The sequence below is a fragment of the Actinomycetaceae bacterium MB13-C1-2 genome (genome assembly GCA_035621235.1).
Taxonomy (GTDB): Bacteria; Actinomycetota; Actinomycetes; order Actinomycetales; family Actinomycetaceae; genus Scrofimicrobium.
The window spans coordinates 975222-1032892 of sequence record CP141731.1 but is presented as its reverse complement, the minus strand read 5'-3'; the positions used below and the strand labels follow the sequence as shown (position 1 = coordinate 1032892).

Genomic DNA, 57671 nt, shown 5'->3' with positions numbered 1-57671 from the left:
CGGCATTGGATCTGAGGTGCCGCAGATGATGTCCGAGATGTCCAATACTCACGTTCCGGGTTACGGCGAATCACTCTTCGCTCTGGGGATGTGGGTACTGGTGCCAATGCTTGTGGCTATCAGGCTCTTCTTTGCTCGCGACGCAAAGTAGCAGCCGCGGTATCCTCAGGTCTCTGGCTCAGGACTACAAACTGTCTTGAGCCGGAGACCTCGTATAGGCACCAGCAACCGCCTCAGTTCGACTAGGGCGTGTCCCCTATATCTGTGCTCAGACGAGAATGCCCGGGAAACTCGTGGTTGCAAGGCGAAAGAGGGAGCTTTGTTGGCGACAAAGCCGACGATGACAACGTTGCAAACGCGGATTTCCCGGTTACCACAGCAGTCAAGGATAAGGGATATAGGAGACGCACCCTAGCTTCCAGCGGTCGGCTATCTGATCCGGCATCAATGAAGTCGTCCCGCTTAGTTCACGAACCCACAAATTGGCTTCTCTCCACACCGCTGATCGCGACCACTCGAAAGTCCGTTGGCAATCCTCTAGGTTCTACGAAACCAGCTAGAAACCAACTGACAGGACGAGGAGGCCTGTGTGCTGTGGTACACATTCAGTAAGTCGTTCAGAGTCCTGTCTACAAGAAGTGGTTTTCGCGAATCACTGATCGAAAGGTCCGCGCACAAATCCGCTTACGAGTCGACATGCTAGAGAAAGGAACTCTAGGAGACTTCAAGGTTGTCGCCAGAAATATCTATGAACTGCGAATTAACCACGGACCCGGATATCGGATTTATTTCGCCCGCCGCGGGAGTACTGTTGTTCTCCTATTGTGCGGCGGAGACAAATCAAGTCAGAAAAGAGACATCAAGCGTGTTGCAGCATTCATGAAGGGGTTTGACAGCAATGCGTAAGAAAGAAACATTTACCAGGTATGACTCTGCTGACACCCTCCCCGATCTAGAAGACGTTGCCGAGTATCTCAAGGCCGTCCTTGAAGAGAACAACGAGCCAGAACTCATCGCCATGGCTCTCGGTGCCGTTGCACGCTCCCGTAACCTGAGTGAACTCGCTCGTCGTACCGGGATGACCCGCAAAGGCCTCTACAAAGCTCTCTCCGAGGACGGTAACCCGAGCTTCGCCACTATTCACAAAGTGGCGACAGCTCTGGGTCTCAAGATCACTTTTGAATCCCTGGAGCAGAAAACCTCGTAGGGCACGCCCGTGCGGCTGCCACTTTTGTGCGGCAACTTCGAGAAAGCCGGACCACACTCTCACTCAAACAGTAGCCAACCGACAGACCTGCGAGCGCTCTGTCCTAGGCCTTGGCGAGAACGCTGTCGTCGGAATCCTCGTCCGCTTCTTCTTCCGGCTTCTGCTTGAAAATGACTCTGAAGATCGGGTAAAAGACCCAGAACGATAGCGCCGAGTTGATGATCATCGTTATAACGTCTGCGACAACACGTCCGGTTGAAGCCCACCCGAGGTATGTCATGAAGAAGTGGTAAATGGGTGCCTTGTAGAAGCCCTGGAGAGCGCCTGCAGCAAAGGTAATAACAACATACGCAATCAGGTACCACATGGCAGCAATCCACGGATTCGTGTTCGATTTGAAGGTGATATTGCGTTGCAGGAAGAAGTTGATTACCTGCGCGATCAGCAGGGTAATCTGAACTGCCAGGAAATAGGCGAGACCGCCCCCGTATCCATCAGGCTGCACCGGCCCTGCAGCGTAATTGAAAATGTAGTATTGCGACCCGTCGACATCTGAGCCGATCGGGAACCATTGAGCCGCGATATTGACCAGACTGGTGCCGTTAAACCACGACTGAAAGATCGGCATCAGCATCAACTGCAGTAGCGTCACCCCGTTACTGAAGATGAAGAACATAAGGAACTTCGCCCACTCGGGATGCTTTTCCTCGAACCGGTGCCACCAGTCCTTAATTGCCGTAATCATTAGCGTCCTTCGTGTCAGTGATTTGTCTGTGATTGGTTGCCAGCCAGATTTGCGAACTCTTGTCGCATCCGCTTTTGGGCTCTGTTGTTCTTGAAGAAGCGACCGATCAACTGTCCGGTGCCTCGGAAGAAGTGTCCGTTAACGATCAGCAGAATCGATTCGACCATCGCCTCGTTTGCCATCCCGCCCGACATCTTGAAGATTGAACGGAACGGCATGCTCGAAAGGAACAACAAGTTGAGATCGGGAACGCCTTTCGCCTCGGACTTCCTAAGCATCCCTTCCATCCGGCGCCAAACGAAGCGGGCGAGTGAGCTGTCGGCCCGCGCCATGTCTGAAAGCGATGACTCGATTGTCAGCGGCCCCTCTGGAGTTGGCATAAGTGCCGATGGGTTGTCGAGCAGGCGCATCCACTCGTCTCGATCGACCTTTTTTACGTCGCCGCTCGCGTAGTTCTCCAAACCGAGCAAAGAATTAGGATCGGGCTGGACAACGCTCATTCTCTCGAACAGGGCGTTATCGACCACCGAAACACCCTCACCGGTATTCGTTCCTTCACCAACAGAGCAGATCCCGACCGAGCGGGCGTCACGAACGTTCGGCCCGACGAACACCTCAAATAAGCCGGCCTCGACCTGCCACTTCCCGGCGTTGACGCAGAAATGGCGGAACGTGTACTCGTCGAAAGCGACACTTACCCGCGCAGATTCACCGGCCTTGAGAGTTACTTTGAGAAATCCAGCTAGCGTGCGTGCGGGGCGAATGATCCCGGTGCGCTCATGCTGGTCACGTCCCACATAGACCTGGACTGTCTCCGTGCCGTCGCGATCTCCGACGTTCGTGACCGTAACACTAATGCCCCGCTCGCCAACTTCAGCATCGGAATAGCTAAACGACGCGTATCCGAGACCGAAACCGAAGGGGAACAGCACAGGAGCGTTGATGCTCTCGGTGTATCGGTAGCCAACGTACGGTCCCTCTCGGTACTCAGCGTTCTTCCCCAGGGCGGGGAAGTTGCCAGCCGTAGAGGTATCTTCAAGTGCAAGCGGATAGGTCTCTGCGAGTCTGCCGCTCGGATTGACCGCACCCGTTAGCACGTCAAACATCGCTGGAGCGCCCGCCTGGCCGCTCAGATACCCATGAACAAGCGCCTCACAACGATCCAACCAGGGCATGGTTGTCGCAGACCCTGCGCTGAACACCACGACGACCCTTCGCCCTGCATCTGCAAGCGCCTCAAGCAACCGAACCTGATTGTCGGGAACGTTCATACAGCTACGATCCGCGCCTTCGGTTTCGCTTAGCTCATCAAGACCCATGTATAGCAAAGTGACATCGGCGGTACCCGTCAGCTTCAACGCCTCATCAACCAGTTCCTGACTGGGCTTACCGTCCCGGGTGAATCCCCTGGCGTAGCCAACCATTTCAAGGTCTGTCTCGGCAACTGCGGTCACCGCGCTGACGAGTCTCGTCGGGTTCACCAGTGAGGAACCGGCACCTTGATAGCGTGGAGTCTCAGCAAAGTCGCCAACCAACGCTACCTTGGTTCCCGACCGCAAAGGCAAAATCGACTTTTCGTTGCGGAGGAGCACCACACTCTGCGCCGCAGCCTCTCGCGCCAGTTCATTGTGCGCCTCTACATCAAAATGACCGCTCGCTTCAGGCTTCGGAATCCGGTCGATTACAGAGAACAGCTCGGACACTCGTTCATCTAGGGCGCGCTCACTCAAGCTGCCCTGCCTCACGGCCTGAACCAGTGTGGGAACCGAACCGAATCCTGGAGAGGGCATCTCAAATCCGCCACCGACCTCTGCCGCCCAAGGCGCTTGGTCTCCGCCACCCCAGTCGGTGACAACCGCGCCATCAAAGCCCCACTCGTCACGCAAAATATCCTTTACTAGCAATGCGTTTTGGTTCGTGTAGGTTCCATTTATCAGGTTGTACGAGGTCATAAACATCAGCGGCTTCGCCTCGCGAACCACAATCTCAAACCCGGTCAGATACACCTCCCGTAGGGTCTGCATATCAACGACCGAGTTGTTGGTCATCCGGTTCGTTTCCTGGCTATTGGCTGCGTAGTGCTTCGGGCACGCCGCGACTCCCTCACCCTGAATCCCCATCACGTATTGGGCGGCAAGTTTGCCACTCAGGTAGGGGTCCTCCGAAAAGTACTCGAAGCTCCTTCCACCCAACGGACTGCGTTTGATGTTCAGACCGGGTCCGAGGATCACATCGACCCCCAGGGCCGATGCTTCCTCCCCAAGCGCTTTACCCACTTGGTGCGCCAGGCCCACGTCCCAACTATTGGCAATGGTTGCTGCCGTTGGGAAGCAGGTCGAGGGAAGCGAGGCGTTCAGGCCGAGGTGATCACCGGTGCCCGCTTGCTTCCTGATACCGTGGGGGCCGTCTGAAAGAAATAGCGAACGAACGCCCAACCGCTCCACCGGACGGGTTTGCCAGGTGTTTTCGCCGCTCTGCAGAGCTGCCTTCTCGAAAACCGAGAGTTTAGTGACCCGTTCGTCTGTCGACGGACTCATGCTGCCGCCTTAGAGTGCCTCTTGACGCGAACGATCACCCACACAACTCCGGCAACCCACGCAACACCCAGCAGGCCCGTTACCGCCCACTGAATATAGACCCAGGCCGGCGCGTGATAGGTGACGGTCGCACCCGGAGCCATATCGTTCATCGCATTGGAGTTCGCCACCGTATAGAGGATGGCCTTTGTTGAGTTCTGAATGTCAGTAACAGCAAGCGCCGAACTGGTGTCGTCCAGGCTCTTCGATGGCGCGAACGTGAGCATCAGGTCAGAACCAGCGTTAATTCCCTGATTTGGGTTCATGTAGGGGTACAGGTTGAAGTCCGTGATAGCGAAGCCTCTAAAGCCCCACTCATCCCTTAGCACGCCCCGCATCAGTGCAGGGTCGCCGCCCGTCCACGTAGTTCCAACGCGGTTGAAGGAGGACATGACGAAGGTTGCCCCAACCTCAGTTTCCGCCAGGTTTCCTTGATCATCGGAGATATAGGTGACGGGCATGTGCACACCCTTCACCGCAATCTCGAACGGCTTAAGGTAAACCTCACGCAACGCCTGTTCATTAACCCACGTCGCCACACCATTGTTCACCCGGTTCGTCTCTTGCTCGTTTGCGACGAAGTGCTTGAACGCGGTGTACAAGCCACGCTGAGCAGCACCGTTTGATACGGCAGTCATCATGTCGCCAGAAAGCAACGGGTCCTCTGAATAATACTCAAAATTACGGCCCCCGAACGGACTGCGATGCAGGTTCGCTGCGGGTGCGTACCACCCGTTGACACCCTTCAGTAACGACTCGTTACCGAGCATCAGACCCATCTGCTCACCCAGTTCTAGGTTCCAGGTTTGAGCGATCAGAACCTCTGAGGGGTAGGCGGGGCCATTGATTGAAGAGTTGATGAACGAGGAGAAGCCGGCCGGGCCGTCCACCTCCATCGTCAGCGGCTTAGCAATCGAGGGGATGCCCCCTGTCTGGTATGCGCCGTTCAGAATTACCGTCGTCATTTCGGGAACGGTTAGCTTGCTAATGATCTCGTCCCACTTGGGGTCATCCCAGTCCAATCCGCGCATCTCGACCAGAGTCAGTTCGCTTGCCTGTCCAGTGGCAGGCATCTCTCCCTCGTACGCGTCCGCGGCGGCCTTGAAGTCATACGCCGTGAAGCCTTCAGCGATCTCCGGAGTGGCCTGGTAGAGGTCGGGGGTTGGGGCCTGTGGGAAGGTTCCCGCAAAGTCGGCGCGTGAGAAGTTTAGGATCTTACCTTCCGTGGGCGTGTCAGCGAACATTGCCGATACAGAATCGAACTGGTTGGTGGCAACAACTTCGTCCGTGGTACGCGCGTCCGTGGAGTAAACCTTCGTTTCATCGACCACGTAAGTTAGAGGTTCCAGTACCTCGGTATGAGAATCTGAACGAACCGAAATCCGGTAGTCGCCCTTCTCAAGGACATACGCGCCCTCTCCCTTGTAGTCGTATGAGGCCATGTCCTCAACCGCGAACTTCAAGGTGACGGTCTCAGATTCACCGGGGGCGATCTCCCCAGTCTTGGCGAAAGCTGCCAAGACAACCTCGGGCTTCTCTATCCCTCCCCTGGTGTACGGGGCCGTGTAGTAGACCTCCACCACGTCCTTGCCCGGTACCGTTCCGTTGTTCTTTACCTCGACATCAACTGAAATTGTTCCGTCGATTCCGCTCTCCAGCGAGGAACCGGCAAGTGACCATTCAAAGTCCGTATAGGACAATCCGTAGCCAAAGGGGTAGACGACGGCGTCGTCATACTTAATGAAGCCCTCGGCATCGGCCGTCTCGTAGTAGCGGTACCCGATGTAGATGCCCTCGGCATAGTTCACAAAGGGCGCATCACTGGTGATGTCAGCGTTGGAAGCTGTGGACTCCAACGTCGACATCGGATAGCTGACATCAACGTTCTCATATATGAAGTCACCGAAATTGGCCCACGTCGGGTCCTTACTGAAGTCGGAGGCCCAGATGTCAACAGTGCGTCCGGACGGGTTGACCTGACCCGCCACGACTTGACCTACTCCATTGAAACCCGTGAGACCCGGGGAACCAATTAGCAAAACAGAGTCAACTTCGGGATTGTCCTGAATCGCACCGAGTTCCATGGTGGTCGATGCGTTAATAAGAACAATGACTCTATCGAAGTTCGAACTTGCCAAATTGATCAAGTCGAGTTCGTCCTTGTTCAGCTGCAGTTGATGCTGGCCCTCCACATAGTTGTCGTCCCAGCCCTCCATGGTCTGCGTCAGATCGCCGCCCTCGCCGCCGCCGCGACCAATGAACACGAGTGCGGCATCACCGTAATCGGCGAAGGTGTTAGAAAGCGCCGCATAGTCGGAGGCGGGCATCTCACCAATGTTGTACGTCGAGTCGTTGGGTTTGTCCATGACGATGTTCCCGCGAGGCGTCTCTTCAGCGAACGAAGCGATGGCGTCATAGACCTGTTCGTTGATCTGTAGTCCAGCGTTCTCAAGTCCGCTCCGCGCGTCCACGGCGTTAGTTATGTCAACGGACCCCGATCCCTGGCCGCCGTACACAGGGTCGGCGGCAGCACGTCCAAGCATGGTGACCTTAGCCCCTGCAGGGAGTGGCAGAGCAGCTGATTCATTCTTGGCCAAGACAACGCCCTCGGCGGCAATGTTTGAGATTAACTCACCGGCAGCGGCATCGAGTTGATCAATGTCTTCATAGTCAGACTTGTAGTATTCGGTGTCCCAGCTTTCGGAAGCAGCCGAGTTTTCGACAGTGTACTCACCCTGACCAAGTTGCGAGCCAATCCAGGGTTTGAATATCTCGATGGCGATGTTCGCGACAACTAACAGAACTAGCACCACCGCCAAGATGGGAACCCAGATGCCCAGGAACTTGCGGTTTGTCATTTTCTTCTTTGGCTTCTCGGCCTTGTCCGGCTCAACCGATGCAGTACTCAAGGTTTTGCTCCTAGTCTTTCTCAACCACCAAAGGTCGAGCCAACTGCGTTGTCACACTGCTACGCGGGCACTGATCAGGAGCCCTTCATCTCTAGGCCGACCCACGCAGTCAGAATAAAAGAACGTGTTAGCTCCAGCGATCCACCCAGCACAGTCGGTACGCATTGACGCACAATCGGCATGCGAGGAGACTGGCTGAACAAGAATCCGGGAATTCCAGACCGGTGGCACGCTCTAGTTATCATCAGACTTATGAGAGCCGAGCAAAGGAGCTCGATACTTTTCTCTCATATGCAAACTACCGCCCCTGCCTCCGCAGGATCACGTTTTCATTCAGAGAGGGGACGGAAGCCTGATCGTACACAGCCCGTATCAATGCATCCGCCCCCGCACTACCTGCTACTTGACAAAATCCTCAGGTGCGACTCCAACGTCGCCGATAGTAAACTTCCCGCCCTCGTATGTCAGAGTAGTAATCGACGCATTCCCGATATTGTGAGGACTGCCACCAGGAGACAAGACACCTAACAGAGCGGATATGACTCCACCGTGAGCTACTAGTAATATGTTTTCGCCCTGGCAACCCTGTGCTGCATTGGAAAGGACCTCAACTCCTTCATTAATACGCGACTCATACTCGTCCCAATTCTCAGCCAGTCCCATTGGATCAACTTCTGCTGTCGCGTTGACAATTCGCTCCTCAGTGGAGTTCGAATACCAATCCAAAAGGGCTTCATTCTCCCAAATGCTCTCTGTACCAGACTGAGATAGGTCAAGATCGGCTCCGTCTGCCGCCGCAATCAATGGCCACATTTCTGCGTCAAAATCACCGTCGAATCCACCATAGTTCTGTTCGCGGAGTTGTGGCACCATAACCAGTTCAACATCCGAGTCATTCTCCGACAGAATTAGTTTTGCTGTGTTTGCAGACCTCCCGAGATCGGATGTCAGTGCCCCGCAGAATTGAACTTCGCTAAGCGCATTACCCGCCCGCAGAGCCTGTTCTTCTCCCTCTGAGGTCAGCACCGAGTCAGACCATCCCGAGACTATTTCCTTCTCGTTGAAAAGAGTCTTCCCGTGGCGAACAACGTATATGGTTGCTGGACCACCGGCTTGTTCGTCACTGGACTGGCTAGATATTGCTTCTTCAGTGGAACCAGACGCTTCCTTCCCACTGGCATCATTACCACCACTGGAACAACCCGTGGCTACTACCATGGTTGTCGCCATGATGAGGCCTACGCATCCACGCCAAATCGATCTCATGTCAGATTTCCTTTCATAGTGAGGTCACCTTCGAACCTCTCCTGAGAGGCGAGCATCCGACGTCAACGTCAAGAAAGGCTGTTCACAGCTTCAGGTGAGGACGTCAACAGATTAGAGCGCTGCGATCTTTTCCCACCCGCGTCAAACCATGTTCAGGCAGATACCGCGCACGAAACGTAATTCTCTCGTCTACTTAGCTGAGACGCAGTAGCCGTACGCGTCGTCTGTGAACCGTCATTTTGCTGGACGATCGTTCTCATTTCGTTACACTCGACTACCAAACATGTTCGCCTTGTAACTTCACGTGCCGAGAGGTGCTACAACAAATCTACACAGCCCTAGCATTAGGCGCGTAAACGAGGTCTATCGTTTTCGGTTGCGTTGGAGCAACTTGCGCGTGTTCCTATCAGAATCGCGCACCTCACAATGATCGAGAGGACATGATGGCAATCAACAAAATGTGGCTGTCCCGTGGCGCTATCGCCATCGTCGCCGCCATGACACTAAGCGCCTGCAGTTCAGGTGGCGTGGAACAAAGCAGCGGAAACACTAAGGAAGCAGTCAACTCCGACAAAGAATTCGTTACGAGAGACGTGACGGACGGAACCACAACCTTCACCGAAATAAAGAACCCAAACGGCGGTGCAACTCTTTCATACTCGCCCGACTCCGGGGTCACTGTCCTATCGGTAGAAGAGGACGAATACACGTATGCATTCAAGGACATGAACGGGTCGGGTGAACTCGAGCCTTGGGAAGATTGGCGCCTGTCACCGGAGGAGCGTGCCAAAGATCTGGCTCCCCAACTCACAACCGAGCAGATCGCGGGCCTGATGCTTTTCAGCCCATCTGAATACGCAGTAGGTGACGGACTGACCGACGCGCAACGCAAATACTTAAGTGAAGACAACCTCCGGTTGGTCCTCAGCGCAGGAACGAACGAGACAAAGCCCAACGTACTTTGGTCAAATGAGGTGCAGGCATACGTTGAGTCACTAGCTACTCCTGAGACACCATACATTCCCGTAAACTTCTCAACCGATCCTCGCTCAGATGCGATGGGCGGTTACGCGGGTAACGCCACCGCTGACATTTCGATGTGGCCGGGAAACCTGGGTCTCGCAGCAACGTTTGACCCAGAAGTCACCCGAAGGTTTGCGGAAGTCGCTGGCGAAGAGTACCGAGCTCTGGGAATCACCAACATCCTCGGCCCACAGGTCGATATCGCAACCGACCCACGTTGGACGAGGGCGAATGGAACGTTCGGCGAGAACACCGAACTATCCACCGAGATGACGAAGGCCTATGTGCAGGGATTCCAAACCTCACAGGGCGACGACTCGGTTATTCCGATTTCGACAACCATCAAGCACTTTGCTGGTGACGCCGCTGGCGAGGGCGGCCGTCCCTCATACTACGACCACGGCAAATACGCGGTGTTTCCCAATGGGAACTACGACGAGCACCTAAAACCGTTCGTGGGATCGCTCGATGCAATGGGAGCAATGACCGCTTACTCAATCTTCGTGGACGGAGAAGGCAAGCCACTGTTCGACGTTAAGGAAGACGGCACTGGAATGGGCGCGGCTTTCTCGAAGGAGCTCGTCGATAAGCTGCGAGTCGACAACGGCTACGAGGGCGTGATCATGACTGACTGGGGCGTAACGGCGGGTGGCCCAGACGACCCAGACGCATCATGGTTTACCAACTGGGGTGTTGATGAACTGACTGTCGCTGATCGCCACTTTTTGGTCCTCCTGTCTGGCGTGGATATGTTCGGCGGCAACACCGAAGTAGCGCCTGTTCTCGCCGCATACAATCTCTGGGACGAAGCCTACGAATCAGGCGATGTTGACATTGATGCTGATACGCGATTCGAACAGAGCGCTGAACGCATCCTCAAGGTCATTTTCGCGTCAGGACTCTACGACAACCCCTACTTAGATCTTGAGCACTCCGAGTCTGTCGCTGGTTCCGAAGAAAAGATGGCAGAGGGATTCGAGGCTCAGAAACAGTCAGTAGTCGTACTCAAGAATGAGAACGATACCATCGCGTGTGGAAGCACACCTGAGCAGTGGAGCGATGCGGTTGTCTACATTCCCAGCACTCACGGACAGCAACGTGTGGGACTGCTAGTGAGCGAGGGCGAAGTCGAGTATGGGCCAACCATTGAAACGGAAGTTGCGGAGCAGTACTTCGGAAAGGTGATAACTGACGAGGTAGTGCTGGATGACGATGGGCAGGTCGTTGACTACAAGGTTCCCGATCTCACCGACGTTGACATGGTCCTTGTCGGCATGGAGAGTCCGAACCCCGAGGGCCAAGGATATCTTGAGGAGACTGGCGAGTACGTTCCGATCAGCCTCCAGTACCGCCCTTACACTGCTGACTCCGATTCCGTTCGAAAGACCTCCATCGCGGGCAATAGGCTGGAAGATGGCGCACAGGAGAACCGCTCCTATTTTGGCAAGACCGGCTACACGACCAACGAGGCAGACCTTGATGCCATTGAGCGCGCTTCCAAAGCCGTAAAGGACAGCGGAAAGGACATCCCACTGGTCGCAGTACTAAAGGCACGAAACCCGATTATTCCAGGCGAGTTCGAAGCGCTTTCCGACGCGATCGTCGTTGGCTTTGACATCAGTGAAGCGGCACTGATTGAGGTAGCACTGGGAATGTACGACGGAAGCGGTCGTTTGCCAATGACGTTCCCAGCGAACATGGAAGTCGTTGAAGCATCGTACGAGGACGTTGCAGGCGACTACGAAGCCTACGTAGATTCGATGGGCAACGCGTACGACTTCGGTTTCGGACTGTCGTGCAGTGGAGAGCCAATCAAGTAGTCCGACGGACCCGCAAAGTCCTGGTGACAACAAGTAAGGAGAAGTAGGTATGAAACGGAAGATTCTCAGCATAGGCGCCGCCACGGCGATCGCATTTGCCGGTGTTGCGGGCATTTCAGCATGTAGCTCTGATGGCGGTGCAAAAGACGACAAGGGCACTGAGCAGCCTGCATCAAATGAGTCCGCAGGTGAGAGCACGGATGCAGGCGACAACGCTGGCACTCGCGAAGACCTCGAAGTTGCACGTCAGACGGTGCTCGACACCATGGCGGACAAGGGCGACATGACTGAGATAATGCTCGCGTCCGATGTCAAGGCGCCAGAACAGAAGTACGGCATGTGGGTTGTGCCCTACTCCTGGGGCGAGGAAACCGAGAAGGTTGACTCAAAGATCTCTATCGACGGCAAGAAGTTCACGATCAAGGGAACGGCCGTTGATGGGACTGTTCTGGAGATTGACCAGGACGGAAACATTACGGTAGTCGAGTAATCAGCACGCTGTGAATTGGCGGTGTCGGTGCTGACCGACACCGCCAATTCGTTATGTAGGAGTGAACATGACGTTGTTGACAGCCGTCGTTCCCTGTTTCAACGCCGAGGCATACATGAAGCGCGCAGTCGACTCGCTTCTGACCGGTGGAGAATCTGTCGAAATCATAATTGTTGATGACGGATCAACTGATCAAACAGGTCATCTTGCCGATCGATACGCCAAACAGTTCCCTGACTTGGTTCGTGTCGTACACAAGGCCAACGGCGGTCACGGCTCAGCCGTCAACGTGGGCATCGAGCAGGCAAGCGGAAAGTACCTCAAAGTTATCGATGCCGATGACTGGCTCGACCCACAGGCATACGCGGAGCTAATCGCGTTACTCCAGAAATGGGAAGATAGCGGCGATCAGGCAGATCTGATCGTGTCGAACTTCGTCTATGAAAAACAGGGAAAGCGCCACAAGAAGGCGGTGCGCTACATCGGGAAGATGCCCGATGGAGAGCTATTCGGCTGGGAGCGCCTGAAGACATTCAACCCCTGGCAGTACATGGTCATGCATTCTATGGTGTATCGAACAGCGATACTGCGACAGTCGGGACTAAAGCTGCCGGAGCACTCGTTTTACGTTGATAACCTCTACGCCTTCGTTCCGCTACCCTCCGTCAAGGTCCTTTACTACCTTAACGTCGACCTCTATCGATACTGGACAGGACGTGAGGACCAATCAGTAAATGAGCGTGTCATGCTCAGACGTATCGACCAACAAATCGTCATAAATGAACGGATGTTCGACGTCTATTCGTCCGACCTTCGTGATTGTTACCTACAGCCGAACCTAATGCGATACATGCTCCATTACCTGTCAGTTCTCTCCCTAGTTACATCCGTTCTGTGCAAGCTCGATGATGATCCTGAACTGCAGGAAAAGGGAAAGGCCATGTGGGCGCGAATGGCGTACCGGGACCCTAAGCTCGCCCAGAAGCTACGCATGTTGATTCTGGGACACGTATCCCACGCGCCCATCCGTCCAACCCGTGTAGGGTACCGGATCGCACGGGCCGTAATGGGCTTCAACTAGTCAGAACTCCGCCAGGATTCCGGAGGCTCAGGAACAAGCACCCTGAGGACAAATAGTTCGTCCTCAACCTCGGCTGACATGTGCCCCTTGTACTTCTCTGCGACCATTCGAATCGAACGCATGCCGAAACCATGATATCGGCGATCACCTTTCGTCGACTGTGGAAGCCCTTCAACGAACTTCCTGGGGCCCTCAAATGGATTTACGAGCTCGACAAGTACGAACCCCTGCGCTCGTTTTATCCTCATATCGACATAGCGACTATCGTGGTCGAGTTGCGAAACCGCTTCTATTGCGTTGTCTATGGCATTACCCAGGAGTGCATATGTGTCTGCGGCTGACATAAAGTCCAGACTCTCGCCATCGACCATTCGGTCAAACCGGATGTCCCTTTCATTGCAGGTAACCAGTTTCTCGGCCAGAAGGATATCAACTGTCTCGTTCCCCGTGGCGACAGTCGACTCGTAAGAGGCCACCATAGTCCTGAGTTCCTCAACTTCTCGGCGTGAGATCCGATCTTCCAGCAACCCGATCTGCTTCTTGAGGTCGTGGGTCTTGATGCTAATTAGCTCGTTGTTCTCCCTAGAAGTCTCTAGTTGTGCCTTCTGCTGATGCAGCAGCCGCTGCAAGACCTGTGCCTCATTTTCTGCTCCCTGGCGCCACACTATCTGGGTCATTAGTGCAAGCATGAAAATGCTCGTCGTGAAATCAAACAGTGAATAGATCAGGTTTATCTGAGGCAGTTTCTCACCTCCGGCCTCCGCAAATAGACGGGTGAACAGATTGACGAAAATGAGCATTCCGGCCACTAGCAGGGCAACGGACACGCTCCCTATACGGCCGACCGGACGGCTCGATAACGGCTTTGCAAACAGGTAGTAGCCCACAACGCAAAGGGGCACGAGCACAACAACATAGATAAAGTCTGATGTCTGGGAGCTGGCGGAAAGGAATGCCTCAGAAAACACAGCGACAGCATGCGCGCCTCGAAAAGCCATGTGCTGCAGAACAGCCGCAGCCACCACGTAGAAGACTGCCGACCGCAGACTGTATTGCCAGCAGAAGCGAACCACCCACAGGAATCCGGTCAAAAGGACAACGAATCCAATCATTGAGGTCCACGCGTTGTCGGGCAAGACAAGCGTCCACACCGCCCAACCGGCCACGGTCACTAGCACACAGAAGGCGATGCGCAAACGGCTTGATGGACGCCGGGGTGCCTGCCACACGAACGCCAACACTGCCACCCATAGTTCAAACACCAGCCCATTCGTGCGGAAGTAATCCACCACGAACTCCATTAGCGTTCTCCCTCACTTATGTGCATTGCTAGACCGTCCAAAAACGGTTTGCGATACGGGCGACCGATGGTCAGCTCGTTACCATCACTCAACGTAACGCGGTTGTCCCTGACCACTTTGACGAATCGACCATTGACTATGAAGGACTTGTTTGCCCTAAGAAACCCTTTGCCCTGCAGGGCCTCCTGCATCTCACGTAGGCTCCCGCTCGCATCCAGAATCTGACCGTCCACGTGGATTCGTAGTGAGTGTCCTCTGGCCTCGATGCAACTGATGTCCCTCAGTAATAGCCGTGTTTGAGTTCCTCTCTGGGAGACGAGCATGGAGTCCAGCTCTCTATTGCGTGCTTTTAGGGCCCGACCCAGCTTTCGGTCGAAATCTGCGAATCTGTATGGTTTGCTAATAAAATCGAAAGCGTCGACTTCATAACCTTGCTCCGCAAAGTGCGACATACTTGTCACGAAAATTAGCAATACTTTTGAGTCCAGCCGTCTCAGTCTGCGCGCCGCCTCCATTCCACTGAGTATCGGGAGTTCTATGTCCATGAACACAAGGTCGAACACGGGTTTGTAGCTTGTTAGAAATGACGTGGCCTCAGAGAAGATGGTGCACTCGAACTGGATCTCGCGTTCACCAAGGGAACGCTCCAGGCACCTGACCAACAGTGCGGCGGAGTCGGAGTCATCCTCAACAATGGCGACCCTTAACACTGGCCCACTTCGCTCCTCAATATGCGACTGTCTCGACAGTTTCCACTCTATCGTTGCTACCGGACTTGTTGGTCGAAGCATTTCCAGACTGCGGAGGTTTGCCCTCCGGGAAGATCAACTTATAGATCGGGAAGTATATGACCATCTGTACGCCTCCATTCACTACCGTAATCAGGATGTTGTAGACGGCGGGAGGAGCAACCCTCTCCAGATAGGGGACGTACAGGCCCATTAAGAACGAGCACACGACGGTGATGAGGACGAACGCAATCGCGTACCACATCGCTTGGTACCAGATATTTCCGTTGGACTTGAATGTAATGTTGCGCTGCATCGGAAAATTCACGCACTGGGCAACAAAAAGCGTTATTACCATTGCCGCCAGGTATCCCATACCGCCTGTGGCCGTCCCGTTAACCGGATAGTCGAATACATATGTGTCAACGGGGCCGATCTTCAGATGTCCAAACTGTGCGGGGATCTCACACCAGTCTGTAGCAGCATAGAAAACTCCCGGTAAGAAGGTCAGCATTAGGTACTGAAGCAAGGTGACCAGCATCGAAAATGCGTAGAACAAAATGAACTGAGCGATAAGCTTGTGCTTTACAGCAAACCTTTGCCACCAGCCAGAAAAGCGTTGTCGTAGCTCTGCTTTCATCATCGCTCTGCTTTTTTCTGCGAGGAAACAGGAAGCGACACTTCTGCGCTACGCAGGTTATCTGAGACCGAAACCGTGATCTTTTCCCCCGCGGGGCTTGGAACCCTTAGTACTGCCATCGCCTCCCCAAAATAGGTTGCGGTACTGTCGCTGAGAAAACTCCCGAGGTTGAACGGCGATGCATTCCCTAGTCCGACTAGTTCAGCGCCCTCAACTGCTACCTTGAGGTGTCCATCTTCGAGGGGTTTACCCTCCCCTTTCTCATCGGTGTAGCGCAATCTCACGTAGCAAAGACCACCTGAATATGCGATCTCTTCCTCTGGTTCTGCTCGAAGTTCCACGGTATCTGAGGCACTGGTCAACGAGCACTTACCAATTGTTCTTCCCCGCTCGTCAAGGGCGATTGCGCTCAGGGTCCCCGGTTGCCAATCACACGTGAAAGTCACTTTGCAATCGTTCTTCGGGATCACTTTACGGCCGATAGTCTTGCCGTTCAGCGTCAGAGCCACCGATGCCGCGCGCGCATACACCTCAATCTCAGCCTTCTTCCCCTCGCAACCGTTCCAAGACCACGTGGGTCGAGCGTTCGACATTCGCCATGCAGAAGGGGTGTGACGTTCGCCCGTGTGGTTTACCGGGCGGACAGCAATGTACGGCCCCGGATCAAGCTCCAACGCAACCCGCGTGTAAAGCGCCTCACCCAGTGGCTTGCCCGTCAAGTCAAGTCGTCCCTGAGCGGAGGTAAGCCAGCCGAATCCGGTGTCTTTTGGAGCGTAGTCGCGGTACTCCCAAGCACCGACGCCCACCTCGCCCAGGTGATCTATTCCCGCCCAAACGAAGTCGCCGATCAGACGAGGTGATCGTTTGGCTTCTTCCCTAAACCTGTACGCGTCACCGCAGAAGGTCTCAGTTCCAAGGATGAATCGATGAGGATACTTTTTCAGGTCGCGCTGATAGCGGCGGATTCCATAGTTGTAGCCGGCCACGTCAAGTTCGGCGAAAGCGTCGCGGGTCAGTACGTCGCATGGCGGCAACGTTGCTCCGGCCTTCATAAAGTCAGCCCCAGCAATTCCCGCTAGGTTGTTGTAGAACTCGCTCCCCACCGCCGTCAGTTTTTCGAAAACGCCATCGTTCTTCGGCCGTCGAGTATCACCCTCCCGCTCTGCCTTCTTGTCGCTATATACGCCAAGTCCCATGAAGCTCAAGAAGTTGAAGAAGATATTGATTCCGCAAGTGACGGGCCGGGTCTGGTCCAGGGAATGGAGGTACCGAGTCATGTTTCGGGTAAGAGCGACACCTCGCTTCTGCGCAGTTTCCGCGACCTCGTTGCCAAGTGAGTACATGATCACGCTAGGGTGATTGAAATCTTTGTTGACCATGGCTTCGAGGTCTGCCCGCCAGTAGTCCTCCAGTCGGTTCGCATAGTCGTACTTTGTCTTGTGGATGTACCACTGGTCGGCGTATTCATCCAGCACCAACATTCCCAACCGGTCACAAGCATCGAGCATCGCCTTAGAACAGGGATTGTGGGCACTGCGAATAGCGTTGTATCCGTTTTCTTGCATCAAACGGACCTTACGTTCTTCAGCATCGGGGTAGGCGCACGCTCCCAACAGTCCGTTGTCGTGATGTATGCAGGCACCCTGCAAAATGACCCGCCTGCCGTTCAACAGAAACCCTTTATCACTCAAGGCAACGGTGCGAATCCCAAAGCTGACGAAGGCTTCGTCGTCAGCCCGATCCTCATCATTGGCCGAGACCAGTCGGAGAGAACACTGGTGAATAACCGGCGTCTCGGGACTCCACAACTTCGCTCCTGGAAGCGTTAGACGCAAGGTGGTTCTGTCCGAGGTCACGTCAGCACTGGTCGTGAAAGTTCGAGTGCCCGACTCGGTCTCCGCCTCGACGATCGCCGTCAACCTGCCACCGGGGGTGCTTCGGGCGGTTATCGCCACGATCGGAGGGTCAATCGACTCTGTGGCGATGTGAACCTGGTCGGGATATATGTGGTGTTTTCCTCCGACCCAAAGGTTTACGGGCCGATAGATCCCCGCGCCTGAGTACCAGCGACTGTTTGGCTGATCAGAATTGTGCGCGATGACGCGAACCTCATTCACCTCACTGGTGGAAACAACGTCGGTAACATCAACGAAGAATCCTGTGTATCCGTATGGAAGCGTCGTCATTTTCGTGTCGTTGACCCAGACTTCTGCGTCGCGGTAAACACCCTCAAACTCCAATACGAGAGTCTTCCCCTCATCCGCCCCGTCCAGAGAGAAGTCTTTTACATATTCGTAGTCTGCCCCTTCAAACCATCCTGAAGTTCCAGCGCTCGGCGCGTCCGGCGTTCTTGGCTCACCAATCATGGCATCGTGAGGAAGTTCTACCTCCTGAAACTCCTTCCCATACTGCGCGCTCTTCCGAATCGAAGTTCTGGGATCGGCCACGTCTGTTTGTCCAACGTGCCGCCACTTCCATCCATCGTTGAAACTCATGACTCGCATCTGTGTACTCCCTGTGTCCCAGTTGATCTAGTTAGGTAGCGCCTAGGGGGATGGACCCACGAAGATCCATCCCCCTATCGGGACCGAACTATGCGACAGCGCCACCCTCGACAACGCGCGTAGCACTGATTCGGTTCCTTGACATGAACGCAGCAACTATCAATGCAATGACCGCGATTAGGCATCCGAGTATCGCCATGATTGAAAGATTCATCGCGACCTTCTCAGCCTCGGGAGTGTTGACTGGATTGAAAACAACATCGGCGACCAAAGAAGCCCGTGCAAGAACAACCTGGGCAAACGCGATCAACAACGAACCGAGCGATCCCATGACCAACAGATCGCGAACTAACCCCGGCAATCGCGCCCCGATCAACACGTCGGTTCCGAGCAAGATAATCGCGAGGACTGCCAAAATCCACGGCCATGCGCTAGTGGCAGCACCAGCCAGATAGCCAGTAGTAGAAGTAACTAGGTACAGGACCAAAAGCACTACAGCGCCGACGATTGCTACTACCTCTGCTACCAGACGACCAACATTTCGCGTTTTCATCTCTATTTGTCCTTCCTGCGCGACTTTGAATCCCTGACCTCGGCGCCCGCGTAGCCGCCTACTCCCAGAGCTACCAGAAGCCCTCCAATGCTGATGATCGCAATGTAGGTGACCCTCCACCACGTCATTTGGTCAACGGCATGAGTCGTTGAGTTGACACCGTTCATGCCGGCGGAATTCGCGATCACATAGAACAGGTCATGCAGGTTATCCTTGATCGCCAACCCGATCTGTTGGTCATTAATCAACGCTGCTTGGTTCCAGTAAGTAATGCTGTCATCAACCCCGAAACCGCAGAAGGCAGTCGTACCAGCAATGACTGATTCCTTTGGAGCCGCCTTTAGCGATACGTTGGTGAAGTCCGTGACGTTGTAGCCGTTGAAGCCCCATTCGTCACGAAGGATATTGACCATGACCCCAGCATTGGCGCTGGGCGCTACCGCACCAATACGGTTGAACGAAGTCATCACGCCCGAGGCGCCCTTTTGGTACAGGTCAGCCTTCTCCTGGTCATCAACAAAAGACGCGGGAATACCTCCGGCTTCGAATGTCTGCTGGAAGTTTCGAAGCTCTAGTTCACGTGCCGCTTGCTCAGAAAGGAACACCGCAATACCAGAACGGTTAATCTCCTGGTCGTTGAACGCTAAGTGCTTGACGTTAACTATGGTGCCCATAGACTCCGCGCCCTGTGTCACTGCAGACGCGATGTAACCAGAGAGAATCGGGTCTTCCGAGTAGTACTCAACTGCTCTGGAATTGTAGGCATGGCGCTGTAAATTCAGCGCAGGGCCAATCATAATGACCTTGCCGGCCGACAATGCTGCCTCACCAAGGACTATCTCTCCGTGTTCGAATGCCAGCTCTTTGTTCCATGTGTAGGCAAGGTTCACCGGCGCGGGTGTGACAGCCACGCCATATGTTGAGTAGTCGGCCCCGTCAGCAAACGGAACGCCCTGATACTGACCGTCTCCGATCATGCCCATATGTCCGTTGGGCCCATCATCCGCTCCCATCTGGACCAATCCAGCTGAAGGGATCGCTTCGATGTTATGGAATGCATTGGCTGCGAAATTCAGGTACTCATCAATCGTCACCTTATCGATCAGCTCACCCCAGCGCGGATCGTCGTAGTCTGCCCCCTTCATGTCGGCCAGAGTCAGATCACTCGCGGTGTCGCCCCAGACTAACTCGCTAACATCGTCATCGGTCGAGAGCGGAGTAAGGTCGTTCCGCAACAGTCTAGAAAGCTGTTCGTTGGCAGCTATCCCCGCGTACGTCGTTGGGAAAGTTCCGTCCCAATCGGAACGAGTAAGGTAAGTGACCGTTCCCGGCTCGAACGCGTTGTAGTCGGTGGCATAGTCCCCATCACTCAGAACTGGAACGATCTCTGTTCCATTGGCACTGACCGCGAACGTTTCCGAGTCGATCTCACCGTCCCAGGTCCACTGGTACACGTTGGCCGAGTCTCCGACGTCATTCATCCCGTCACTGGTCTGCTTGTCCTGCGCTGCAAGAATGTTGTTCAAAGCGGCATGGGAATCCTCGGCCACCGACAGATAGTATTCGCCAGGATCAAGAATGTAGGTACCTGCGCCAAAGGCGTCAAAGCTTGCAAGCAGGGATAGGTCGAGCTCCATTGTGATCGTTTGGGACTCGCCGGGTTCTAGCAACTTCGACTTCTCAAAGTCCATCAGTTGAATCGCCGACTTTTCGACTCCGTGCTGCTTGTCGTAATCGGTGTATGGCACTTGAGCGTAGACCTGGACCGAAGCTTTGCCCGCGACCGCTCCCGTGTTCTTTACGGTTACGGCAACGGATGCGGTCTTCTTGTCACCCTTCACTTCTGCGGAATCCAGAGTTTGTTCGAATGTTGTGTAGCTGAGGCCATACCCAAGTGGGTACACCACCTCGTTTTCGTAGTCCCAAGTCCCCGGCACTGTCGCTAACGTTCCGTCGACGTTAGCGTAGGTGCCTGCGGAAGCCTGCTCACCGCCGTTACCCATAACGTGATCTGCGTAGCGCGTCTCATAGTAGCGGTAACCCGTGTAGATTCCCTCAGCCTCAATCAGATAGGAGTTGACCATCGCGTCCTCAGGGAAATCCGCAGCATTGGTCCAAGGAATGTCTCCTATGTTGGCGATTGCGGGTGCGGCAGCCGAGTTCTTGACCAATACGTCGCCCAGGTGACCAGACGGAGCCACGTCGCCGGTCAGGACATCGACCAGGCTGAGGAAGCCGTATGCGCCCGGGAACCCGATCCACATAATCGAATCTATCTCTGGATCATCCGCCAGATCGGAGATTTCCATCGGATTCACGGCATTAATCAAAACGATGACTTTGTCAAAGTTGGCTTTTGCTTCCTCGACCAACTCCTTTTCCTCTGCGCTTAGGGAGAGGATGTTACCTGTCTGGGTTTCAACACCCTCAGCCAACCCTTCTTCGCCGGGAAGGTAACCATAGCCGTTCTCGCCACCTGGCCTACCAACAACAACGATTGCTGCGTCGTCGTACTCGGCCCACTCTGAACGATAATCGGGATTCAGCGCCTCTAGTTCGTTAAGCGAGATCTCATGAGGGTCACTGTAAGACGTAATCTCGGTGTATTCAGGAAGGGGAAGACTTAGTAGTTCCAGTACCCCCCCACTCTTTGTCAGCAAAGAAGTTCTCGTAGGCTTCCTGCATTGATGGGTTGACCCTCAGACCCTTCTCAGAGAAGGCGTCGGCTATCTCGACAATTGATGTGACATCGCCCTGCGATCCCATACTTGAGCTATAGACCGGCGCGTAACTACGCACCCCAAACATTGTTACCTTGGCTTCGGGTGCTATCGGTAGCGCCTCTGCTTCGTTCTTCAACAACACAAATGATTCTTCAGATTCCCTCTGTGAGAGATCCTTAAGCGCCTCAAATGTCTCTTCTGCAGTAGTCAGCGACGCTTGGTACGTCCAGATGTCTTCCCCATCTGCCGACTGCTCAGTCACGATCTTTTGGCTTTCAGTACCGACGGCCTGGTCCACGGCCGTGCGGTAAGACTCTAGTAACTGACCGGCAACAATGCCGATGCAAAGAACAAACAGCCCGATTGCGGTGAACCCTCGATACAGGCTAGATCGTCGGAACACTTCTCAACCTCCTCATTGGGATTGGAGCGACGCGCGGTACCCTGATCACCCGGCACAGGCGTTAACAGAACATCGCGTCGATGGAACAGTTAGAACCTATGCTGTAGTCCACCCAGCAAGAAGTGCCCCTGCTTGAAAGGTAGTTTTCAACGCGTAACAGGCACCGCGAAACTGGACTTGGCTTTGATAGAGCACCAAGGCTCTTGGGCTGACCCGCCATTGTTGAACCGAACTCACCTATTTTCGCCTGATGATCCGTGCTCCTCAGGCATGGGGATCAAGATTTTTAGCGTGAACCAGTTATCCTCGGCAGATACCACGACCGAGCCACCATAACGCTCGACTACTTCTCTTACGTTACGCAGGCCGTAGCCATGATTGCGCTTGTCCCTTTTTATGGTTAGTGGAAATCCATCGACCATCTGCACAGGCACACGGTAGTGGTTCTCTACCCTGAGGACGGCGAAGTCGCCCTGCCTAAAGACAGCGATCTTTATGAGACGCTTGTCCTCTCGCTCAACAAGACTTGCCGCTTCGATCGCGTTATCCACCGCGTTGCCCAGAATCGTTGCAAGGTCAAGCGGATCTACAAAATCCAAGGCGTTACCATCCAAGACCTCGGTCATGGTGATGCTCAGTTTCCGGCTCGACACCTTCTTCGCCGACAGTATCGCGTCAACCGCCAAGTTACCCGAGTTGACCTGATTGTCGTATTCGAGGACCGACTGCTCCAGATGATCTAGCTGCTCTGAACGTTTCCACTCCGAGGGCTCAGCTCGAATCGCAGCAATGTGGTGTTTCATATCGTGGTATTTTCGGTTCACCTCGTCGATATTTGCCCGCGACAGAAGATACTGATCGTGCTGAGCACGAAGCATCATTTGTGCTCCCTCAAGTTCCGCAGCTTCCGATGCCCTCATCCGTAAACTCTCTTGCGCATACAACGCAACGAATCCAGCGAAGTCCATCAGAGTTCTGATGTTGGCCACGTCCAGCGCGCCGCTCCCCGAGAACGGACTCTCAAAGGGTCCGAAACTCACGTTCGAACCTAAGAACGTGGCTAACGCTATTGCCACCGCTCCAAGTACACCGCCAGCGTCAATGCGCAGAGGACCGATCGACTGAAAACTACGGCGCATCAGAAAATAGGCGAGCACAAATGCTATGGCGTATATAGCGGCCATCCAAAGCGTATCCAAACGCCAGATCGTGGTGTACTCGTGTCGCCCGAAATAGAACTGCAACTGCCACTCCAGGGAGGCGACAAGTTCAGCTAAGATGAACGCGCGCACGCCAACGTACACAGCGCCCGACCAATCGACGTTCGCGCAAATATAGGCCGTTACTACGATGAGGACGAGGGCGGCCAACATCCCAACCATCCAGAACGAGATCGGCAACTCCCCAGAAAACAGTTGCAACGCCACAAACAGGGGAAGGGACAGGGCCGCAGCAATCATCGCCCTCTTGCGTGCCGACCGCCATCCGACGGCACTAACAACGACGATTACCCCAAGCCACTCTGCAAAGGCAGTGTAGATTCGCGGGATGTCCGGCAGAAGCTCGCCCGTCACAGCAGAGGACTTCCCAGGTGATCAGTCAAGGCCATCATGAATTCTTTGCGCCGTGCACGAGAGATTCTAAGCAGGTCACCCCCGCTCATCTTGGCGTCTTGGCCGACTATCCCCCTGACGTGTTGCAGATTTGCCAAATAGTAGCTGTTGATACGGTAAAAGCCTTTGCCGCTAAGTTGCTGTTCCAAGTCCCGAAGAGCCCCTGTGTAGCTAAAGGTTTCAGAGAGCGTGTGAACGATGTTTTGATGTTTTTTGCTTTCGACGTAAACGATATCGGGAACGTTGACCCGATGAAGAGCCGAACCTGCTCCAACGATAATAGAATCAGTCTCTTTTGACTCCAGGGATCGGATGGCTCTGGTTAGTTCCTCGGCAAAGGAGAAGTACGTGACCGGCTTTAGGAGGTAGCTCATCGCCCCAACCCGATACCCCTTCACGGCGTACTGCGACAGGTTGGTAACGAAAATCAGTATTACCTGGTCATCGACCAGACGAATTGCTTCTGCGGTTGCCATCCCTCCTACCGCAGGCATGTGCATGTCCAGGAAAACTATGTCATAGATGGGCTGATAGTTCTCTAGGAGTGCCCCACCATCTTCGAAGACTCTGACGTCGAACTTCTGGTCGTTCTCAAGCTGATACCGGTCTAGGTATTCGAGTAAGTTAGCGCGGGCAGATGCCTCATCATCCACAACCGCGATTCGGAAAGACATGGTGGCGGCGCCTCCAGACTGCGTCGATAACTGCGATTCCCGCATTCTATCAACGCCTGCGGTTACCGGACCTCACCATCACCCGCTCTATAGGTTTGATCCAAGTAACGATGCCAAGTCATCACGGACCATATCCAAAGCCCCGGCGATTGTAGCGTCCATGTCGAAGTATCGGTAGGTTCCAAGACGACCGCCAAACAAGACCCCCGGCGTATCTGCCATCGCTCGACGATAGTCATGCATCATCTTCTGATCACTTGGAGTATTGATCGGATAGTAGGGGTCATCGTCGGCAGTAGCGGAGCGCGAGAACTCACGATAAACGATGGTCCGATCCCCCGGATACTCGCGTTCCGGATTAAAGTGCCGGAACTCTATTGTCCGGGTTTCGGGAACAGTAAGATCGCCGTAGTTCATCACCGCACAACCCTGATAATCGCCCGTATGGGGACGCTCAACCTCGAAATCAATCGTGCGCCACCCTAGACGTCCGTACTCGTAATCGAAAAACCGATCTACCGGACCGGTGTAAACAACGGGCACCCGACCCGCTGTTGAGTCCCTCGTCAGGGTCGCCTTTTCCGAGGACTCTTCATCAAAAAAGTCGGAGTTGAGAAACACGTCAATGTTGGGGCTATCGACCATGCGCTCGAACCAGGCTGCATAGCCATCCAGAGGCAGTCCCTGGTGTGGATCGGAGAAGTAGCGACTGTCATACGTGTAGCGAACCGGCAGACGACGGGCGATCCCTGCTGGCAAATCAGTTGGATTGGTCTGCCACTGCTTGGCCGTGTAGTCCCTAAAGAAGGCTTCGAACAGCGGACGTCCAACCGTCGATATGCCCATAGTCTCGAAGTTATCCTCAGCTCTTCCGGCGGGAATTTCGGACGATTGTTCCCGAACCAAAGCCCGGGCCTGATCGGGGCTGTAGGCAGACCCAAAGAACTGATTAATAGTTCCGAGATTGACCGGCATGGGGTAGACGACCCCGTCAATCGTCGTTAAAACCCGATGGACGTAGTCATTGAAGTCGGTGAAGCGCCGCACGTAGTTCCATACTTCTTCGTTGGAAGTATGAAAGATGTGCGCACCATACTTGTGCACCTCAATTCCGGTTTCGGGATCGACTTCAGAGTATGCGTTCCCCCCAATGTGTGAACGTTTCTCGACTATCGCTACGCGAGCGTCCCAGAGCCGTGCCGCTGACTCCGCAACTGTAAGTCCGAAGAGGCCGGAGCCTACAACGACTAGATCGTACATTCGATGCCTCCAACGAGCCTGACCAATAGTCCCAAGTCAGACCAGTATCCCCTAGTTCATGAGCTGGGATTTATACACGGCCCCCGATTGCGCGGCTGGACCACGATTCGCCGGTTTCGTATCTTGCTCAGAACAATCGAAGATCAGCTGGACCAACAAAGGAGGACTGCATACTGCGGTATATGAGTATGAGGCGATAGAGAGTTCTGATTACGCAGATCGGTGCTCTCGACTGCGGGACCCCGTGGCAAGAGCACGAATACTGGCGCGCAACCTCAGCGAGTTGGCGCGACGCACCGGGATGACCCGTGCCGGACTCTATCGAGCTCTATCCGAGGGCGGCAACCCCAGCTTCGCCACCATTCACAAAGTGGCGACCGCACTCGGACTCAAGATCACCTTCGAGTCGCTAGAACAAACAAGCGCTTAACTTTGTCCGTATTTAGAGGTCTCTTTTATGCGGGCGTTTCAGAACTGAACTATCAGACAGCCGTTCCGGATAGTCCCCTACGAATCCTGTTGCTCTCTTGGTATGGCCCGCGAGTGCATTCAAGAAGCGCATCGGTGCCGTTATTCTGTGTCACTTTCATTTGTGTCACTTTGTAGCGAGACGGTCAGTGGGCCTTGCGCACTTTCTGCGGCCCAACGAGTCTATGTGCATTAGCCGTACACCCCCGAGCGAGCCGCCCAGGGCAAAGTATCTGCCACAGCGGCCACCACCAGCCAGAAATCATGCGGCTCCTGAAGGCCGACCCGGCCACATCGGCAGACATCTTCCTTCTTTCGGCCTCCTACGGACGAAAACCACCAACAACAGAAAACCGAGACCATGCCGGCCACACTGGCAGATATAACGGGACTCCAACCCGCTGCTCCCAGGCGCAACAAAAGGGGTGTACCGACTTTCGTCGGCACACCCCTTTCGCTTTCGTCTGATCTAGTCAGCCCAAATCAAAACCGGGTAGTCAGCCTAGGCTTCCTTTGCAGCAGCAATACGCTCGCGCAGCTTGGTCAGCTGCTCACGCACCGCTTCCGGAACCTTGTCACCGAACTGCTCGAAGTAGGTCTCAGAGTCATCGGTCTCAAGTGCCCAAGCATCGGGATCGATCGCGTACAGCTTGTCCCAATCCTCTTCGGTAAAGCCCTCAAGGCCCTCAATGTTGAAGTCCTCGAACTTCGGGTAACGGCCGGTCACACCATCAATCGCGTCAACCTCGCCCGCAGCACGACGAACGATCCAGTCAAGAACGCGAGCGTTGTCGCCATAGCCTGGCCACAGGAACTTGCCGTCGTCATCCTTGCGGAACCAGTTGACCTGGTAGACCTGCGGGAACTTGTCGCCAAGCTCCTGACCCATCTCTACCCAGTGACCCCAGTAGTCGGCCATGTTGTAGCCGCAGAATGGGAGCATTGCAAACGGGTCGTGACGCAGCGAGCCTGCCTTGACGTCGGTCGCCGCAGCGGTGACCTCGGAGGCAACGGTTGCACCAACGTACACACCGTGATCCTGGTCGTAAGCCTCGGCAACCAGCGGAACGTTGGTCGCACGGCGTCCACCGAACAGGATTGCATCAATCGGAACACCCGCAGGAGCTTCCCAGTCGGGGGAAATGATCGGGCACTGCCACGCCGGTGCGGTGAAGCGGCTGTTCGGGTGCGATGACGGGGCATCGGACTCCGGGGTCCAATCCTTACCGTGCCAATCGATCAGGTGTGCGGGGGCCTCATCAGTCATGCCCTCCCACCAGACATCGCCATCGTCGGTCAGTGCAACGTTGGTGAAGATCGAGTTTGCCTTCATGGACTCCATGGCCATCGGGTTGGTCTCGTAAGAGGTACCCGGTGCGACGCCGAAGAATCCAGCCTCGGGGTTGATCGCGTAGAGGCGACCATCCGGACCGGGGCGCATCCATGCGATGTCGTCGCCGACCGTCTCAACCTTGTAGCCGGGGATGGTCGGCTGAAGCATGGCAAGGTTCGTCTTGCCACATGCCGACGGGAACGCGGCGGTAACGTAGAACTTCTTGCCATCCGACTCACGGGTCAGGCCCAGAATCAGCATGTGCTCGGCCATCCAGCCATTGTCACGTGCCATGGTCGAGGCGATACGAAGCGCATAGCACTTCTTACCGAGCAGAGCGTTGCCGCCGTAACCCGAGCCATAAGACCAGATTTCGTTGCTCTCCGGGAAGTGGGTGATGTACTTGTCATCATTGCAGGGCCAGGTGCTGTCCTTCTCACCGGGCTCAAGCGGTGCTCCAACGGAGTGAACGGCGGGAACCCACTCTTTCCCTTCGTTGATCAGATCCATCGCCTTGGTGCCGATGCGCGTCATAATGCGCATGTTGACGACAACGTAGGGAGAGTCAGTAATCTCGATGCCAAGCTGCGAGATTGGACCGCCAATTGGGCCCATCGAGAAGGGGATCACGTACATGGTGCGGCCCTTCATCGAGCCATCGAACTTCCCCTTGAGGATTTCCTTCATCTCCTTGGGATCTGCCCAGTTGTTCGTCGGGCCTGCATCCTCTTCCTTCTCGGAGCAAATGAAGGTTCGTGACTCAACGCGAGCGACATCCGAAGGAAGGGAGCGAGCCAGGAACGAATTCGGCCTCTTCTCCTCATTCAGGCGGATGAACATTCCGCTCTCAACCATCTCAGAGGTCAGGCGGTCCCATTCCTCGTCAGAGCCATCAGTGAACTCAACCTTTTCGGGCTTAGTTAGCTGGGCGATCTCGGTCACCCAGCTAATGACGTCTTCGGGAACGTTTGCCGGTGCTGCCTCGCGGACATCACTTTCAGTAACAGTCATTAGGTGCCTGCCTCCTGTGGGGACTAGCGGTTTGAAGAGACCGGACGGTCTCGTTTCAGCCCTTATATTCTCCCAAATCTGCGCGAAAAAATCATGGTCGTTAAGTCCCTACTATTTCTTGGCACTTTCTAGACCGATATCGGCCCAAACGCCCGTCAAACAGCCGGTCTTGCACGGCAGCGCGACGTTCTAGGCCGCAATTTGTAGCGCGTGTCACTCAGCCCTAAGCGGAAGTACATCGGTACTCGGTGAGCTAGCGACCGTTTGATTTTGCGTCACGGCGAGTGCACCTATAATCCTAATGGCATCGCGGATAGCAAATCGGTGACCTGGTTGGTTCTCGCATAACTATCCCCTTGTTCTCTAAAAACAGAGGAAGTCCCAACGTGGCGATCAAAACAGACCGTGGCCCGTCTTTCTTCGACCTGCTCGCGAACCAAGCAAGCAAGCTCGTAGGCGCAGCCGAAATGCTTCAGAGAATTCTTGATACCCAGGGTGACGAGCGCCGAGATGTGCGCGCGGCCTTGCATGACATCGAGCATGAGGCTGATGACATAAACCATCAGTTCGTACAAAAGCTCAATGGCTCGTTCATTACCCCGTTTGATCGCGACGACATGTCAGAACTGGCTCACCTGCTTGACGACTGCGTTGATCTGATGGACGAAGCCGGCGACATGATTGTCCTCTATCGCCTAGAGAACATTCCTCAACCCTTCTACGATTTGCTCGGCCAGCAGGTACAGATTCTGGCTCGTTGTGCGGAACTCACCCACGAGGCGATGCCAAAGATCAAGAAGCCGCGTGATCTCAAGGCATATTGGCTCGAGATCAACATTCTTGAGAACCAGGGAGACCAGGTCTATCGCAGAACACTTGGAAACCTGTTCGACTCTGATCTGGACCCTCTGATGGTCATTAAGCTCAAGGACGTGGTCGAGATCCTAGAGAAGTGCGCAGACGCATTTGAGACGCTCGCCATGCAGGTTGAGACCATCGCGGTGAAGGAGTCCTGATTCGTGGACTTCAATATCGTTCTTGTCGTCATAGTCATCGCAATTGCACTACTTTTCGACTACACGAACGGCTTCCACGATGCCGCCAACGCTATAGCCACATCGGTTTCAACCCGAGCACTCAAGCCCCGCACCGCACTTGCGATGGCTGCGGTCATGAACGTTATCGGCGCGCTGATGGGCACCGAGGTCGCGAAGACTATTGGCGAGGGGATCATCGACATCAACTCGTACGCGCTCTCGGACAGCACTGAGACGCAACGCTTTGGTCTGATAGTTGTACTCTCGGCCCTGGTTGGCGCGGTGGTGTGGAACTACACAACCTGGTGGTTCGGCCTTCCCTCATCCTCGTCCCACGCCCTCATCGGAGGACTGGCCGGTGCCGGTATTGCATCTGCGACTCAGGTTCACTGGACCGGGATTCTGAATCACGTCATCATCCCGATGATTTCTTCTCCCATTATCGGTTTCGTTCTCTCATACTTCGCCATGAAGTTGATCCTGGCCTGGTTTGCGAACAGGCCGTATCACAAGACGATGGGACGATTCCGTCACGCGCAAACGCTGTCCGCAGCCGCCATGGCACTGGGCCACGGCCTTCAGGACGCACAAAAGACAATGGGCGTTATCGTCATGGCACTCTTGGCCGGAGGATACGGCGAGACCCACAACATTTTTGATGAAGCAACCGGCGACATGACCATCCCCCTCTGGGTGAAGCTCGCGGCAGCAGCAGCTATCTCACTTGGCACCTACTCCGGTGGTTACAAGATCATGAAGACGCTCGGTTCCAAGATGATTGACCTTGATCCGGCCCGAGGATTCGTGGCCGAAACGGTCTCGGCCAGCATTCTTTACACCGCCGCCTATCTTCTTCATGCACCGATATCAACAACCCAGACCATTACCGCTTCGATTCTGGGTGTGGGCGCCACCAAACGACTCTCAGCGGTCAGGTGGTCGGTCACCGGAAACATCGTGGTGGCATGGGTTTTGACCCTACCGGCCGCCGCAACAGTGGCGGCGATTATGTTCTTTATTTTCCACGCGATAATCCCGGTTTATTGACCCCCTCCACTTTGGGTTTGCCAATCAGATAGGGGCTGATTTCGCCGCATTTGGCGGCGTGTCGCCTCCCTATCTGATTGGCAAACCCGAAGTGGGAGAAGTAGGAAAGGGGATCCTGCGCTACTTCAGTGTCAACTTTGTCAGCGGGTGATGACGTTCGGCTTCAAGTACCTTGGGTTTCTCCGTCAACGTCACGTGGGCAACTAGCATCTCTGCTTTGCTCAACACCGGATCAGCCCCGTTCATTGCGGCGAGAACCCGTTTGGGTGCGATTTCGCGAAGTGGCTTCTCAAGCGCATCTAACCCCGGGCCGTGGAAGCAAACTACGGTTGCCGCATGCTTTGCCTTGACCAGCTTGGCAACCACCTTGCTGGATGCTGTCGGATCATCTCTGACCCAGTCTTCGGTCAGCACCTCGTCCCGCTTAACACCCGCTGAACCCAGGACGGCATACGGCAAGACCGTCTGCTCGCACCTACGCCACGGCGATGTGATAACACGCGAGACACCAAAGGCAGACAGCAGCTGAACCAAATCGCTTGCCTCAGCCACACCCACTCGGGTCAATGGACGCTCCGCTTCGGAACCACTCCACTTCTCACGCGAGACTGCCTTCGCGTGTCGAAGTAGCATGATCGTCGAAGTCTGGAGTTCTCCGGCGGCCCCACGACCAATCAGTTCGGTCAACAGACGCCTATCGCCCTTGCGGGTGATCATTGCCCGGGCCCGCTCGGGTGGAACCCACTTGACGATATCGATCTCTTTCTTGTTGGCGCGAGCCACTGGCCGCCTAGTCGAGCAGGCTGGATGATTTCGAATGACCTGACCGACCCAGTAGTGAACCTCTTTTATGTGCCCCGACCCCAGCCGATAACGCTGAGTGGTCAGTGGCGCTCCGAGTTCAATGACCTTTCCGGTTTCTTCCTCAACCTCGCGCACTGCGGTAACAGGAAGAGGTTCGTTACGCTCCGCTTTGCCCTTCGGCCAACTCCAGTCTCGGTATCTGGGGCGGTGAACCAAAAGCACCTCGATATCACCCGGCGCGATAGGTTCGCCGGGTGCCACCGGTTCCACACCGGGCGCAAAACGCCACACCAGGGCTCCCGCAGAACGAACCATTCCCCGGGGAAAGATAATTGAACGATCAGGCACTGGACAACCCTACAACTGTCTCAACGGCCAACAACCCTGGACGACGCCTCCTGCATCAACTCCACCTGGATGTCCCGTAACGGGGCTCCGAACTTATCGTGTGTGTGCCTGCGCCAACGTCCGTTCTTTCGAAGCCTCCAAGATGAGGTTCCAGGAGAAGCCTCTGTTCGCACCAGGTCAACCAGATAGTCAATGTGGTCGCGATTTTCGATCTCTACCAGCGCCTCCACCCTGCGATCAAGGTTGCGGTGCATCAGGTCGGCGGAACCAATCCACACCTGTTCTTCTCCCGGCGCCCCAAACGCAAAGATCCTTGAATGTTCAAGGAAACGACCGAGAATAGAGCGAACTCGAATGTTCTCACTTAGGCCCTTCACTCCACCGCGTAGAGCACAGGTTCCCCGAACGACCAAGTCAACGCGAACGCCGGCCTGACTCGCCCGGTAGAGGGCATCGATAGTGCGCTCGTCCACAATAGAGTTCACCTTGATGCCGATCCATGCGTCCTCGCCTGCAAGCTTTCGCTCCACCTGCTCCTCAATCTTTTCGATCAGAGTGCTGCGGATCGAAACTGGAGCAACCACCAGACGTTTGAATGTCGACTTCGGGGCGTATCCGGACAGCTGATTAAACAGGCGGCTGAGATCCTGTCCAACGTCAGGATCAGACGTTAGAAGACCCAGATCCTCGTACCCTCGTGCCGTTCCGGGGTGGTAATTACCGGTTCCAACGTGACAGTACCGGCGCAGTTGATCGCCTTCTTGACGGACGACGAGGGAGAGCTTGCAGTGCGTCTTCAAACCCATCATCCCGTAGACGACGTGAACCCCTGCTTGCTCCAACTTCTTCGCCCAGAGGATGTTGGCCTCTTCATCAAAACGTGCTTTTACCTCAACAATTGCAACCACCTGCTTATCGCGCATGGCCGCGTCGATCAGCGCAGAGACGATGGGAGAGTCGCCCGAGGTACGGTACAGCGTCTGCTTGATCGCCAGCACATTGGGGTCACGAGCCGCCTGGGTGATGAACTGTTGTACCGAAGTGGAGAATGAATCGTATGGGTGGTGGAGCAAAACGTCGCGATTTCGCAGTACGGAGAAGATGTCCTGGGGCTGCGAGGACTCAACCTCTGAAAGGCCAGCAGCCGTCACCGGCACAAACGGCATGTACTTGAGGCTCGGCAGATCGAGATCATGCAATTCGTTGAACAATCGGAAGTCGAGCGGGGCCGGAAGCTCAAACACGTCCTCCGAGCTGATCTCAAGCCTGTCCGTCAAGAAATTGAGGACAAACGGGGTGATCGTGTCCTCAACCTCTAGGCGGACCACGGGGCCGAAGCGACGCCGTAGCAGTTCCTCTTCCATGGCGGTTAGCAGGTTCTCTGCATCGTCTTCCTCGACCTCTAGGTCTTCGTTACGGGTGACGCGGAAGCAGTGCGCCTCCTCAACCTCTACTCCGGCAAACAGGTGGTCCAAATGTGCGATTATCAGGCTTTCGAGGGTGATAAAAGACGCGCCAAGTCCACGACGAACGTACTGCTCTGGGCGTCCCTCGCGCCCGGCGGTGTCAATGCTGATTAGCCGCGGCAGAGTTTCCGGCACCTTGATACGGGCAAAGTGTCGCTTCCCGGATACGGGGTTCGTCAGGACGACGGCGATGTTCAAAGAAAGTCCGGAGATGTACGGGAACGGGTGGCTGGGGTCGACCGCGAGTGGGGTCAAGACCGGGAATACCTGGGTGCGGAAATATCTTGACAGTCGGTCCTGCTCCGGCTTATCCAGCTCGTCCCAACTACGGAAATTTATTCCCGCACTTGCCAGCGCGGGAATCAGCTCACCCTGAAAATCCTGCGCCTGCCGGGTGACAAGTTCTCGCGTCCGGTGCGTAATCAGATCCAGCACCTCGGTTGGCGATAGTCCCGACGCTCCCGGCTTCGCGATTCCAGCGGCAATTCGTCGCTTCAGGCCCGCGACGCGAACCATGTAGAACTCATCTAGGTTCGAGGTAAAGATTCCCGAAAACCAGAGCCTCTCAAGCAGGGGAACGGTGTCATCCTCCGACTGCTCCAAAACTCTTTCGTTAAAGGCAATCCAGGACAGCTCTCGATCAGCAAACCTTCCCTCGGGCAAAGGATAGTCAAGGCCTAGCGGAGCGGAAGTGTCGATCGGAAGACCTGTTACCTCATACGGCTGAACCTCTTCAGCCTCACTTCCGCCCTCGTCTTCCATCTCGATTATGTACTCGTCGTCCGAGTGTTCCTCGCCGACAAGTTCCAGACGGTCCGCCGGAACGAACAGCTCATCAGGGCGAGCGACCTCTAGGGGCGGTGGACCGCTGGAACCCTCATCCGAGAGGTCAAGCGCACTATTCGCGCCGTCAATCGGCCCTGTCATAGTCTCACCCTTCTCCGCCTTCCAAAGGCTGCCACCTGTTGGTGATGGGCCAACGAGTTAACCCTGCAACCGTTTCAGCCAGTCTTCTCAGTTCAGTGCTCCGGCCTTTGCTTGTTTGGCACTTTCGTCTAGCTCGCTCGCGGTGTCAAGCAGTGCGGTGTCACGGCGGGTCACCGGATTGGCCAATGCGTGAGTATCCTCAGTGATCCACTGCGGCCCGTACTTTGCGCTCGCCGCCAGAACCCGCATCGACTCAGCCGTCACCTCAAACACAGACGCTAGGTCATCCTCCGTAGCGTACCCGGCGAGCACACCCTCGATCGCCAAGATGACCTCGTCCAGGTTCGGGGCCGACTCGAGGCTTGCGCCTGACCCACCCTTCATTGCCGCCATGCCCTCCTGGTAGCGCTCGTACAGGACACCGGGATTCATCTGGTACCACTGGTACATCAGGTAAATCCGCCACAGCGCTCCGGGAAGAGTGAACTCCGGCGAACGCGCCCAGGCACCAGCGAGGATGTCCACGCCTTTTGAGCGCACTGCCTCCAAGACCTTTGGGACGTCCTCTTCGCTGAAGTCAACGGACGGCTGGCCAAGCAGAGCCCACGCGGTCGAATGTGCCAGACCTGAACCGTCTGCGGGGTCTTCATCGCCGATGATGTACTCAGCCATCTCGGGGTCAAGCATTGCGGGTCTGCGGAATTTATGTTCCATCACGCCACTCCTTCGATCACGGACGACGAGCGGGTGACCGCTTCGTCCCTCTGTTATCCAATGCTAAGTCACGAACGAAGGACGTGCCCCGCCCTAATTTCCGCGAGCGCACCGTCGCGAACCGCCGGCTTCCCACCGATCCAAACATAACGGACTCCTGACGCGATCTGCTTCGGTTCCTCATAGGTGGCACGATCTTGGACAAGGTCCGGGTCGAACAGCACCAGGTCCGCCACGTATCCCTCTCGAACCAGCCCCCGATCGCTCAGTCCCAGTACCTCGGCGGCACGTCCCGTCATGTGGTTCACCGCTTCCGGCAGACTCATCACCCCAAGGTCGCGTGCATAGTGCCCCAGGAAGCGAGCAAACGTCCCCCAGCTGCGTGGATGAGGTTTACCGCCGTGAGTAATCCCGTCCGTCCCAACTGTGTGGAAGGAGTCTCTCATCGTCTCAACAATGTTCTCCTCGTGCCCAACGTGCATCAGGATCGTCGTTGCCAAGTTGTCCGCAATCATCAGATTCAACGCCGTCTCGGCGGGCGAGGACGAGGGGAGACCCCTCACCGCAGTCAGCGCTTCGCTGTCGTGGATCTGCTGGAGCGTTCCCCCAACCAGCGCCTCAAGTTCGGGGTTTCCAACCGAGGCGACCTGCTGTGCGTCCCAGTCGACCACCGTTCCGTGGGCCCCGTCGGAGCCCTCCTCATCAAGCTCGTGGACGATCCGCGCTCTGGTCTCAAGGTGGCTGAGACGCTCAAGAAGAGCCGTTGCCCCACCCTCAAACGCCCAGCTGGGGAGCAGGGCGGAAAGGCTAGTTGCACCCGCGGTGTAAGGGTACGTGTCGAGCGAAATCTGGAGGCCACGACCCCTCCCCTCGTCTACCAACTGAAGTAGTTCGGACGCGCGACCGCGATTCTCAGGGAAGTTCATCGTCGCGTGTGTCAGGTGTAGGCGAACGCCCGTGGACCGCGCAACCTCGATCATCTCGCGGTATGCGCCAAGCGCCCCTTTACCGTAGCTACGGGTGTGGGGACTGAAATATCCGTTCTTGTCGGCGACAACCTGGCACAGCGCGATCAGTTCCCGCGTATCGGCATAGGTTGCCGGAGTGTAGGTGAGGCCGGTGGATAGTCCCCCGCTTCCTTCCTCCATCGCTGTTGCCAGGAGGTCCTGCATCCGCACAAGCTCCTCGTCCGTCGCCACTCGCGCCTGGTTGCCCATCACCATCATTCGCAGATTGCCGTGAGGCGTGAGTACGACCGCGTTGGTCGCCATCCCCTGATCGAGCCGATCCAGATACTCCGCCATTGACTGCCAGCTCGCGTCGCTCGGCATAGGGCCGTTCCACCCGGCGATTTGCTGTGCTATCGGTTCCTTCGTTTCCGCGTTCACAGGGGCATATCCCAAACCGTCCTGCCCGATGACTTGGGTTGTCACTCCCTGCATCAGTTTCGCGTCCGCATCGGCTCCGCTGATGAGTGAAAGATCAGCGTGAGCATGCATATCGATGAAGCCGGGGGCGAGGATACCTCCGCGTGCGTCGATCATTTGGTCCGCAGCCGCTCCTGCCAGATTCGGTGATACTTGGACGATGCGCCCGCCACGAAGACCGACATCCGCGGAATGAAGCCGCGCCTCACGCGATCCGTCCGCCAGGGTGGCTCCGTGGATCAGCACATCAAAGTGGTCGTTGCCGCCCATCAGAACCAGGTTTCTATCGCATCTATCACTCGGTCATCCTCGACGAGGGGAATTAGTCGCCACTTGTCCAACGAGGTGCACGGGTGACTCAACATCAGCCGGACGCGATCTCCTACCGCCAAGTTGCACGAGGGCGTGACGCGGACGAACAGATGTTGGTCGTTGATCTCAAAGGTCTCGGCCGGTCCATTGAGGCGGGCGTCCTCGGCATCGATTTGAGGCAGATCTATATCAAACCCGAAGTCACGGCGACCACCATCCAGAAGAATCAGGTCCGGTTCGGGCCTCGACAGGACCGTAGCCCATCCTTCGAGGGCAGTTTTTAGTCTGGGTCCCTCGGAGTCGCGACCAAATGGGGACAGTCGCTCGTAGTGTCCCCCGTCGTGGATCTGGAATGACCCGGGACGAAGGATGATCTGGGCGTCAGGCGAAATACGGCGAAGCTCCTCAGCGATCACGTCGTAGTACACAGAGCCAGAGGCACTGATTAGAGGCGAGCTGACCTCAAACAGGTCCTCGGCCATCTGATACAGCTCAGCGAGTCGTTCGCAGTAGCTTCGCACGGTCGCCAGATCTTCAGCGCTACGTGAGTGGGCCAGGGCGCCCTCGTACCCCGCGATGCCGCACAGTCGGACCGAAGGGGAGTTCGCCACAGCCTGCGCAAGTGCGCGGAACTCCGCGTCGGTACGGGTTCCGGTTCTCCCTCCTCCTCCACCAACGTCAATCAGAACAGAGAGAGGAGACGTCGGTCTGCGCTGTTCAATCAGTCGCAGTCCGCGAAACGAATCGATCCAGACAAACAGATCAACCTGTCGCTGAGAGGTAGCCCAGTCCAGCGACGTGCCGTCGGTGACCTCGTTTGCAATCATGATCCGGGGGACTCCGTTTGTCGCAGCGACCTGGGCTTGCCAGACAGTTGCGAGGGTTATCCCCCATGCCCCGGCATCGAGCATCTTCTGCCAGAGTGCGGGAGCCATTGAAGTCTTCCCGTGGGGGCACAGCGATACTCCGGCGCTGGTCGCCCAGTTCGCAAGCAACTCGGTGTTGTGATCAATCGCTTCTCGCCGAAGAGTTACCAAGGGAGTAGCAAACTCATCGAGCCCAGGGGCGCTCTCCCTCAACGATTCAGTGGTAGTTCCCCAGAGCGATTGCGGAAAACTCTTGGCACCGACGTCTATCAACATGCGTGATCCTTCCCCTACACCACAAGGTTACGATTACGTAGGAATCATTTGTCGAACCGATTGGACTGCTGATGACCGAAAAGAAGGCCGTGACCACCCAAAACGCCCCAGTGCCGATCACAACTTTCTCACAGGGTGTCATAAAGGGAGGGATCTTTCAGGTGTCCGGTCAAGGGCCGGTCGATCCCAAAACAAACAGATACATCCACGCGGGCGATGTTGCCGCGCAGACCACCCAGACCCTTGAGAATGTTCGAGCGATTCTTGAGGCGGGAGGCGCGTCGATTGAGGATGTCATCATGGTGCGGGTCTACCTAACCGATCCCGAGCTGTTTCCCGATTTCAATGGTGCGTACGAGGCATACATGAAGGAGCACGCCGGTCAGGTATACCCGGGGCGGACCACGGTCTTCACGGGACTGCCAAACCCTGACATGCTGGTAGAGATCGATGCGCTGGCGGTTGTTGGGTAATCGCCCATCGAGGCCATAGCAAAAGTCAACGAGGATAGTAGGAACAACAATGCGCAACATAGAACTGGGCACCACAGGACTTCAGGTCTCAAACGTGGCTCAGGGTCTGATGAGAATCGACGACAAGACAGACGATCAGATTCGTGATCTCTACAAGACAGCCCGTGACTGCGGAATCAACTTTTTTGACCACGCCGATATCTACGGCCAGACCTTGCACCTATGCGAAACCAGGTTTGGCGATGCTCTCAACCTCGGATCTTCAGAGCGCGAGCAGATATACCTTCAATCAAAGGCCGGTATCGTCAAGGACGGCCCGTACTTTGACTTCTCAGCCGGGCATATCGTCGAGGCGGTCGAGGGAAGCCTAAAGGCTCTAAAAACAGACTATCTTGATGTACTCCTACTGCACCGCCCGGACTCACTAGTCGAGCCTGAAGAGGTCGCAGCGGCATTCAACAAGCTAGAACAGAGCGGTAAAGTTCGGCATTTCGGGGTTTCGAATGAGAGCCCAATGTACATCGAACTACTCAAAACGGCTGTTACTCAGCCGTTGGTCGCGAACCAGCTACAGCTCTCCATCACCCACGCACCGATTATTGCGCAGGGGACGACAGTCAACATGGTTGACGAGGACCAGGCGATCATGAGGGACGGCGAGGTTCTCAGCTACTCTCGGATCCACCGGATGACAATTCAGGCTTGGTCGCCATTCCAGGCAGGATTCTTCAACGGGCCATTCATTGGCAATCCAGAATACGCAGAACTGAATGAAGTCTTGGACGAGTTAGCGACCAAGTACGATGCGACACCTGAAGGCGTAGCAATCAGCTGGATCACCAGTCATCCTGCGAAAATGCAGGTCGTCCTGGGTACGACCACTCCGGATCGGGTTAGGGCGGCTGCGGGCGGCTCTGACATTCAACTGACTAGGCCAGAGTGGTACCGGCTCTTTAGGGCGGCGGGTCACCTGGTTCCGTAAACCGCCGCCCAAACAGCTGACTACTCTGAGGTTTCCTCAGCAGTCTCTTCAGCCTTGTCCTCGACCTTGTCGGTAGCTTCTTCGGCTTGGTCGGGGACATCGCTAAGGTCAGCATCGGTCTGCAGGTCGACCCAGTACTCTTCGGCCCAGGGATCCTCAATGGGACGCGAACGGCGCCACAGCAGGTATCCGACGGATGCAACTCCCGCAGCGGCGGCAGTCCAACCGAAGATTCGACCAGCACGACCACTACGCTTGGCTGGCTTTGCCGCGGCCTTGGCATGTTTCTCCACGTCCGCCAAAGTGTCCTGCCCCTTAGCAGCGAGGGTAGCCAGCGCCGCAAGCGAAGCTTCCTTGCCCTCTTCCGCAGAGTGCTTTGACTTCTCCAGCAGTGCCTCTGCCTGGTCCTGCGCCACGTCCGCCCACTGGTGAAGCGTTGGCGCGGCGGCTTCCACGCCGGACTTACCAAGTTTCACTGCGCGATCACCGAGCTCTGTGGCGGTCTCGCCCGCGATCTCCGCAGCTTTACTGGCAGCTTTCCCGGCTACCTCTGCCGCTTTCCCGGCCTTACCTGCAACAGCAGATATGACCTCATCCGCGATCTGCTTCAAGTTATCCTGATCCATTCGTTGCTCACCCCAAAAACTAGTGCTTCGTTACGCCGGTATCTATTCTGTCACGTCATGCTAAAGGTATGAAGGAGTTGCAGTCCAAGGGGGTGCAGATGGGATGATAGAGAACATGAAAGCTGTTATTCGCACAAGCATGGGTAATATCCGCGTCAATCTGTTCCCGTACCAGGCACCTCACACGGTTAAGAACTTCGTTGAACTCTCAAAGGGTGAGCGCCAGTGGAACAACGCTGGTCAGATGACCACTCGTCCCCTATACGACGACACGATCTTCCACCGGGTTATTCCGAACTTCATGATTCAAGGCGGCGACCCCGAGGGCACCGGCATGGGCGGCCCAGGATACGAGTTCAACGATGAAATCAGTCCCGAACTCACTTTCTCTAAGCCGTACCTTCTGGCCATGGCGAATGCAGGGAAACGCATGGGCAAGGGAACCAATGGCTCGCAGTTCTTCATTACCGTTGAACCAACCCCTTGGCTGAACGGCAAGCACACCATCTTCGGCGAGGTGACGGATAAGGAGTCACAGAAGGTCGTCGACGAGATTGCCGCCGTTCCGACGGGAGCGCAGGATCGTCCGCTTACGCCCGTGGTCATCGAGCACATCGACATCGAGGACGAGGACTAATTCGTCATGACCGACGCGCCTCGCTACGGGCAGCGTGCCCCGGAAACACGTCCGGAACAGTGCCCGAGGCACCCTGGCGTCCCGGCGGTCTCCTACTGCAAACGATGTAACAGGCCCGCCTGCGCAGATTGCTCTATTCCAACTGAAGTCGGTTCCATCTGCGTTGATTGCGCCGGGACTCCCTCCGCGCGGAAGAGCCGTTTCGCCAGCGGCGGATCTCCATGGGGAAGGCCGGGGGCGCGCACCGGGATGTCCAGGACCGCTTCTGCGGTCGCTCCCGTCACCCTTACGCTGATCGTCGTAAACGTAGTTATGTTTATCCTTCAGCAGTTTTCGTCCGACGTGATCAACTGGCTGGCCTTCAACCCCGTTTTTGGTTACCTGCAACCGTGGAGACTTGTGACCGCGGCCTTTGTGCATGCGAACTTTACGCACCTACTGTTCAACATGCTAATGCTTTACCTGGTCGGGTCTTCAGTCGAGCGGGCGCTCGGCTGGTGGCGCTACTTGGCTGTGTATTTACTCAGCGCAGTTGGTGGTTCAATGCTGATTATCGGCTGGCTTTTGGTGCAACCACAGTCTGCCGCGACTTGGACCGTTGGAGCTTCTGGAGCCCTTTACGGCCTATTGGCCGCAATCCTTGTCCTTCAAAGGCGCGCCGGGATGTCAACGACATCGATCCTGGTGCTACTTGCCGTGAACCTGATCTACAGCTTCACAATGTCAAATGTTTCGTGGCAGGCACACGTTGGAGGCTTCCTGATGGGCCTGTTAGCCACGGGCATCTTCGTCTGGGCAGCGGACGCCTTCAGGTCACGCGGCCAGAAAACACTTACCGGAATGAGCCTGGTAGCGCTCGTTGCACTTGTCGTGTTGAGCGTCGCCGGGACCTGGGGACTCTACGCGCTGGTTAGCTGAAGAACTCAGCGCCACCTCAGGGTCATGATGAATCCGGCAAGCATTAGACCAATACCAATGGCAAGATTCCCGTATCCGATTCCGGGTATTGGAAATTTTGCACCAGAAAAGTAGTAGACCACCAGCCATACCAGCCCGAGAATCAGTAGCGTCACGAACACGGGAGCCCACCATGAGGGGCTTAGGGGAATGTCCTTTGCCCAGTTATCAACGAGTTCCTCGTCGTCCCTCTTCGGCTTGTTATCCCGCTTGCTCTGCTTGGCCACATTTCCTCCTGATGATGTGCGCGCCGCGGTGGTTACAACTGTCGTGAATCGACCTCCACATAGACTAGCCGTGGGATAACCATCCGACAAAGCAGACTAGCGAGTACGGCGCGGGAGGTTCGTCATGTCTGACCAGTGGGCAACGCAGTCGACATCGGGCGAGGGCGCTGACGAGTCCGGAAAGAAACCGAGTGTACTCGGACGATCGCTGGGCTTTGGGACAGGGCTGCTCGGCTCGTTGGCCGTTGGGATTATCTCAGTCACCGCTGGACTACTCATCGGCATCTCTGTAAGTAACGCGCAGAACCACGGCTATAGCGATGACCGAAATCTTGCCGACATTGTTAGGGAGCAACAGTCGCGCGTCTTTGCACTTGAGGAGCAAACTGATGCGTTGACGGAGCAAGCACAGTCCCTCACCCAGACGTCGCTACCCGAGACCTCGGACGCAAGCCTCCTCCCCATCAGTCGACTCACAGTTACCGGCCCCGGGGTTGAGGTGTCGCTGTCCGATGCCGCAAAGGAGTTTATTCCGGACGAGGGAGCATCCGTCAACGACCTGGTTGTCCACCAGCAGGACGTTGACGCCGTCGTGAACGCACTGTGGCGGGGTGGAGCAGAAGCTATCGCCGTCCAGGGAGTACGCCTAGCGGCAGACACCCCGGTTAGGTGCGTGGGCAACGTGATCCTGGTCGGCTCTAGGTCATACGCCCCGCCCTACGTCATCTCCGCAATTGGGGATCCGAGCCTGCTAGCTGATTCTCTGGACCAAGACGAACGGGTTTCGGACTATCGTTTCTATGCGGCAAAGTACCAAATGGGATGGTCAGTAACCCCGCAGGAATCAATGGTTCTTCCCCCTGCGACAGAAATCGGGCTACAAGGCTTAGCCTCACCCCTCACACGGTAATAGGATTACCTGCATGTCTTCCCCATACCCCTCGCGCTCCGCGATACACGCCTCAGGCGCAAGCAACGGGATGCAGCGCCCGGCGACTCATGCATCCGGCTTGCCGGGAGGCGGTCAGTTCAGACCGACGGGTAGGAGCGTTGCACCTAAGAGACCCAAACGAAGCTTCTGGAGCCTGTCGCTTCAGATATTGGGCGAGCTGCTGATGACTGCAGGAGTGGTCCTTCTGCTCTTCGTTGTCTGGCAACTGTGGTGGACCACCGCTCAGGTGCAACCGGGAATGCAGCAGCGTGTGGCTGAGTTTGAGCGTGCAAACCCGGTAAACGATCAGGTCGCGACCGTGGAGAACCAGAGAACAGACCCCCCACCTCCAGTTGCCCAGGTCGGGTACGGAGAGATATTCGGCGTGCTTCACGTTCCGAAGTGGGACATGGCTATTCCAATTGCCGAAGGCATAGGCCAAGAGATTTTGGACCTAGGCAACGCCGGACATTTCCCTGACACGCAAATGCCCGGCGAGGTAGGTAATTTTGCCCTGGCGGGACACCGTCGTTCCTACGGAAATAACTTCCGACAGGTGCACATCATGGAACCGGGGGATCCGATCGTCGTTGAGACAGACAAGGCTTTCCTCGTTTACGAAGTGACAGACCACGAAATCATTTTGCCAAGTCAGACAGAGGTCCTATTCCCCGTCCCGAATGAACGCGGAGCTACCCCCACAAAGAGAATAATGACCATGACAACCTGCGACCCCGAGTTCGGAAACTCTCATCGGTACATCCTAAGAAGCGAGCTAAAGTACTGGGTCGCAAAAGAGGACGGTAGACCCAAAGTCCTCGAGGGCGTTAAGTAGCCCACGGGACGAAAGGAACAAAGGCATGTACAGCGCACTATTCCGTCTGTTACCAGGCCCCAAGTGGCTCAAGGTAATCTTTGCCGCCCTGATTGTGCTCGGGGTGGTATTCCTGCTGTTCGAATACGTCTTCCCCTGGGCCAACGCCTACTTCTTCGACAGCACAGTCGGCTAACCCCGCTTTTTTGGTTTGCCAATCAGATAGGGGCCGATTTCGCCGATTTTATCGGCGTGTCGCCCACCTATCTGATTGGTAAACCGAAGGGATGAGAGGAGGACAGGGACGGTCTGGGTCTAGTCCTTCTTAGTCGAGTCGGAACCACTCTGTGGTGGCTCCGGCGTTGGCTCCGGCCCCTTGGATATTCCTAAAGTAATCGTGGAACCCTGTGGCACCACCGGCCCTTCCGGATTCATCCATACAACCGAACCCAGTGGAATCACGTCACTGTAGCCGCCATCAGCACGCTCGACCCTGAGACCATAGCCTTCCAATATCTGCCTCGCATTTGCCTCAGTCATCTCAACAACGCTGCTGATCTGCACGTTCCCGGAAGAAATATAGAGGTTGATTTTGTAACCTCGCGGCTGGGTAGATCCCGAAGCAGGGTCCGTGCGAATAACGGTGTTTGCCGGGACGGTGGCACTGTCCTCGACCACCTTGTCTCCGACGACAAACCCCGCCTTCTCCAGTGTCTCTTGGGCAACCGCCTCCGTCTGACCGGAGACATCAGGAACCTTGAGGCTGGCGGGACCTGCTGAAAGATATACGTGTACCTCTGATCCCACGACCAATTCGGTTCCCTCTTCAGGATCTATTTCAGCAACACGGCCCTTCTCCACGGTATCGGAGTCCCGCGCCTCCTCCTCAAGAACAAAAACCAGTCCGGCGGCTTCAATCTCTCTCTTAGCCTCGGCCTGCGTGGAATTGACGATTCCGCTCGGCACAAACGTCGTCTCAGACTGCGCGACTTTATCTTCTCCGCTGTTAAGGAAAGTCCAAACCACGGCACCAACCATCGCCGCGGCCAAGAGAATGAGTAGCCATGTCCAGATCACTGACGCGCGGAATTTCTTCTTTTTAGCCGGAGCTTGAACCGGGATAGATCCAGTCGTCAGAGTTGCCGACGTGCCGTCACCGTTAAGGGCGTTGGCCCGCGTTGGACCGTTGTAGACCATGGTCTCAGTGCCGTCCATTGGACTTTGCAGCACTTGAGTCGCTGAAGTCGAGTCAGGGGCGACCCACGCACCGATCGGCGGAGCGGAGATCGGCAGCCCCTCGGCCGCACGAGAAAGGTCCGCCGCCATGTCCGCCGCGCTCGCGTAACGCTGTTCAGTGTCCTTCGCTAGAGCCTTCATGACAACTCGGTCGAGGCTAGCGGGAACATCCGTCGCGATCGAGGAAGGAACCGGTGGCAGTTCAGAGACGTGCTGATAGGCAAGTGATACCGCGCTGTCACCCGCAAACGGAGCTCGCCCGGTCAGCAACTCGAATAGAACACATCCGGCCGAGTAGACGTCAGAGCGCTCATCAATACGCTCACCACGAGCCTGCTCGGGTGACAGATAGAGAGCCGTTCCGACAACGGCGTTGGCGGACGTCATCGTCGCCTGTGAGTCTGTTAGCGCCCGGGCAATGCCGAAGTCCATGACCTTCACCTTGCCGGTGTTAGTCAGCATAATGTTGCCGGGCTTGATGTCTCGGTGTACCAAACCGGCGCCGTGAGCGTACTCAAGCGCTGAAAGAACACCCTCGGTAATTTCTATCGCTTCGGGAATCGGTACAGGCGTTCCGTCGGAAAGAAGCTCCTTAACCGTGTGCCCCTCGACGTACTCCATGACGATGTACGGCACCATGACGGTCTTGCCGTCCGGGCCGCGCGCCGGCTCCTCACCCGTGTCGTAGACGGCGACAATGTTCGGGTGGTTGAGGGAGGCCGCAGCTTGCGCCTCCCTGCGGAAACGCGTCTGGAAGATCGCGTCGCGGGCCAGGTCGACGCGAAGCATCTTTATGGCCACAAGGCGCGAGAGTCTCGTGTCGCGTCCCAGGTGCACAGTTGCCATTCCGCCGCGCCCGATAAGCGAGCGGACCTCGTACCGGCCGCCTAGCAGCCGAGCGCTGGAATCAACCATGTCTGAACCTCCGTTGAGCTCACCGCTTGGGCGGTTGAGAATCCTAGTGCGATGTCCGCAGATCCGCGATCACGCACCATTGCAATAAGTATGAGGATCACCGTAAGGATAACCAATGCACCGATGAGCCACATTCCGACCCGAGACGAAATAGGCGAGTCTTGATCCTGACTAGCAGAATCCACCGATTCGGCCTCTGGGCGTCCGGCAGTTCTGGTCCCCCGAGGCAACGGGGCAGGGGGCTCCCCTGTCAACCCACGGCTTACCGGGTGCCATGGATTAGCAGCCCGGCTTGCCGCAAGTGGTACCTGATGCTCGTCTTGGCTTGAAACGGCCTGTTCGGAAGGCCGGAATGTGGGTTTCGGAGCCGGGGAACCGGCAGATCCATCAGGCAGAGAAGGTACCCGTTCCGGGGACCGTTGCGGCTTCTTCCGGGTTGGGGAACCAACAGGCTCATCAAGGACAGAAGGCGTCCGTTCCCGAGACTCTTGGCCAGCAGTTCCGTCAGGGAGAGAAGGTCCCTGTTTTCGAGTCGGTAAACCGACGGGCGTCGCTGGAGCAGGAGTCTTGGCCGCGGCCTGTGGCGGAGGGGGCCCGGCAGTCTGTGTCCCTGCGGCAGTCATCGGTGCCGGTTCTACTGGAATATCAGTACCAAGCTCAGGATCCCTCTTTTGATCGGACACCACCCTTGGTGGCTGTGTCGGCGTAACCGTGGGCTGGGCGTTATCCGCCATCTGTGCCGGCGGCGGGAGCGGGACGGGAGAAGTGGTCACGTCTAGCTCGGATGCCACTCGACTCAGTGTACGAATTAGCGCCGCCCCCGACTGGGGCCGGTCCTCCGGCTTCTTCGCAAGCAGATCGTAGACAACCTGTTGGATAAGTTCAGGGACGTCTGAGGGGAGCGCGGGAACCTCGTCCTTAACGTGCGACATCGCGATCTCCACTGCGGACTTGCCGGTGAATGGGCGTCTGCCCGCGAGTGCCTCGTACGCAATCACCCCGAGTGCGTAGAGATCACCCAAAGACGTTGCGTCTTCGCCGAGCGCCTGCTCGGGAGCCAAGTACTGCGCGGTTCCCATGACCATCCCAACTGCCGTTAGGTTCGCTTGTCCCTCAGCGAAGGAAATCCCGAAATCGGTCAACTTCACGACCCCGTCCGGGCGAATCATGATGTTAGCAGGCTTGATGTCGCGGTGCACCACCCCCGCAGCTGCTGAAGCGTCGAGGGCATATGCGCTTTGAGCGAGAATCGGAATCAGCTGTTGTGCTGAGAGACGTTTGCCATCGCCAACGTAGTCCGTCAGAGGGTGCCCGTCGATCAACTCCATGACAATCCAGCCCTGTCCATCATCCTCACCGGAGTCCAGGACCGCTGCGATGTTTGGGTGCCTCGCGCGCAGTGTATTGCTGGCTTCCAAACGCAGTCGTGAAAGGGAGATCACTTCGCCTCTAAGCTCAGGACGGAGAACCTTGGCGGCGACCATCATTCCGGTCCGCTGGTCGCGAACCCGCCATACCTCGCCCATCCCGCCCTTAGCAATACGACTTACCAGAGTGTATCGACCACCAAGGGTTCGTCCCGCGCGAATTCCTCGCGGGGGAGGAACCGAACCATTACTCATTGCAGTCCCACCTCCAATAGTCGCGCAGCAATCGGCGCCGCGGCGCTAGCACCGAAGATCGGGTCATCGCCCGCACGGCCCTCGACCACGACTGCAACCGCGATTTTCGGGTTGTCAGCGGGAGCGAAGGCGACAGTCAGGGCGTTTGTCAGCTCGTTGTTCTCCCCCACTTCAGCCGTGCCTGTTTTAGCCGCAACCTGAACTCCCTCCACGGCCGCACCCGCCGCTGAGCCGTACGGCAGGGAGACCGCGCCAATCATCATCTGTTTGATCTCTTCAGCAATGGCCGCCGTTACAGGGTTTCCCATCACCTGAGGGGAGGTGGTGCTGACCACTTGGTTGTCCGCATCGACGACCGACTGAACGAGGTAGGGGTGCATCATTACCCCTCCGTTCGCGATTGCAGCGGCGACCATCGCCATCTCCATCGGGGTCATCTGAACCTCGAACTGTCCGAATGAACTCAGTGCCAGCTGAGCCGGGTCAGGGTTCTCGGGGAAAACAGACGGCGTGACTGTCAGAGGAATCTTGATGGTCTCACCGAAACCGAAACGTTTTGTGACGTCCTGCAACGCCCCGTCCGGAAGTTTTTCAGACGCCAGCACGAAAGTTGTGTTGCACGACCTGGCAAAGGCCTCAGAAAGCGAGACCACTCCGCTTCCGCAGTCCAGTTGGTCGTAGTTGTAGACCGGTGTCTGAGTTCCTGGAAGTAGGACACTATGTGGGGACTCAAGTTCGGTCGAGGGCGTAATCCCACTTTCTAGCATGGCGATACTGGTGAGAATCTTGAAGGTTGACCCGGGGGCATACCTGTTCGAGGCAATTGCGCGATTGTCCAACGGTCTTGATGGGTCGCTCTCGAGTGCGACTGCGGCGGCTTCTGATGCCTCTTGATCATTAGAAGCAAGCTGGTTCGGATCGAACGTAGGCGAGGAGTACAGGGTTAGAACCGCACCGGTCGTGACGTCGAGAGCAACGACCGCTCCGCTCCGATCCCCGAGCATTTCTGCCGCAACCTGTTGCATCGCAGGGTTGATAGTCAACTGAACCCCGCCACCCTGCCTCGGATTGCCAGCGACTAGGTTCCGCAACCTCTGCCATAACAACTCAGAGGTACCCCCCTCAAGCACCTCGTTTTCCGCCGCCTCGATTCCCGTTGCGGACTGACTGATCGCAGCGAAGTATCCGGTAACTGCGGCATACAGAGGCCCTGAGGGGTAGACCCTTTGGAAGACCGTGTCCCCTTCCTCCTTCTCAGAGTAGGCCACCGGGGACTCCGCAACGATGATGGGCCCACGATCACGCTCTGCCGACTGGAGATAGCGTCTGGCATTGCGCTGGTCAGAGACCAGAGAAGGAGCGTAGACGAACTGGACTGCGGTGATCGCAATCCCAAGAACCATAAACATCGCGAAAGTAACGACCACTAGGCGTCTGATCTGAGCGTTCAAGATCGCTCCTCCACTTCTCTCGAAGAGGATGCCTTCGATCCGGGCGATGACAGCAGAGGGAAAACGCCGGTGTCCGGAACCGTCTTCTCTTCCTGCACCACGTCCGCCCACGCCTGAGGTCTTGGCGCCGGGCGCCGGGCCGCATCAGATATCCGCAAAAGCAGCGCGACTATTATCCAGGAAGAAAGCATCGAGCTACCTCCCTGTGCCAAGAACGGTGCCGTCAACCCCGTGAGCGGAATAACCCGGGTGATTCCCCCAAGGACGACGAAAACCTGTATCGCAATGGAAAAAGACAGACCAACTGCCAACAGCTTTCCGAAACCATCCCTAGTCCCGAGGGCCGCACGGAAGCCCCGCTCTACCAGCAACAGATAGAGAAGCAGAATTGCCATCAGGCCGAACAGACCCAGCTCCTCTCCCAGCGACGCGAGAATAAAGTCGGACTCAGCGAGCGGCACCAGCCAGGGATAGCCTCGTCCCCATCCGGTCCCCAGCAGTCCACCGTTCGCCATTCCAAACAGTCCCTGGACCACCTGATACGAACCGCCTTGGGCGCCATAAACCTCCGGGCTCATCGCATCAATCCAGATAACAAAGCGCCGTTGCACGTGCGGAAACATTCTGACCGCAAGGAAGACCGCGGGGATGAAAAGCAAAGCACCAATTGCTAACCAAGAAACCCGGTTGGTTGCCACATAGAGCATCGCAACGAACATACCGAAGAACAGCAACGATGTGCCAAGGTCCTTTTGCAAAACCAAGATGGCGATTCCCAGAAGCCAGACGACCAAAATCGGCCCCAGGTCACGGAAGCGAGGAAACCGCATTCCTAAAACCTTCGGTCCTCCCACCGAGAGCTTGTCACGGTTACTGACCAGGTACCCGGCGAAGAAGATCGCCAGAGTTACCTTCACGAACTCCGCCGGTTGGAACTGAAAACCGAAGATTCGCACCCAGACACGAGCGCCGAAAATCTCGACGCCAAGACCCGGAATCATGGGAAGAATTAGCAAAATAAGCGAGATGACCATGAAGGTATAGGTGTAGCGGCGAAGCACTCTATGATCACGAAGCAACAAAAGAATCAAGGAAGCTAACCCCAGGCCGGCTATCGCGAACACCATCTGTTTTAGACCTGTGGTGCGCCCGTCGTTCAACTCGTATGACATGTCGAGTCGTCTGATCATCGCCAATCCCAGCCCAGTCAGCGTCACTGCAATGGGCAGAATAACGGGATCGGCATAGGGGGCGGTGAGGTGAACGACCACTTCGGCGACGACAGCCAATGCGACGAACAAGGTCACGTAGACCGCCAGGTTTGGCGGAAGTGTGCCCGTTCGATTCAGGCTGGTAAGCACGTAAGCACTGATGCCGATGGAAACTCCCAACAGCATCAGGATCATTTCAAGGAACCGGCGAGGTCTGGCCCCCGAGACCTGAACGGTAGCCATCAGTCCGCCCCCGAATCAATCCCCGACTGAGAGGGGTCCGAAAGCATCGTGCTGCGAGCACTCTCTGAAGTTGCGTTCTGAACCGCCCGACCGCTCAGCTCAAGGAGATAGTCGTCAATCTCTTCTCGTGAAGAACGAACAACAGGATCCTGGAGTCTCTTTTGGTCAATAGCCGGGAGCGAGTCGAGTCTGATCGGTGAAACTTCGATTGGCCTCGAAATCTCCAGTGGGCCAAGAGTCTGTGGTATTCCCTGGTAAATCACTATTTGCTGATCGGTTGCTTGAACATAATACTGTCCATTCACCCACCGATTGACCTCGTACGTCCCACCCGCCAAAGCAGCAAGTACAACAAGTAGGACGAGAACCCACGCAAAGCGGCGCCTCCCGCGGGGACGCTCCTCGGGTTCATCCTCCCCATCCTGAACCGAACTGTTCACGAGCGCGGCAGCCCGGCCCGCCGCACCGTCGGTCCCCTTGGTTGGCGCGTCCCTTGTGACGGCGGCAGCACCAACGATCTCCGGCACTTGAGATGCCTTCGATCCGACTTCGACCACGTCAGCCAAGACAACGGTTATGTTGTCGGGACCTCCGGCACGAAGGGCATAGGTGACTAGCTCGTCGGCGCATTCATCCAGGTCGTCGATGGCAGTCAGGGTATTGGCGATGGTCTCATCAGAGACGACGCCCGAAAGACCATCAGAACAAAGAAGCCAACGGTCACCAACGACAGCCTCACGCACTGTGGCATCAGAGACGACCGGTCCGGGTGTATCCCCGAGAACGTTCATCACGACGTTGCGCTTCGGATGGGTTTCGGCCTGCTTCGGAGTTATCTGCCCCGTATCAATAAGGTACTGGACGAGGGATTGGTCGGAGGTGACCTGCACCAGGTTCTCCTCGCGCAACAAATACGCACGCGAATCCCCAATGTGAACCATCGCCAGCTTGTTTTCCGAGCGAAGGATCGCGGTGCAGGTCGTCCCGAGTCCGCGCAACCTCTCATTCTCTTCTGTACGTTCGATGAGTTCGTCATGCGCGTCTTGCAGCGCGTCTGAAAGATTGGTTAGTAGCTGATCTGAGGGCCCGGGGGCATCGTCAAGAGGAGCTAGGTGGGCAACGACGACGGACGAGGCGACATCTCCTCCCGCAGCTCCTCCCATCCCATCCGCGACCGCCAGTAATCTGGACCCCGCATATCCCGAGTCCTGGTTATTCTTTCGGATCAGCCCGACATCTGAGCGGATAGCGAAGTGGAATTCGACGGCCACTAGTTCACCAGTTCGAACGTGGTTTGACCGATTCTTGCTGCTGTCCCAACGGGAAGAACCCGGATATCAACCACTCTCTCATCGTCAACGAATGTTCCGTTTGTCGAACCCAGATCGGCGATCGCCCATTGACCGTTGACATTCCGCAGTTCGGCATGTCTGGAGGAAGCGTACGGATCCTCGAGCACCAGGGTGGATGAGGGAGAACGACCCACCGTAATCGGTTGGGTTCCAAGCGGAATAAGTGTTCCCTCAAGGGGACCGCCGGTGATTAGCAGGCGCGTAGGAACATTTGAACCAACGTCACGCCTGTCCCCGGCTCGTTTGCCGCTCTGCTTAGCTTTGCCAGAACCTCGCGAAGTCACGACGGTCCCGAAGATGTCACGCTTAAGAGTCGAGACCACACCAAAAACCATCAACCACAAGAGGATCAGGAATCCTATGCGGAAAATGGTGAACGCGAGATCACTTGTCAAGGCGGTCTATTCCTCCGGGTGGGTCCAGAACAGGATACGTGTACGGCCAATAGTGATCTGGTTGCCATCAAGTAGGGTGGCAGCTTCGACCCTATGACCTTCGACGAATGTCCCGTTCGTTGATCCTAGGTCAGTAAGTATTACCCCGTCAGGAGTAATACGAAACTCAACGTGTTTCCTGGAAACCCCGCTATCGTCCACGGTTATGTCCGCTTGAGACGATCTCCCGATTGTCGTAACGGGTTTTGTAAGTAGCCACTTCTCTCCACCAACATCAATGATGGGGTGCAGGGGAGAGGCCGCGGCAGCAAATCCCGGTGCCACATCTCCGGGCTTCTTGGTTGCAACGACCTCAAGCATCCCCGTCGTCTCTTGTGGATCGGAGATGAAGTCAACATCTATGGGTCCCAGCAGCATGTACCGCTGGTTAGCGGCATGCTGGGTTACGTCCGCCTCAAGTTCGGTGACGATTTGGTCTGTTCCTGAGTCCTCAAGCGCCTGATAGTCGGTTGGGTTCACCAGAACCTGAAACCGATTAGGAGCCACGGCGGCGACAGCCTGGTCCGGATGCTCCTCGGCCGCATCATCCATAGCTCGCCTGATCGCGGAAGAGATATCGACGGGTTTGAGTCCCGAGCGGAACACCTTGGAGAAGACGGAATTGACTCCCTTCTCGACGGCCGTTTCAAAGCGGTCCATCATTCCCATTGACTTCACCTCCCTATCTCACCACATAGGCCTATGATTCCTCAGACACCTAACGTCACAGTTTAGTGGGTTCGTACCGTCAGAAACCTAATAAAGGGAACACCGCCTGGCTCGCGACGCTTTCGGTGTCACCCCTCAAAGGAACGGTGACGGGAGAACCACTGGTGCAACAGAATCGAACCCGCCTCCCCAACGATGTCCAAAACGTGACATTCGTCGGAGTCGGCGGCTGGTTTCTTTCTTGTGCACTTCGCCCGGTATAGTGTTTCATCGTCAAGTACGAAAGGCTTCGGAAACGAATCCCAAAGTACTACCACTGCTCAAGTGGCGGAATAGGCAGACGCGCACGGTTCAGGTCCGTGTGCCCGAAAGGGCGTGGGGGTTCAACTCCCCCCTTGAGCACAACAGAAAACTGGCCCGACCTGAGAAGGTGCGGGCCAGTTATGTCTTGTTCCTCGGTCGTGCTCAGTACCCCATAGGTTGCGACACCATCGGTTGTGGCTCGTCATACCTAATACCGGCCGGGTTCGACGGGATCAGCGTGAAGACGAAGATGACAAATCCACCGGCAGGAATCAACCCGAGAAGTATGAACCAGCCAGAGAAGTTAGCATCGTGTAAACGTCGCATGGTCAAGGCGAGACTCGGGATGATTATCGCGAGGCCCCACACAGAAGTAACAACAACCATGAACCAACCGAATCCGTTCAGAGAGTACTCCCCGCTCGGCGTGGTGGACATGCCAGCAAACATAAGAAAGGCGAAAACCAAGCTCACTAGATAGAGGAATAGCTGAACCCACCAGTACTCGCTACGCGACGCGCGTCCCGAAAAGGTTGCGTACTTCTTGAAAAAGCGTTGGACAGCCTGTCCGAAAGATGCCCCGTATAGGGGCAGGTTTAGCGGCGCCGCCGCAATGTCCTGTGTACTCATGGAAGAAACATTACCCTCTTTCTTACCCCCGGTTCGGGTAGTTCCCACATGAAGTGTTTATCCGAACAATATCCCGAGCGGTTGGTTTTCGATCACGTTCGACTTGGTGCAGACTTAGGGTGTTCCGGGCGATGTCGCCTGACGTCTCACAGACAAAATGAGGACCAGGAATGGAAACAGAGAAAAGTTCCAGTTCGAAGCCGATTTCGGAAGACGAGTTCGTTCAAGTCAAGACAATAGCCGGCAGTGTTCGTGGTCGTTGGATAACCGAGCAGACTGCGGCTGGTGAAGTTCGCTGGGCATCATTCTTGGGAATCCCATTTGCCGAGCCACCCGTTGGCGAACTTCGATTCATGGCCCCGGTTCCTAAAGCTCCCTGGACGGGAGTTCGAGACGCACTGGAGTACGGTGCATCCGCCCAGCGCGGCGACGCCGGTATCACCCTGATTCCCGAGCCGAGCGTTCCAGGAGAGAGCACTCTCAACGTCAACGTCTTCACCCCCTCACCCAAAGAAACCGAAGAGGGATTGGCCCTGCCCGTCCTCGTCTGGATCCACGGCGGAGGCTACACCGCTGGTTCGCCCGCCAGTCCCTGGTACAACGGTCGAGCCTTCAACCGCGACGGGGTCGTTACCGTCACCATCTCATATCGCCTCGGATTCGATGGCTTTGGTTGGATGAAGGGCGCGCCCATGAATCGGGGCGTACTCGACTGGCTACTCGCACTGGAATGGGTGCAACAAAACATCTCATCGTTTGGCGGTGACCCGAGCCAAGTCACAATCGCCGGCCAGTCCGCCGGAGGTGGCGCGGTGCTCACCCTGCTCGGGATGGAAAAAGCGCAGCACCTATTCAGTAAGGTCTATTCAATCTCTGGGGCACTCGCTGATGTGAATATGACGGACGCAAAAGCTCTCGGACTACGGATGGCGAAGGAAGCGGGTATCGTTCCAACTCGTGCGGCTTGGAGCACACTCACCGAAGAAAGAATTCTTCAGATCCAAGCTAAGACCTCCAAGCTGTCGTTTAAGCAGATCAAGCAGCTCATGGACTCCGGTCTTGGACTAGGGCCGACCATCGACGGCGAACTCATCACGCGCCCCACGGCAGAATCAATCGCCGCCGGAGTTGGGGCCGACAAGCCTCTGGTCATGGGAACGACAGACGATGAGTTCACCATGATCTTCGGAGAGCAAGAAAAGATGGTCCGGCTGGTACCGAAGCCCCTACTACTAAAACTCGTGGGTGTCCCCGGGAGTGCTCGGCAGGCGTACATCGAAGACAATGCCGACTCGGCCTCGAAAGACAACGCCACCTTCGCAGGGCACGCCCTGACCGACCGCATGTTCCGGGCGCCGACGGTCAAGTTCGTGAAGGACCGTGGGACTGCTCCAACCTGGCTATACCGATTCGCCTGGCCCTCGGGCAAGTTTGGTTTCGCTGAGCATTGCCTCGACGTGCCGTTCTTCTTTGATTGCCTAGACGGTCCCGCTGTGGAGCCCCTTGCAGGGGACAATCCTCCGCAGCAGCTCGCGGACGAGGTCCACGCAGACGCGGTTCGCTTCATCAAGAACGGCGACCCAGGGTGGCCCGAGTACACCGAAGACAATCCGGTCGCTCACGTGTTCGACACTCCCTCGTACGAGGAGAATCCGGGATACGCAAGCGTTCACGCACTGCTCTAGGTTCCAGTGACGCCGCGCGCGGGGTGTCATGTCCTCGCGTTGCGACAGGCTGGCCGCGTCCAAGACCGGGCCCCACTCACTGGTTGGGGCGGTTCAATAGCTCGAAGAGGCAGGCTGGCCGCGTCCAAGACCGGGCCTCACTCACTGGTTGGGGCGGTTCAATAGCTTGAAGAGGCAGGCTAGCCGCGTCCAAGACCGGGCCTCAATCGCCTAAGCATGCCGACAACCCGAGAAGTACGGGGAAATATGACGTTTTCGTGTACGAAATTCGGCGGATCGCTCTAGTGCCAGAAATGGCGTCGGTCGGCGAAGTAGAGACTAATTCCCGCCTCATCCGCCGCGTCTATCGATAGCTGGTCACGGATTGACCCACCCGGCGCCACCACTGCCGTAACACCCGCGTCGATCAGAACCTGTAATCCGTCCGGGAACGGGAAGAACGCGTCCGAGGCGGCGACTGAGCCATTAGTTCGGTTCACCCCGTCCGCGAGCGTGTTCGCCCGTTCAACCGCGAGCTTGGCGGAGTCGAGGCGGTTAACCTGTCCCATTCCAACGCCGACGGTCGCGCCGTCCTTCACCAGCACGATTGCGTTCGACTTGGTGTACTGGGCTGCCTTCCAGGCAACCTCGAGGTCCGCCAGTTTCTCCGCCGACGCGGGGCTTCCCGCAACTAGCTTCCATGCGCCCGCCTGATCCTCCCGGCCTCCCGGTCTGTCAGGTTGCTGCAACAACAGTCCACCCCCGCCGATGTGGCGCTTGTCAAACCGCTCATCGAGTGTGCCAAGTGAGTGAAGGATTCGGAGGTTTTTCTTCTTCTGCAGTATTTCCAGCGCCTCGGGCGAAAAGCCGGGAGCGATGACCACTTCCGTGAAGACGTGAGAGATTTGTTCGGCGGTCGCCTCGTCAATTTCCCGATTCGCCGCGACCACTCCTCCGAATGCAGAAAGAGGGTCGCAGGCGAGCGCCTTCGCGTAGGCTTCCGCGATCGTAGTTCCCTCAGCAATTCCGCAGGGGTTCGCGTGTTTGATGATTGCGATGGCCGGATTCTCAAAGAACGAATCTGCTGCCTTCTCAGCCGCTGTCGCATCCTGCAGGTTATTGAAGGAAAGGGGCTTGCCGCCGAGTTGCTGCGCCCACGCGACCCCTAGACCGATTGGCTCGGTCGAAGTGTCGGCAGTCGGGCGGTACATCGCGGCCTTCTGGTGAGAATTCTCCCCGTACCGTAGGTCTTGGTGCTTTCGGTACGAGGCGCCGTACCACTCCGGCAGGTCGCGATTGTCCTCAGGAAGCCCCGCAGCCTCGTCAGTGGCGTTCGACAGCTTCGAGAATGCGTCCCAGTATTCCGCGCCTCCCGCCTGATGATCACTCAACCAGTTGGCAATCGCGATGTCGTAATCGGCAATGGTCTGAAAGGCTACCGTGGCCAGCTTCAGACGCTCTTCGCGTGTGGTTCCACCGGCGCGAAGCGCTTCAATAATCCTCTTGTACTGAGCCGGATTAGTAGCGACAGCGACACTCTCGTTGTTCTTTGCGGCGGCCCGCACCATGGTTGGTCCGCCGATATCGATCATCTCGATGCAGTCAGTGAAACTCAGATCAGAGGGAATACTTTGCGTCCTAAGTAATGTATCCGAGAAGGGATACAGATTCGCCACCACCAGGTCGAACGGGGCGATGCCGAGGTCGGCGAGGGTCTTCATGGACTCCTCGTCGTTCTGCCGCGCCAACAGAGCGGAGTGGATTGTCGGGTGAAGTGTCTTGACCCGTCCGCCCAGTATTTCCGGGAAACCGGTAAGCTCACTGACCTCTGTCACGGGAAGCCCCGCCTCGGCGATCGCGGCGGCGGTGGACGAGGTTCCAACCAGCTCTACGCCTTCTTTTACGAGGGCCGTCGCCAAATCAGTTAGTCCGGTCTTGTCCCATACCGAAATGAGGGCGCGACGAATCGGCTTTCTCTCAACATCACTGAAGGGCGGATAGTACGAGGGCGACGTTGCGTCCACGGACCCCTCTGCCTCATCGCCCTTTGACTTATCAACCGAACCCAACTGCGCAGCGAGCGCCTCAACCAGGCTGAAGCTGATCTGAGCAGCACCGGGAGCGTGAGCGTCGTACTCACTCGCACCTTCGGGCGAACAGAGGTCGGAAACCGCTCGCAGAGAAATCCATGGGACCGCGAACATCCAGCAGGTCTGAGCAACCGCGGCCGTCTCCATGTCGACTGCGAGCAAATTCGGGAAGGTCTCTCTGACTCCAGCTGCCAGGGGAGCGGTCACAAATGAGTTGCTTGAGCCGACCGTCCCAGACCAATTCCTTGCGCCCTGCTTCTCTGCGGCCTTCTGGGCAAGTCCTAACAAGTCGAGGTCTGCCCGGTAGTCCTCCGGCATCTGTGGGACCTGTCCGGCGGAATATCCAAAGTCAGTCGCATTAGCCTCGTGATAGAGAACCCGTTCTGAGAGGACCAGGTCGCCAGCGACGATTTGTTCGCCAAGTCCCCCAGTGGTTCCAGCAACAACTACGGCCTTCGGCTCATACTGTTGAAGCACCGCAGTAATGGCGGTCGCCGCGTTCGTGGTTCCAATGCCAGAAACGACGAAAAGGGTTGAACAGTCCTGCCAGTGTCCCAGCTTGAAATGAGCAGGTCCCCTGTAGGTTGAGGGAAGTAGATCGACGGACCACGGCTGGGCACTCTGGAAGAAGGGCTCGGCCTCCGCCTCTTCC

47 protein-coding genes, 1 tRNA gene and 1 pseudogene (2 of these 49 cut by a window edge) are annotated in these 57671 nt (G+C 56.4%); 18 read left to right on the top strand and 31 right to left on the bottom strand.

Annotated elements, in window-relative coordinates; genetic code table 11:
* On the top strand, positions 1-151 hold the end of the coding sequence (locus U6G28_04600; GenBank protein WRS30968.1) for a hypothetical protein. 719 nt of this gene lie to the left of the window's left edge; only the last 151 of its 870 coding nucleotides appear in the window; its start codon lies off the left edge, out of view; its stop codon occupies positions 149-151.
* Between the two features lie 747 nt (positions 152-898).
* Positions 899-1207, top strand: coding sequence for an addiction module antidote protein (locus tag U6G28_04595; GenBank protein ID WRS30967.1), 309 nt, complete (start codon positions 899-901; stop codon positions 1205-1207).
* Positions 1208-1310: 103 nt separating this feature from the next.
* Here U6G28_04595 and U6G28_04590 read toward each other — a convergent pair whose 3' ends face one another.
* The 4 genes from U6G28_04590 to U6G28_04575 form a co-directional block, all read right to left on the bottom strand.
* Positions 1311-1952, bottom strand: coding sequence for a hypothetical protein (locus tag U6G28_04590; GenBank protein WRS30966.1), 642 nt, complete (start codon positions 1950-1952; stop codon positions 1311-1313).
* 14 nt (positions 1953-1966) lie between these two features.
* Positions 1967-4489, bottom strand: coding sequence for a glycoside hydrolase family 3 C-terminal domain-containing protein (locus U6G28_04585; protein WRS30965.1), 2523 nt, complete (start codon positions 4487-4489; stop codon positions 1967-1969).
* Positions 4486-7437, bottom strand: a complete 2952-nt coding sequence (locus tag U6G28_04580) for a glycoside hydrolase family 3 C-terminal domain-containing protein (GenBank protein WRS30964.1) — start codon at positions 7435-7437, stop codon at positions 4486-4488. Before U6G28_04580 ends, U6G28_04585 begins: the two co-directional genes overlap by 4 nt.
* 399 nt (positions 7438-7836) lie before the next feature.
* Complete coding sequence (locus tag U6G28_04575) at positions 7837-8667, bottom strand: histidine phosphatase family protein (GenBank protein WRS30963.1); 831 nt, start codon at positions 8665-8667, stop codon at positions 7837-7839.
* Positions 8668-9143: 476 nt separating this feature from the next.
* Between U6G28_04575 and U6G28_04570 the strand changes: the two genes are divergently transcribed.
* From U6G28_04570 to U6G28_04560, 3 genes are all read left to right on the top strand, one after another.
* Positions 9144-11546, top strand: a complete 2403-nt coding sequence (locus U6G28_04570) for a glycoside hydrolase family 3 N-terminal domain-containing protein (protein WRS30962.1) — start codon at positions 9144-9146, stop codon at positions 11544-11546.
* Between the two features lie 49 nt (positions 11547-11595).
* On the top strand, positions 11596-12036 hold the full coding sequence (locus tag U6G28_04565; GenBank protein ID WRS30961.1) for a hypothetical protein: 441 nt from the start codon (positions 11596-11598) through the stop codon (positions 12034-12036).
* 67 nt (positions 12037-12103) lie between these two features.
* The gene (locus U6G28_04560; protein WRS30960.1) at positions 12104-13117 is read left to right on the top strand and encodes a glycosyltransferase family 2 protein; all 1014 of its coding nucleotides are present in this window, start codon (positions 12104-12106) and stop codon (positions 13115-13117) included.
* On the opposite strand, the gene U6G28_04555 is transcribed toward U6G28_04560, so the two are convergent.
* From U6G28_04555 to glf, 10 genes are all read right to left on the bottom strand, one after another.
* Positions 13114-14418, bottom strand: a complete 1305-nt coding sequence (locus U6G28_04555) for a GHKL domain-containing protein (protein ID WRS30959.1) — start codon at positions 14416-14418, stop codon at positions 13114-13116. The two genes, U6G28_04560 and U6G28_04555, sit on opposite strands and share 4 nt — an antisense overlap.
* Entirely contained in the window at positions 14418-15128 is a 711-nt protein-coding gene (locus tag U6G28_04550; GenBank protein ID WRS30958.1) for a LytTR family DNA-binding domain-containing protein, read from the bottom strand. The genes U6G28_04555 and U6G28_04550 overlap by 1 nt, the downstream gene beginning before the upstream one ends.
* 16 nt (positions 15129-15144) lie before the next feature.
* Positions 15145-15789: a hypothetical protein gene (locus U6G28_04545; GenBank protein WRS30957.1), complete on the bottom strand. Its 645-nt coding sequence runs from the start codon at positions 15787-15789 to the stop codon at positions 15145-15147.
* Positions 15786-18290 (bottom strand): glycoside hydrolase family 2 TIM barrel-domain containing protein, encoded by a 2505-nt coding sequence (locus U6G28_04540; GenBank protein ID WRS30956.1) that lies wholly within the window; start codon positions 18288-18290, stop codon positions 15786-15788. Before U6G28_04540 ends, U6G28_04545 begins: the two co-directional genes overlap by 4 nt.
* Positions 18291-18378: 88 nt before the next feature.
* Positions 18379-18843 (bottom strand): hypothetical protein, encoded by a 465-nt coding sequence (locus U6G28_04535; protein ID WRS30955.1) that lies wholly within the window; start codon positions 18841-18843, stop codon positions 18379-18381.
* Positions 18844-18845: 2 nt separating this feature from the next.
* Entirely contained in the window at positions 18846-21503 is a 2658-nt protein-coding gene (locus U6G28_04530) for a glycoside hydrolase family 3 C-terminal domain-containing protein (GenBank protein WRS30954.1), read from the bottom strand.
* Entirely contained in the window at positions 21451-21969 is a 519-nt protein-coding gene (locus U6G28_04525) for a hypothetical protein (GenBank protein WRS30953.1), read from the bottom strand. Before U6G28_04525 ends, U6G28_04530 begins: the two co-directional genes overlap by 53 nt.
* Positions 21970-22202: 233 nt before the next feature.
* Complete coding sequence (locus tag U6G28_04520; GenBank protein ID WRS30952.1) at positions 22203-23543, bottom strand: GHKL domain-containing protein; 1341 nt, start codon at positions 23541-23543, stop codon at positions 22203-22205.
* Complete coding sequence (locus U6G28_04515; GenBank protein ID WRS30951.1) at positions 23540-24256, bottom strand: LytTR family DNA-binding domain-containing protein; 717 nt, start codon at positions 24254-24256, stop codon at positions 23540-23542. Before U6G28_04515 ends, U6G28_04520 begins: the two co-directional genes overlap by 4 nt.
* A gap of 87 nt (positions 24257-24343) precedes the next feature.
* Entirely contained in the window at positions 24344-25516 is a 1173-nt protein-coding gene (gene glf, locus U6G28_04510) for a UDP-galactopyranose mutase (GenBank protein WRS30950.1), read from the bottom strand.
* 58 nt (positions 25517-25574) lie between these two features.
* On the opposite strand from glf, the gene U6G28_04505 reads away from it, so the two are divergent.
* Entirely contained in the window at positions 25575-25946 is a 372-nt protein-coding gene (locus tag U6G28_04505; GenBank protein ID WRS30949.1) for an addiction module antidote protein, read from the top strand.
* Between the two features lie 540 nt (positions 25947-26486).
* Here the strand turns inward: U6G28_04505 and U6G28_04500 are convergent.
* Positions 26487-28328: a phosphoenolpyruvate carboxykinase (GTP) gene (locus U6G28_04500; protein ID WRS30948.1), complete on the bottom strand. Its 1842-nt coding sequence runs from the start codon at positions 28326-28328 to the stop codon at positions 26487-26489.
* A gap of 386 nt (positions 28329-28714) precedes the next feature.
* On the opposite strand from U6G28_04500, the gene U6G28_04495 reads away from it, so the two are divergent.
* Both U6G28_04495 and U6G28_04490 read left to right on the top strand, forming a co-directional pair.
* A complete protein-coding gene (locus U6G28_04495; protein ID WRS30947.1) occupies positions 28715-29344 on the top strand; it encodes a DUF47 family protein in 630 nt (209 codons plus the stop codon).
* Positions 29345-29347: 3 nt separating this feature from the next.
* Positions 29348-30412, top strand: a complete 1065-nt coding sequence (locus tag U6G28_04490) for an inorganic phosphate transporter (protein WRS30946.1) — start codon at positions 29348-29350, stop codon at positions 30410-30412.
* Between the two features lie 120 nt (positions 30413-30532).
* On the opposite strand, the gene U6G28_04485 is transcribed toward U6G28_04490, so the two are convergent.
* From U6G28_04485 to U6G28_04465, 5 genes are all read right to left on the bottom strand, one after another.
* Positions 30533-31564, bottom strand: coding sequence for an NUDIX domain-containing protein (locus tag U6G28_04485; GenBank protein ID WRS30945.1), 1032 nt, complete (start codon positions 31562-31564; stop codon positions 30533-30535).
* 20 nt (positions 31565-31584) lie between these two features.
* A complete protein-coding gene (locus U6G28_04480; protein WRS30944.1) occupies positions 31585-33957 on the bottom strand; it encodes an RNA degradosome polyphosphate kinase in 2373 nt (790 codons plus the stop codon).
* Positions 33958-34044: 87 nt separating this feature from the next.
* Positions 34045-34671, bottom strand: a complete 627-nt coding sequence (locus U6G28_04475) for a hypothetical protein (protein WRS30943.1) — start codon at positions 34669-34671, stop codon at positions 34045-34047.
* A gap of 68 nt (positions 34672-34739) precedes the next feature.
* Positions 34740-36368, bottom strand: a complete 1629-nt coding sequence (locus tag U6G28_04470) for a D-aminoacylase (protein ID WRS30942.1) — start codon at positions 36366-36368, stop codon at positions 34740-34742.
* Positions 36368-37552 carry an alanine racemase gene (locus tag U6G28_04465; GenBank protein WRS30941.1) on the bottom strand — a complete coding sequence of 395 codons (1185 nt, stop codon included), beginning with the start codon at positions 37550-37552 and terminating at the stop codon, positions 36368-36370. Before U6G28_04465 ends, U6G28_04470 begins: the two co-directional genes overlap by 1 nt.
* Before the next feature lie 71 nt (positions 37553-37623).
* Here U6G28_04465 and U6G28_04460 point away from each other — a divergent pair, with 71 nt between their 5' ends.
* Positions 37624-38025, top strand: a complete 402-nt coding sequence (locus U6G28_04460; GenBank protein ID WRS30940.1) for a RidA family protein — start codon at positions 37624-37626, stop codon at positions 38023-38025.
* 49 nt (positions 38026-38074) lie between these two features.
* Entirely contained in the window at positions 38075-39007 is a 933-nt protein-coding gene (locus U6G28_04455; protein WRS30939.1) for an aldo/keto reductase, read from the top strand.
* A 20-nt stretch (positions 39008-39027) separates the two neighbouring features.
* On the opposite strand, the gene U6G28_04450 is transcribed toward U6G28_04455, so the two are convergent.
* Entirely contained in the window at positions 39028-39633 is a 606-nt protein-coding gene (locus tag U6G28_04450; protein WRS30938.1) for a hypothetical protein, read from the bottom strand.
* A gap of 115 nt (positions 39634-39748) precedes the next feature.
* On the opposite strand from U6G28_04450, the gene U6G28_04445 reads away from it, so the two are divergent.
* From U6G28_04445 to U6G28_04435, 3 genes and pseudogenes are all read left to right on the top strand, one after another.
* Positions 39749-40270, top strand: a complete 522-nt coding sequence (locus U6G28_04445; protein WRS30937.1) for a peptidylprolyl isomerase — start codon at positions 39749-39751, stop codon at positions 40268-40270.
* 6 nt (positions 40271-40276) lie between these two features.
* Positions 40277-40393 (top strand): annotated as a pseudogene (locus U6G28_04440) (hypothetical protein).
* Positions 40394-40519: 126 nt separating this feature from the next.
* Positions 40520-41188, top strand: a complete 669-nt coding sequence (locus U6G28_04435) for a rhomboid family intramembrane serine protease (GenBank protein WRS31193.1) — start codon at positions 40520-40522, stop codon at positions 41186-41188.
* Positions 41189-41193: 5 nt separating this feature from the next.
* Here U6G28_04435 and U6G28_04430 read toward each other — a convergent pair whose 3' ends face one another.
* Positions 41194-41454, bottom strand: coding sequence for a cell division protein CrgA (locus U6G28_04430; protein WRS30936.1), 261 nt, complete (start codon positions 41452-41454; stop codon positions 41194-41196).
* A gap of 124 nt (positions 41455-41578) precedes the next feature.
* On the opposite strand from U6G28_04430, the gene U6G28_04425 reads away from it, so the two are divergent.
* From U6G28_04425 to U6G28_04415, 3 genes are read left to right on the top strand one after another with little or no spacing between them, the layout of a single operon-like run.
* The gene (locus tag U6G28_04425) at positions 41579-42364 is read left to right on the top strand and encodes a DUF881 domain-containing protein (GenBank protein ID WRS30935.1); all 786 of its coding nucleotides are present in this window, start codon (positions 41579-41581) and stop codon (positions 42362-42364) included.
* 13 nt (positions 42365-42377) lie between these two features.
* Positions 42378-43220 (top strand): class E sortase, encoded by an 843-nt coding sequence (locus tag U6G28_04420; protein ID WRS30934.1) that lies wholly within the window; start codon positions 42378-42380, stop codon positions 43218-43220.
* Between the two features lie 25 nt (positions 43221-43245).
* The gene (locus tag U6G28_04415) at positions 43246-43395 is read left to right on the top strand and encodes a hypothetical protein (protein ID WRS30933.1); all 150 of its coding nucleotides are present in this window, start codon (positions 43246-43248) and stop codon (positions 43393-43395) included.
* A 119-nt stretch (positions 43396-43514) separates the two neighbouring features.
* On the opposite strand, the gene pknB is transcribed toward U6G28_04415, so the two are convergent.
* From pknB to U6G28_04380, 7 genes are read right to left on the bottom strand one after another with little or no spacing between them, the layout of a single operon-like run.
* Positions 43515-45350, bottom strand: a complete 1836-nt coding sequence (gene pknB, locus U6G28_04410) for a Stk1 family PASTA domain-containing Ser/Thr kinase (GenBank protein WRS30932.1) — start codon at positions 45348-45350, stop codon at positions 43515-43517.
* Positions 45323-46972, bottom strand: coding sequence for a protein kinase (locus U6G28_04405; GenBank protein ID WRS30931.1), 1650 nt, complete (start codon positions 46970-46972; stop codon positions 45323-45325). Before U6G28_04405 ends, pknB begins: the two co-directional genes overlap by 28 nt.
* Positions 46969-48423, bottom strand: coding sequence for a penicillin-binding protein 2 (locus tag U6G28_04400; protein ID WRS30930.1), 1455 nt, complete (start codon positions 48421-48423; stop codon positions 46969-46971). Before U6G28_04400 ends, U6G28_04405 begins: the two co-directional genes overlap by 4 nt.
* Positions 48420-49877: an FtsW/RodA/SpoVE family cell cycle protein gene (locus U6G28_04395; protein WRS30929.1), complete on the bottom strand. Its 1458-nt coding sequence runs from the start codon at positions 49875-49877 to the stop codon at positions 48420-48422. Before U6G28_04395 ends, U6G28_04400 begins: the two co-directional genes overlap by 4 nt.
* On the bottom strand, positions 49877-51148 hold the full coding sequence (locus U6G28_04390; GenBank protein WRS30928.1) for a protein phosphatase 2C domain-containing protein: 1272 nt from the start codon (positions 51146-51148) through the stop codon (positions 49877-49879). The genes U6G28_04395 and U6G28_04390 overlap by 1 nt, the downstream gene beginning before the upstream one ends.
* A complete protein-coding gene (locus U6G28_04385; GenBank protein WRS30927.1) occupies positions 51148-51624 on the bottom strand; it encodes an FHA domain-containing protein in 477 nt (158 codons plus the stop codon). Before U6G28_04385 ends, U6G28_04390 begins: the two co-directional genes overlap by 1 nt.
* A gap of 6 nt (positions 51625-51630) precedes the next feature.
* Positions 51631-52332, bottom strand: a complete 702-nt coding sequence (locus tag U6G28_04380; GenBank protein ID WRS30926.1) for a DUF3662 and FHA domain-containing protein — start codon at positions 52330-52332, stop codon at positions 51631-51633.
* A gap of 318 nt (positions 52333-52650) precedes the next feature.
* Between U6G28_04380 and U6G28_04375 the strand changes: the two genes are divergently transcribed.
* A tRNA-Leu gene (locus U6G28_04375) sits at positions 52651-52734 on the top strand.
* Between the two features lie 63 nt (positions 52735-52797).
* On the opposite strand, the gene U6G28_04370 is transcribed toward U6G28_04375, so the two are convergent.
* On the bottom strand, positions 52798-53265 hold the full coding sequence (locus U6G28_04370) for a DUF805 domain-containing protein (protein WRS30925.1): 468 nt from the start codon (positions 53263-53265) through the stop codon (positions 52798-52800).
* A 170-nt stretch (positions 53266-53435) separates the two neighbouring features.
* On the opposite strand from U6G28_04370, the gene U6G28_04365 reads away from it, so the two are divergent.
* Positions 53436-54950: a carboxylesterase family protein gene (locus U6G28_04365; GenBank protein ID WRS30924.1), complete on the top strand. Its 1515-nt coding sequence runs from the start codon at positions 53436-53438 to the stop codon at positions 54948-54950.
* Positions 54951-55231: 281 nt separating this feature from the next.
* Here U6G28_04365 and purH read toward each other — a convergent pair whose 3' ends face one another.
* Positions 55232-57671 carry the 3' portion of a bifunctional phosphoribosylaminoimidazolecarboxamide formyltransferase/IMP cyclohydrolase gene (gene purH, locus U6G28_04360; protein ID WRS30923.1) on the bottom strand. It continues 35 nt past the right edge of the window, so 2440 of the gene's 2475 nt are visible here — the last part of the coding sequence; the start codon falls outside the window, past its right edge; the stop codon is at positions 55232-55234.

Bases quoted from the DNA above. Each gene is read 5' to 3' on its own strand.
- U6G28_04595 (WRS30967.1), top strand. From the start codon at position 899: ATGCGTAAGAAAGAAACATTTACCAGGTATGACTCTGCTGACACCCTC.
- U6G28_04590 (WRS30966.1), bottom strand. From the start codon at position 1,952: ATGATTACGGCAATTAAGGACTGGTGGCACCGGTTCGAGGAAAAGCAT.
- U6G28_04585 (WRS30965.1), bottom strand. From the start codon at position 4,489: ATGAGTCCGTCGACAGACGAACGGGTCACTAAACTCTCGGTTTTCGAG.
- U6G28_04575 (WRS30963.1), bottom strand. From the start codon at position 8,667: ATGGCGACAACCATGGTAGTAGCCACGGGTTGTTCCAGTGGTGGTAAT.
- U6G28_04570 (WRS30962.1), top strand. From the start codon at position 9,144: ATGATGGCAATCAACAAAATGTGGCTGTCCCGTGGCGCTATCGCCATC.
- U6G28_04565 (WRS30961.1), top strand. From the start codon at position 11,596: ATGAAACGGAAGATTCTCAGCATAGGCGCCGCCACGGCGATCGCATTT.
- U6G28_04560 (WRS30960.1), top strand. From the start codon at position 12,104: ATGACGTTGTTGACAGCCGTCGTTCCCTGTTTCAACGCCGAGGCATAC.
- U6G28_04555 (WRS30959.1), bottom strand. From the start codon at position 14,418: ATGGAGTTCGTGGTGGATTACTTCCGCACGAATGGGCTGGTGTTTGAA.
- U6G28_04545 (WRS30957.1), bottom strand. From the start codon at position 15,789: ATGATGAAAGCAGAGCTACGACAACGCTTTTCTGGCTGGTGGCAAAGG.
- U6G28_04540 (WRS30956.1), bottom strand. From the start codon at position 18,290: ATGCGAGTCATGAGTTTCAACGATGGATGGAAGTGGCGGCACGTTGGA.
- U6G28_04535 (WRS30955.1), bottom strand. From the start codon at position 18,843: ATGAAAACGCGAAATGTTGGTCGTCTGGTAGCAGAGGTAGTAGCAATC.
- U6G28_04515 (WRS30951.1), bottom strand. From the start codon at position 24,256: ATGTCTTTCCGAATCGCGGTTGTGGATGATGAGGCATCTGCCCGCGCT.
- glf (WRS30950.1), bottom strand. From the start codon at position 25,516: ATGTACGATCTAGTCGTTGTAGGCTCCGGCCTCTTCGGACTTACAGTT.
- U6G28_04505 (WRS30949.1), top strand. From the start codon at position 25,575: ATGAGCTGGGATTTATACACGGCCCCCGATTGCGCGGCTGGACCACGA.
- U6G28_04500 (WRS30948.1), bottom strand. From the start codon at position 28,328: ATGACTGTTACTGAAAGTGATGTCCGCGAGGCAGCACCGGCAAACGTT.
- U6G28_04480 (WRS30944.1), bottom strand. From the start codon at position 33,957: ATGACAGGGCCGATTGACGGCGCGAATAGTGCGCTTGACCTCTCGGAT.
- U6G28_04475 (WRS30943.1), bottom strand. From the start codon at position 34,671: ATGGAACATAAATTCCGCAGACCCGCAATGCTTGACCCCGAGATGGCT.
- U6G28_04470 (WRS30942.1), bottom strand. From the start codon at position 36,368: ATGGGCGGCAACGACCACTTTGATGTGCTGATCCACGGAGCCACCCTG.
- U6G28_04465 (WRS30941.1), bottom strand. From the start codon at position 37,552: ATGTTGATAGACGTCGGTGCCAAGAGTTTTCCGCAATCGCTCTGGGGA.
- U6G28_04460 (WRS30940.1), top strand. From the start codon at position 37,624: ATGACCGAAAAGAAGGCCGTGACCACCCAAAACGCCCCAGTGCCGATC.
- U6G28_04455 (WRS30939.1), top strand. From the start codon at position 38,075: ATGCGCAACATAGAACTGGGCACCACAGGACTTCAGGTCTCAAACGTG.
- U6G28_04450 (WRS30938.1), bottom strand. From the start codon at position 39,633: ATGGATCAGGATAACTTGAAGCAGATCGCGGATGAGGTCATATCTGCT.
- U6G28_04445 (WRS30937.1), top strand. From the start codon at position 39,749: ATGAAAGCTGTTATTCGCACAAGCATGGGTAATATCCGCGTCAATCTG.
- U6G28_04435 (WRS31193.1), top strand. From the start codon at position 40,520: ATGTCCAGGACCGCTTCTGCGGTCGCTCCCGTCACCCTTACGCTGATC.
- U6G28_04425 (WRS30935.1), top strand. From the start codon at position 41,579: ATGTCTGACCAGTGGGCAACGCAGTCGACATCGGGCGAGGGCGCTGAC.
- U6G28_04420 (WRS30934.1), top strand. From the start codon at position 42,378: ATGTCTTCCCCATACCCCTCGCGCTCCGCGATACACGCCTCAGGCGCA.
- U6G28_04415 (WRS30933.1), top strand. From the start codon at position 43,246: ATGTACAGCGCACTATTCCGTCTGTTACCAGGCCCCAAGTGGCTCAAG.
- pknB (WRS30932.1), bottom strand. From the start codon at position 45,350: ATGGTTGATTCCAGCGCTCGGCTGCTAGGCGGCCGGTACGAGGTCCGC.
- U6G28_04405 (WRS30931.1), bottom strand. From the start codon at position 46,972: ATGAGTAATGGTTCGGTTCCTCCCCCGCGAGGAATTCGCGCGGGACGA.
- U6G28_04395 (WRS30929.1), bottom strand. From the start codon at position 49,877: ATGGCTACCGTTCAGGTCTCGGGGGCCAGACCTCGCCGGTTCCTTGAA.
- U6G28_04380 (WRS30926.1), bottom strand. From the start codon at position 52,332: ATGGGAATGATGGACCGCTTTGAAACGGCCGTCGAGAAGGGAGTCAAT.
- U6G28_04370 (WRS30925.1), bottom strand. From the start codon at position 53,265: ATGAGTACACAGGACATTGCGGCGGCGCCGCTAAACCTGCCCCTATAC.
- U6G28_04365 (WRS30924.1), top strand. From the start codon at position 53,436: ATGGAAACAGAGAAAAGTTCCAGTTCGAAGCCGATTTCGGAAGACGAG.